The organism is Streptomyces tanashiensis (genome assembly GCF_014648895.1).
In the GTDB taxonomy this organism is placed as follows: domain Bacteria; phylum Actinomycetota; class Actinomycetes; order Streptomycetales; family Streptomycetaceae; genus Streptomyces; species Streptomyces tanashiensis.
This window is the reverse complement of record NZ_BMRZ01000007.1, coordinates 110,062-165,936: the sequence shown is the minus strand read 5'-3', so window position 1 is coordinate 165,936 and position 55,875 is coordinate 110,062. Positions and strand designations below refer to the sequence as shown.

Here is a 55,875-nt window from a genome sequence, read left to right as displayed (position 1 = left end):
CACCGCCCTGGCTGCCGAGGGACTTGGAGAGGGTGAGGGTGGCGACGACGTCCTCGTCGCCCGCGAGCCCTGCCTCGTGCAGGGCGCCCCGACCGCCGTCGCCGAGGACGCCGAAGCCGTGGGCGTCGTCGACGACGAGCCCGGCGCCGTGCGCGCGGCAGGCCTCGGCGAGCTCGCGGAGCGGGGCCTTGTCGCCGTCGACGGAGAAGACGGAGTCGCTGACGACCAGGGCCCTGCGCCCCGGGTGGGCGTCCAGGGTCTTGGCGACGGCCTCGGGGTCGGTGTGCGGGACGACGGCGGCCTCGGCGCGCGCGAGGCGGCAGCCGTCCACGATCGAGGCGTGGTTGGAGGCGTCGGAGACGATCAGGGAGTCCCGGCCGCCGAGCGCGGTGAGCGCGGCGAGGTTGGCGGTGTAGCCGGAGGAGAAGACGAGGGCCGCCTCGAAGCCGCAGAACTCGGCGAGTTCGCGCTCCAGGCGGGTGTGCAGCCGGGTGGTGCCGGTGACGAGCCGCGAGCCGGTGGAGCCGGCGCCCCAGCGCCTGGCCGCCTCGGCCGCCGCCTCGGTGACCTCGGGGCGGCGGGTGAGGCCGAGGTAGTCGTTGCTCGCCAGGTCCAGGAGGTCCGACTCGGCCGCCCGGGGCCGCAGCGTACGGACGAGACCGGCCTCGGCGCGGCGCCGCGCCTCTGCGTCGGTCCAGTCGAAGGCGGTACGGCGCGGGCCCGCGGCCCGTGCGTCGTCGGCGCCCGCGGCGCGTGCGTCCCCGTCGAGTGGCATGCGGCGATCCTTTTGTAGGCAGCGCACAGACCCTAACCGCAGGATGCCGAGGTCGGGATGTGGTCATCCACACACCTCGATCGGGGGCGTTTGTTCGGATCCTCCTTGGCCCGGGGGCGGGCGGTAGGCAAGGATCTGCGGTTATGGACCTGCTGAACACGCTGGTGGAGAAGGGGCTGCGGCGCGAGCTGCCGACCCGTGAAGAAGCGCTCGCCGTCCTGGCGACCTCCGACGACGAACTGCTCGATGTGGTGGCGGCGGCCGGGAAGGTGCGCCGTCAGTGGTTCGGGCGCCGGGTGAAGCTCAACTACCTGGTCAACCTGAAGTCCGGTCTCTGTCCCGAGGACTGCTCGTACTGCTCGCAGCGGCTCGGCTCGAAGGCCGAGATCCTGAAGTACACGTGGCTGAAGCCTGACGAGGCCTCCCAGGCCGCCGCGGCCGGTGTCGCGGGCGGGGCGAAGCGGGTCTGCCTGGTGGCCAGCGGCCGCGGTCCGACGGACCGGGACGTGGAGCGCGTCGGGAAGACGATCGAGGCGATCAAGGAGCAGAACGAGGGCGTCGAGGTGTGCGCCTGTCTCGGTCTGCTCTCGGACGGCCAGGCGGAGCGGCTGCGGGAGGCCGGCGCCGACGCGTACAACCACAACCTGAACACGTCCGAGGCGACGTACGAGGGCATCACCAAGACCCACACGTACGCGGACCGCGTGGACACCGTGCAGAAGGCGCACGCGGCCGGCCTGTCGGCCTGCTCGGGTCTGATCGCGGGCATGGGCGAGACCGACGAGGACCTGGTCGACGTCGTGTACGCGCTGCGCGAGCTCGACTCCGACTCCGTGCCGGTCAACTTCCTGATCCCCTTCGAGGGCACCCCGCTGGCCAAGGAGTGGAACCTCACCCCGCAGCGCTGCCTGCGGATCCTCGCGATGGTCCGGTTCGTCTGCCCCGACGTCGAGGTGCGGATCGCGGGTGGCCGCGAGGTGCACCTGCGCTCGATGCAGCCGCTCGCGCTGAACATCGCGAACTCGATCTTCCTCGGCGACTACCTGACCAGCGAGGGCCAGGCAGGCCAGGCCGACCTGGACATGATCGCGGACGCGGGCTTCGAGGTGGAGGGCGCGGGCACGACCACGCTGCCGAAGCACCGCGCGGACGCGCTCGCGGCGGCGGGTGCCACGGGCGGCTGCGGCTCGAAGGCCTCGGCGGGCTGCGGTTCCGAGGCCTCCGCGGAGGGCGGCGGCTGCGGTGCGCACGCGGAGGAGGGCGGCGGCTGCGGCCCCTGCGGCGGTCACGCGGCGCCGGCGGCGCCCGCGTCCTCCCCGGCGCGCACCGCCGACGAGGCCCGCACCGACCTGGTGGCCGTGCGCCGCCGCGGCGCCGGAACGGACCTCGCCCCGAATGCGTGACGACGAACTCCTCGCCCTGGACCGGGCGCACGTCTGGCATCCGTACGGCCCCATGCCGGGCCGTGCCGAGCCGCTGGTCGTCGCGTCCGCGTCCGGCGTGCGCCTCAAGCTCGCCGAAGCCGCCGAGGGCCGGGACGAGTTGGTCGACGGCATGTCCTCGTGGTGGTCGGCGATCCACGGCTACAACCACCCCGTGCTCAACGAGGCGGTGCGCGGCCAGCTGGAGAAGATGAGCCACGTCATGTTCGGCGGGCTCACCCACGAGCCGGCCGTCCGGCTCGCCGCCCGGCTCGTGGAGATCACCCCGGAGCCGCTGCGGCACGTCTTCCTCAGCGACTCGGGCTCCGTCTCGGTCGAGGTGGCGGCCAAGATGTGCCTGCAGTACTGGCGTTCCCTGGGCCGTCCCGAGAAGCAGCGGCTCCTCACCTGGCGCGGCGGCTACCACGGGGACACCTGGCAGCCGATGTCCGTGTGCGACCCGCAGGGCGGGATGCACGAGCTGTGGACGGGCGTGCTCCAGCGGCAGGTGTTCGTGGACGCCCCGCCGGCCGCGTACGAGGAGTCGTACGCGGAGCAGCTGCGGACCCGGATCGCCGAGCACGCGCACGAGCTCGCCGCGGTGGTCGTGGAGCCGGTCGTGCAGGGCGCGGGGGGCATGCGCTTCCACGACCCGGCGTATCTGCGGGTGCTGCGCGAGGCCTGCGACGCGCACGACGTGCTGCTCGTCTTCGACGAGATCGCGACCGGGTTCGGGCGGACGGGCGCGCTGTTCGCCGCCGACCAGGCCGGGGTCTCCCCGGATGTGATGTGCGTGGGCAAGGCGCTGACCGGCGGCTATCTGTCGATGGCGGCGACGCTCTGCACGCGTCGCGTCGCCGACGGGATCTCGCGGGGCGAGGTCCCGGTCCTGGCGCACGGGCCGACCTTCATGGGGAACCCGCTGGCGTCGGCGGTCGCCCTCGCCTCCATCGACCTGCTGCTCTCCCAGGACTGGCAGGTCGAGGTCAAGCGGATCGAGGCGGGCCTGCGGGACGGGCTCGCCCCGGCGGCCGAGCTCCCGGGCGTCCGCGAGGTGCGGGTGCTCGGCGCGATCGGCGTCGTCCAGCTCGACCACGAGGTCGACATGGCGGCGGCGACGCGCGCGGCGGTCCGGGAGGGCGTGTGGCTGCGCCCGTTCCGGGACCTGATCTACACGATGCCGCCGTACGTGACGGGCGACGAGGACCTGGCCCGCATCTGCGCGGCGGTGCGGGCGGCCGCGGCCGCGGGCTGATCCCGGGCGGGACCGTGCGCCCTGCGGGCTTCGCCGCCCGGTGGCCCCGGTCCCGTCCTCCTCTCCTCGCGCACCGCCCCCCGCACACCTCCTTCCTCGCCTCGTACATCACAGCAAGAGAGGACTCCTCATGACCGTCATCGTCGTCAGCGGTACCGGCACCGAGATCGGCAAGACCGTCGTCACCGCGGCCGTCGCCGCCGTCGCCACGGCCGCCGGGCGGTCCGTCGCCGTCCTGAAGCCCGCGCAGACGGGTGTCGGGCCCGACGAGCGGGGCGACGCGGACGAGGTCGTACGGCTCTCGGGCGCCGCGGCCTCCGCCGAGCTGGGCCGCTTCCCGGAGCCGCTGGCCCCCGGCACGGCCGCCCGGCGGGCCGGGCTCGCCCCGGTCGGGCCCCGGGAGGTCGCCGAGGCCGCCCGGAAGCTGGCCGCCGACCACGACCTGGTCCTCGTGGAGGGGGCGGGCGGGCTGCTCGTCCGCTTCGACGAGGAGGGCGGCACGCTCGCCGACGTGGCCGCGCTGCTCGGCGCGCCGGTCCTGGTGGTGGTCCCGGCCGGTCTGGGGACGCTCAATTCGACGACCCTGACCGCCGAGGCCCTGCGGGCGCGCGGGATCGAGCAGCTCGGCGTGGTCGTCGGCAGCTGGCCGGCCGAGCCGGACCTGGCGGCGCGCTGCAACCTCGCGGACCTGCCGGAGTCGGCGGGCGCTCCGCTGCTCGGGGCCGTGCCGGAGGGTTCGGGGGCGCTCGACCCGGCCGAGTTCCGGGCGGCGGCGGGCGACTGGCTGGCGCCGGCGCTCGGCGGCGCCTGGGACGCGGAGGCGTTCGCGGGGGCGCAGGCGCCACCGGTCTCCGTAGGCTGACCGTATGCGCGCACACGTTCAGGAGATCGTCTTCGACTGCGCCGCCCCGGCGGCGCTCGTCCGCTTCTGGGCCGGGCTCCTCGGCGGCGAGTCCGTCGACCGGAGCCCCGACTGGTCGTACGTGGATCCGCCGGAGTTCGTACGGATCGCCTTCCAGCGGGTGCCGGAGGGCAAGGCCGTGAAGAACCGGGTCCACCTCGATCTGGAGGTGCCGGACCCGGCACGGGCGGCCGAGGAGGCGCTGGCGATGGGGGCGGTCACGGTCGGGGGGCTCGTCACGGACGAGCAGGGCTCCTTCCAGGTCATGCGGGACCCGGAGGGCAACGAGTTCTGCTTCGTGACGGGCTGAGGGGCGGCTCCGATGGCTCCGAACCGCCCGGCGGCCCCGGCTCCTCGCGTGCACCATCCGCTGTTCGCCCGCTTCTACGCCCGGTTCAGCGCCTCCGCCGACGCGCGGGGCGGGCTCGGCGCCCTGCGGACGGAGCTGCTCGCCGGGCTCGCCGGCCGGGTCGTCGAGATCGGCGCGGGGAACGGTCTGAACTTCGCGCACTATCCGTCCGGGGTCACGGAGGTCGTCGCCGTCGAACCGGAGCCCCATCTGCGCCGGCTCGCCGAGGAGGCCGCGCGCCGGGCCGCCGTCCCGGTGACCGTGGTGCCGGGCACGGCCGAGGCGCTGCCGGGGCCGGACGGTTCGTTCGACGCGGCGGTGGCCTCGCTGGTGCTGTGCACCGTACGGGACGTGCCGGCGGTCCTCGCCGAGCTGCGGCGGGTCCTGCGTCCCGGCGGCGAGCTGCGGTTCTTCGAGCACGGGGCGGCGGACACGCCGGGGCTCGCCCGGGTGCAGCGGGGCCTCGACCGCACGGTCTGGCCGCTGCTGTTCGGCGGCTGTCACACCTCCCGGGCCCCGCTCGCGGCGATCGGGGCGGCGGGTTTCGACCTCGTCTCGTACCGCTCCTTCGACGTTCCGGAGCAGGGTCCCCGGCTGCCGTCCTCCCCCTGTGTCCTGGGCACGGCCCGGCGGTAAATCCTGGCAGCGCGGCCGGGCCGCGTGATGGGATCGGGCCATGATCGATGTGAAGATTCGCGCCGCCGTGACCGACGAGGCGGAGGCCGTCCTGGCCTTCTGGCGGGAGTCCGCCGAGGGCACGTCCATCTCGGACGACCTGGGCGGGGTGACCCGCCTCCTGGAGCGCGATCCCGAGGCGCTGCTCCTGGCCACCCTGCCCGACGGGCGGATCGTGGGGTCCGTGATCGCGGGCTGGGACGGCTGGCGGGCCTCGCTCTACCGGCTCGCGGTGCTGCCCTCGCACCGCCGGCAGGGCATCTCGACCGCGCTCCTGCGCGCGGCGGAGGACCGTTTCGCCGCGCTCGGCGGGCGCCGGGCGGACGCCATGGTCCTGGTGGCGAACGAGACGGCGCACGCGGCGTGGGGTGCCGCGGGGTACGAGCGGCAGGAGAAGTGGCGCCGGTGGGTGAAGCCGTTCCCCGCGTGACCGCGGGGGGCGATCACCACCCGCTTTGCCGATCCTTTACCATGGTGTCTCCTCCCGACGACCGAAAGGTGTGAGCGTCCGCCCATGGGCGAGCCTCCCAGTAGCACTGGTTCCGACCATCGACATCGAGCGATCCCTCTCCCGCTGACTGATCATGGGACGGAGGTGAACCGATGACCGAAGTGCTTCTGCTCGTGGTCGCGCTCCTGCTCTCGCTCGCGTGCGGCGCGTTCGTGGCGGCCGAGTTCTCGCTGACCACGGTCGAGCGCGGCGAGCTCGAGGCGGCCGTGGAGCGCGGCGAGCGCGGCGCGGCGAGCGCGCTGAAGGCCGTCCGCTCGCTCACCTTCCAGCTCTCCGGCGCCCAGCTCGGCATCACCGTGACCAACCTGGTCGTCGGCATGCTCTCCGAGCCCTCGATCGCCGCGCTGATCAGCGGCCCCCTGGAGTCGATCGGCCTCTCCTCCTCGGTGGCCTCCTCGGTCGCCCTCGTCCTGGGCACCGCCCTGTCGACCGTCGTCCTGATGGTCGTCGGCGAGCTGGTCCCCAAGAACTGGGCGATCTCCTCGCCGCTCGCCGTCGCGAAGGCGGTGGCCACCCCGCAGCGCGTGTTCACGGCCGCCTTCAAGCCGCTGATCAGCCACCTCAACAACACGGCGAACCGGATCCTGCGCCGCCTCGGCATGGAGCCGACCGAGGAGCTGGCCTCGGCACGCTCCCCGCAGGAGCTGGTCGCGCTCGCCCGGCACTCCGCGAAGGAGGGCGCCCTGGAGGCGGACACGGCCGAGCTGTTCGTCCGTACCCTCAACCTGGCGGAGCTCACCGCGGAGAACGTGATGACGCCCCGCGTACAGGTCACCGCCCTGGAGGTGCAGGCCACCGCCGAGGACGTCGCCAACGCGACCCGCGCGACCGGCCTGTCCCGCTTCCCCGTCTACCGGGGCAGCCTCGACGCGGTCGTCGGCATCGCCCACATCAAGGACGTGCTCGCGATACCGGCCGAGGATCGGCCCCGCCGCCGGATCGGCGAGATGCTGCGCGAGCCGCTGCTCGTCCCCGAGACGCTCACCGTGGACCGGCTGCTCGACCGCCTGTCGGGCAGGCAGACGATGGCCGTGGTCATCGACGAGTACGGCGGCACGGCCGGGGTCGTCACCCTGGAGGACATCGTCGAGGAGGTCGTCGGCGAGGTACGCGACGAGCACGACCCGCACGAGACGGCCGACCTGGCCCGGGCGGGCGAGGACGCGGACGGGCGCGAGCTGTGGTCCGCCGACGGCGCCGCCCGTACGGACCAGCTGGCCGCGATCGGCCTGCGCGTGCCGGACGGCCCGTACGAGACGCTCGCGGGTGTCGTCGCCCATGAGCTCGGCCGCATCCCCGCCGCCGGCGACAGCGTGGAGCTGGCCGGCTGGCGGCTCGACGTCGTCGACGCCCAGGGCCGGCGCGCGGCGCGCGTGCTGCTGCACGCGCCCGCGCACGACACTCAGGACGAGTCCGGGGAGGCCGGCCGATGATCGCGATCCAGCTGTTGATCGGTCTGCTCACGCTGGTCGTCAACGCCTTCTTCGTCGGCGCCGAGTTCGCCCTGATCTCGGTCCGCCGCAGTCAGATCGAGCCCCTGGCCGAGTCCGGGAACCGGCGGGCGCGCAGCGTCGTCTGGGGCCTGGAGCACGTCTCCGCGATGCTCGCGGCGGCGCAGCTCGGCATCACGCTCTGCACCCTGGTCCTCGGCATCGTCGCCGAGCCGGCCATCGCCCACCTGCTCGAACCGGTCTTCGACGCGGTCGGTGTCCCGCACGGCCTGGTGCACCCGATCTCGTTCGTGATCGCGCTGTCGGTCGCGACGTACCTGCACATGCTGCTCGGCGAGATGGTGCCGAAGAACATCGCGCTCGCCGAGCCGACGCGCTCCGCGCTGCTCCTCGGACCGCCGCTGGTGACGCTCGCGCGGGCGCTGCGGCCGGTGATCTTCACGATCAACGCCTTCGCCAACACCCTGCTCAAGCTCCTGCGGGTGGACGTCAAGGACGAGGTCTCGGCGACCTTCTCGGACGACGAGCTGGCCCGGATGGTCACCGACGCCGGCGACGCGGGTCTCCTGGACGACCGGGCCGCCGAGCGGCTGCACGACGCCCTGGAGCTGGGCCGGCGTCCGGTCCGGGACGTCGTGATGCCGGCGGAGAAGGTCGTGTACGCGCGGGTCGGCACCACTCCGGAGGAGCTGGAGGCGCTGTCGGCGCGGACCGGGTACTCCCGCTTCCCGGTGGTCGACACCGAGCGGCGCATCCTGGGCTATCTGCACGTCAAGGACGCCCTCGACGCCACCCCGCGCGATCTGCCGTTCCCGGTGTCGGCGCTGCGGCCGATCGCCCGGGTCCGGGCGGTGACCCCGCTGGACGACGTCCTCACCGCGATGCGCCGCAGCCGGACCCATCTGGCGGCCGTGCTCGACGAGGACGGCAAGCCGGCCGGCCTCGTGGCGATGGAGGACGTGCTGCGCGAGCTGGTGGGGCGCCCGGCGGCGCCGTGACGGCCTGACGCGGAGGGCCCCCGGGAGGAATCCCGGGGGCCCTCCGGCATGTCAGAGCGCGGTGGCGGCGAGCCAGTCGTCGAGCAGGTCCCGGTCGCCGGAGTGCGTGAAGCGCGGGTCGTCGGCCGGGTACCTGCGGTGCAGCAGGAGCAGCAGCTCCCCGGTGTCCGCCGCGACGCCGGCGGTCGGCTCCGCGCCGCGGCGCGCCCCGATCCCCCGGCTGTCTCGGTTGTCTCGGCTCCATGTGAAGCCGCCCCCGCCGAGGGCGACCGTCCAGACGGCGCCGGTGTCGCGTGCGGCGAGGCGGAGGACGGCGCCGTCGCGGTCGAGATGGGCGAGCGGTTCGGCGATCCAGGGGATGTACGGCGCGTTCCCGAGGAAGTGGTCGATGGCGTCGGCCGCCGTGCCGGGGTCGAGGGGGCCCGCCGTCCCGGCGACGGCGAGTTCGGCGTCGGCGAGGTGGACCAGGGTCTCGAAGAGGACGTGGCGGGGGTAGTGGCGGACGTGCGGGTCGGCACCGGGCGACCAGACCGGGGCGTCCGGGTCGGCCTCGCGCGCGGTGGCGGCGAAACGCTCGGCTCCGGCGGTGAGCCAGTCGGGGTACGCGGCGGGGTCGGCCGGCAGGTCGAGCGGGACGTCACGGGCGAGGACCCGGGCCCTCGCGCGGGTGCGTACGAGGTGTTCGGCCCAGCGGTGCACGGTGCCGAGGTGCCGGGTGAGGTCCGCGAGGGTCCAGTCGGGGCAGGTGGGGACGGGGGTCGTGGGGTCGGCCGCGCGGACGGTCTCGGCGAAGCGCCGGACGCTCTCCAGGGCCGCGTCGCAGGTGGCCGGGTGGGGGGCCTCGGTGAGGTCGGCGGTGAGCCCACTGTTCAGCCGCTCGGCGAGTTCGCCGCTGAGCCCGCTGTTCAGCCGCTCGGCGAGCCCGCCGGTCAGCCCCTCGGTGAGCCCGGCCTTCAGCCCGTCGGTCGGCTCCCCGTTCAGCCCCTCGGTCAGCCCGAAGCCCGCGGAGACCTTCAGGAGCTCCTCGCGCCAGGGGCCGGGCGGCTGCCGCAGCGCGGCCTCGCGGAACAGGCCGTCGAGGGCGCGGCGGTCGGCGGCGCCGAGTCCGCCCAGGGTGTGCCCGGTCTTCTCCAGCCACTTCACCGCCGTGTCCGGATCGAGGTCCTCGTCGCCGGAGGTCTCGACCGCCGTCACCAGCTCCGCCAGCGCCTCGGCCAGCGTGCTCAGGAGCGCGTCGCTCATCGGATCTTCCCTCCCGGGGTCTCCACGGCATCCCGCGCATACCGCACGGTATGATCGCTCCGCCATGGAGATCAATGCCACGTACAACAGTCTCGTCGCCGTCGGGGACAGCTTCACCGAGGGTATGTCGGACCAGAAGCCCGACGGTTCCTACCGGGGCTGGGCCGACGTCCTCGCGGGCCGTCTCGCCGCCCGCTCCCCCGGCTTCCGCTACGCCAACCTCGCCGTGCGCGGCAAGCTCATCGGCCAGATCGTCGACGAGCAAGTCGACCTGGCCGCAGGCATGAAGGCCGATGTGGTGACCCTGGTCGGCGGGCTCAACGACACCCTGCGCCCCAAGGTCGACATGGTCCGGGTGCGGGACCTGCTCACCGAGGCAGTGGAACGCCTCACACCCTCCTGCGGGCAGCTGGTCCTCATGCGCAGCCCCGGCCGCAACGGCCCGGTCATGGAGCGCTTCCGTCCGCGGATGGAGGAGCTGTTCACCCACATCGACGGGCTCGCCGCCGCACACGGCGCGCTGGTCGTCGACCTGTACGGGGCGCCGTCGCTCGGCGACCCCCGGCTCTGGGACGTGGACCGGCTCCACCTGACGGCGGACGGGCACCGGCGGGTCGCCGAGGCCGTGTGGCAGTCGCTCGGCCTCGCGCCCGAGGAGGACTGGCGCACACCGCTGCCCCCGGCCGTGCGGCCCGGCTGGGCGAGCCGCCGGATCGCGGACGCCCGCTTCGCCAAGGAGCACCTGGGGCCGTGGATCGGACGGCGCCTGACCGGCCGCTCGTCGGGCGACGGCCGCGCCCCCAAGCGCCCCGAGCTGCTGCCGTACGAGCCCCCGGCCGGTGCGTAGCCGCGGCGTCCACGCGCGCGCGTGACCTGCGTCTCGTAGCAAGCTCCACACGGGACCGTGGCGCTGGCCTGCAGAAACCACCAGTAAACTCTGTCCACGTGACTGCTGTGACTGCGAAGCCCCGCATCCCCAACGTTCTGGCCGGCCGCTACGCCTCCGCGGAGCTCGCCGTCCTCTGGTCCCCCGAGCAGAAGGTGAAGCTGGAGCGTCAGCTGTGGCTCGCCGTGCTGCGTGCGCAGAAGGACCTCGGGATCGAGGTTCCGGACGCCGCCCTCGCCGACTACGAGCGCGTTCTCGACCAGGTCGACCTCGGTTCCATCGCCGAGCGCGAGAAGGTCACCCGGCACGACGTGAAGGCCCGGATCGAGGAGTTCAACGCCCTCGCCGGCCACGAGCACGTCCACAAGGGCATGACCTCGCGCGACCTCACCGAGAACGTCGAGCAGCTGCAGATCCGGCTCTCCCTGGAGCTCATGCGGGACCGTACGGTCGCCGTCCTCGCCCGCCTCGGCAAGCTCTCCGCCGAGTACGCGGAGCTGGTCATGGCCGGCCGCTCGCACAACGTGGCGGCCCAGGCGACCACCCTCGGCAAGCGTTTCGCGACGGCGGCGGACGAGCTGCTCGTGGCGTACGCCCGCCTGGAGGAGCTGCTCGGCCGCTACCCGCTGCGCGGCATCAAGGGCCCGGTCGGCACCGCGCAGGACATGCTGGACCTGCTCGGCGGCGACGCCGGCAAGCTCGCCGAGCTCGAGCAGCGGATCGCCGGTCACCTCGGCTTCGCGCACGCCTTCACCTCGGTCGGCCAGGTCTACCCGCGCTCGCTCGACTACGACGTGGTCACCTCGCTGGTGCAGCTGGCCGCCGCGCCCTCCTCGATCGCCAAGACGATCCGTCTGATGGCGGGCCACGAGCTGGTCACCGAGGGCTTCAAGCCCGGCCAGGTCGGCTCCTCGGCGATGCCGCACAAGATGAACACCCGCTCCTGCGAGCGCGTGAACGGCCTCATGGTCATCCTGCGCGGCTACGCCTCGATGACCGGCGAGCTGGCGGGCGACCAGTGGAACGAGGGCGACGTGTCCTGCTCCGTGGTCCGCCGGGTCGCGCTGCCGGACGCCTTCTTCGCGCTGGACGGCCTCCTGGAGACCTTCCTCACCGTGCTCGACGAGTTCGGCGCCTTCCCGGCCGTCGTCGCCCGCGAGCTCGACCGCTACCTGCCCTTCCTGGCGACCACCAAGGTCCTCATGGGTGCCGTCCGCGCCGGCGTCGGCCGCGAGGTCGCCCACGAGGCCATCAAGGAGAACGCCGTCGCCTCCGCCCTCGCCATGCGCGAGCAGGGCACCGTGCAGAACGAGCTCCTCGACAAGCTGGCCGCGGACGAGCGGATCCCGCTGGACCGGGCGCAGCTCGACGAGCTGATGGCGGACAAGCTGTCCTTCACGGGCGCCGCCGCCGACCAGGTCGCGTCCGTGGTCTCCCGCATCGAGGAGATCCTCAAGCAGCACCCGGAGGCCGCCGCCTACACCCCCGGCGCGATCCTCTGACCGGGACTCCCCGGTTCACCAAGGAGCAGCTGGAGGCCGCCCGCGACCGCGTCGTTCCCGACGTGGCCGCGGGCGGCCTTTCCGTGCTGTTCTGCGGGATCAACCCGGGTCTCATGACGGCGGCGACGGGCCACCACTTCGCCCGGCCGGGCAACCGCTTCTGGCCGGTGCTGCACCTGTCCGGGTTCACCCCGAGGCAGCTGCGCCCGGACGAGCAGGACGAGCTCCTGTCGTACGGGCTCGGGATCACGAACGTGGTGGCACGGGCGACCGCGCGGGCCGACGAGCTGACGGCCGAGGAGTACCGGGAGGGCGGCCGGATCCTCGTCGGGAAGGTGGAGCGGCTGGCGCCACGCTGGCTCGCGGTCGTTGGCGTCACCGCGTACCGCACGGCCTTCGGCGAGCCGAAGGCCGCGATCGGGCCGCAGGAGCGCATGATCGGATCCACCCGGGTCTGGGCGCTGCCCAACCCGAGCGGCCTCAACGCGCACTGGACGGCGGCGACGATGGCCGAGGAGTACGCCCGCCTCCGGGAGGCCGCCGGGGTCCCGGACGCCCACGACGCCTGAGCGGGCGGCGGCTCACACCTCCGTCGGCGGGTCGACGGTGGTGAGTACGGCGAGGAGCTGGAACGGCAGTTCCTTGTCCCACTGGGAGACGCCGAGGCCGATCCAGAGTCCGTCGGCCCGCCACAGGCGCAGGTCGGGGGTGTGGCAGCTGAGGGTGGACCAGGGCTCGGGTATCGGCTCGCCCTCCATGCTCCGCTCCAGGACGGGCCACAGGTCGACCTCCCGGGGCTCACCCCAGCGCGCGGTGAGCAGGGCGCCGAGCCCGTCCCGTTCCGCTTCGTACTGGTCCTCGACGACCGGGCGCCGCGTGCCGTCGTCCTCCCAGAAGTCCTCGCTGGTCGCGAGCTCCGCCAGGTGGTGGTCCTGGCCGCCGTCGAATCCCCGGGCCCTGAGTAAGTCGATCGCCGCCAGATGATCTGCCGTGGTCATGGCTCCAGTAAAGCCCCCACCACTGACAGTTGGCGTGGCGTCAGGAACGGGCCGGACCCCGGGAGCGGTGCGCGGTCCGGGTGCGGGGGCGCCGGATCCGGTGCGTGCCGGGGGCGGCACTCGCCGCGACCGGGCCCATTGAGTACCATCCGCCGGAGAGGCGCACGAGCTGGGAGGACTTACTGTGGGGCGGCTGACCGGCGGGGATCCGTCTCTGCTGCGGCGGATCAACTCCGCAGTGGTACTCCATGCGCTGCGGGGCGCCGACGCGCCCACGCTCACGGATCTGACCCGGATCACGGGCCTGTCGCGGCCCACGGTCGAGGGGGTCGTCGAGGGCCTGATGGAGGGCGGTCTCGTCGTCGAGGCGGCGCCCGAGGAGGGTGAGGCACGGCGGCAGGGACGTCCGGCACGGAGGTTCCGTTTCCGCGCCGAGGCCGGCCATCTGCTGGGCATCGAGATCGGTCCGCACCGTGTGGCGGCCCTGCTGTCCGGTCTGGACGGGCGCATCATCGGCGCCGGGTCCCGCGAGGTGTCGGAGACGGCGCCCGAGGACGAGCGCCTGGACCGGGTGCGTACGGTCGTGGCCGACGTGCTGCGCAGGGCCGGCGTCGCCCGGTCCAATCTGCGGGCCGTCGGCGTCGGCACGCCCGGCATCGTGGAGGCCGACGGCACGGTGCGTCTCGGTACGGCGCTGCCCGGCTGGACGGGCCTGGCGCTCGGCGAGCGCCTGAGGCGCTCCTTCCGCTGCCCGGTGATCGTGGAGAACGACGCCAACGCGGCGGCCGTCGCCGAGCACTGGAAGGGTGCCGCGACCGACTCCGACGACATCGTCTTCGTCCTCGCAGGCCTCAGCCCCGGTGCCGGGTCGCTGATCGGCGGCCGGCTGCACCGCGGCTTCGGCGGGGCGGCCGGGGAGATCGGCGCCCTGCACCTGCTGGGCCGGGGCGTCACCCCCGAGCATCTCCTCTCGACCACGGACGAGCCGCTGCACCCGCTGGACGAGCAGGCGGTCGCCGAGGTCTTCGCGCTGGCCCGCAAGGGCGACGCGCGCGCGGAGGCCGCGGTGGAGCGGTTCATCCAGCGCCTCGTGCACGACGTGGCGGCCCTGGTGCTCGCCATCGACCCCGAGCTGGTGGTGGTCGGCGGCTGGGCGGCCGGCCTCGACGGGGTGCTCCAGCCGCTGCGCGAGGAGCTGGCGCGGTTCTGTCTGCGGCCGCCCCGGGTGGTGCTGTCCCTGCTCGGCGAGGCCGCGGTGGGCACGGGCGCCCTGCGGCTGGCCCTCGACCATGTCGAGGAGCAGCTCTTCGCCGTCGACGGCACGGTGACGGCCCGCCGCTAGGAGTACTCCTGGCGACGGGCCGGCGTCTGTCGGCGGTGGGTGGACCGCGTCCTACGAGGCCATGACCAGGTCGACGGAGTCGCCGAAGGTGAGGCGGCAGGTGTCGGCGCGGTAGGTGGCCACGGAGACGGCGGCGGTGCGCCCGGCGGAGAGGTAGCGGGTCGTCACGACGAGGACGGGCGCGCCCGGCAGCCGGTCGAGCTCCTTGGCGTCGTCGGCGCGGGCGGAGCCGAGCTCCACGGAGCGGTCCTGCCCGTCGAGGACGAGGTGCTGGAGTTCACGGAGGACGGCGCGGGCGCGGGCGGGGCCGGCGGGCGCGTCGATGGCGCTGAGGCCCGGGACGGATCCGGCCGGCACGTAGAGCAGCTCGGCCGCGACCGGCTGGCCCTGGCTGATCCGGAGGCGGCGCACGACGTGCACCTGCTCGTCGGTGCCGGTCTCCAGGACGCGCGCGACGGCGGCCGGGGCCACGTCGGCCGCGGAGTCCTGGGGCTGCCAGGCGTCGTCGCCGACACCGGGCCAGGCGTGCTGGGTGGTGGAGACGTCGACGCCGACGCGCGGCGGGGCGACCGTGGTGCCGACGCCGCGGCGGCGCTGCAGGCGCCCTTCCAGCTCCAGCTGCTCCAGGGCCTGGCGGAGCGTGGCACGGGCGACGCCGAAGCGCGCCGCGAGCTCGCGCTCGTTGGGCAGGATCTCCCCGACGGCGAAGTCCGAGTCGAGCGCTTCGCCGATGACTGTCTTGAGGTGCTGGTACTTCGGCTCCGGTACCGATGCCAGCTGCGTGGTCCCCACCCTGATCCTCCGCAATTCGCCGTGTCCCGCGGCGTTTTTCCGCGCCCTTGTTTATTAAAGGTTCCTGCACTAACTCTGCGACCATAAGGCGAGCCACCCCCTTGGTCAAGACCAATCCTCCGTCGAACGCCCCTGAATGTGACCCTCTGACCTAGATCGTTCACAGGACGTTCGCGCCCTTGTGAGCCCCGCGCAGCAAAAGGCCCCGCCTCCCGGGAGGGGAGACGGGGCGAGATCGAGCCGAATGGCGTGATCGCGGTCAGACCTCGGCGGGATCGGCGAGGCCCTGGAGCTTGTCGGGGTTGCGGATGATGTAGACGCACTGGACGAGTCCGTCGCGCAGCTCGACCTGGAAGACGGAGTCGGGCTTCCCGTCGGCGAGGACGAGCACGGCGGGAGCGCCGTTCAGCTCCAGGAAGCGCACCTCGAAGGCGGCGTCCGCGCCCTGGGTGACGGCGGCGAGGAAGCGGCCGACCTTGTCGGCGCTCTCGATGATCCGCAGCGGCGCCTTGGACTTGCCTCCGCTGTCGCCGACGAGCCGGACGTCGGGGGCGAGGAGCGCGAGGAGCTCGCCGAGATCGCCGCCGGCGGCGGCGGAGAGGAAGCGCTCGGTGAGGTCGCGGCGCTCGGCCGGGTCGACGTCGTAGCGCGGCCTGCCCTCGTCGACGTGGCGCCGGGCGCGCCCGGCGAGCTGGCGCACGGCCGCCTCGGTGCGGTCGAGGGCGGTGGCGATCTCTCCGTACGGGAAGCCGAAGGCCTCGCGCAGCACGAAGACGGCCCGCTCCAGGGGGGAGAGGGATTCGAGCACCACGAGGACCGCGAGGGAGACGGAGTCGGCGAGCAGCGCGCGCTCGGCGCTGTCGGGGGTGGCGGGGCCGAAGTCGGTGACGAGGGGCTCGGGGAGCCAGGGGCCGACGTAGGACTCGCGGCGCGCCTGCGCCTGGCGGAGCCGGTCGATGGCGAGCCTCGTGGTGATCCGTACGAGGAAGGCGCGCGGCTCGCGGACGGCGGCCCGGTCCGCGGCGGTCCAGCGCAGCCAGGCCTCCTGGACGACGTCCTCGGCGTCGGCGGTGCGGCCGAGCATCCGGTAGGCGACGCCGAGGAGCATCGGACGGTGCTCCTCGAAGAGTTCGGTCAGGGTGTCGGTGGTGTCGGTGGGCACCCGCCCATCCCAGCCCACGACACCGGCCCTGTCCAGTTTCCGGCCCCCGTCTTGAACTCCTGGCTACTGAGCGGTAATTGTTACTGACGGGTCGTCTAAAGACGGGGCCCGCGACGGCGCTCCGGAGGGAGTCCACCACCGGCGTGCCGTCCACGAGGAAGCGAGGAGCCCGCATGCCCGCACGGATCGCGTTCACGATCGAGACCCCGGCGGGTCCCCGCACCACGTCCATGACGTACGAACGGCGGGGCGCGGGCGAACCCCTGCTGCTGCTCCACGGCATCGGGCACCACTGGCAGGCCTGGGAGCCCGTCCTCGACATTCTCGCCGCCGAGCGCGAGGTGATCGCCGCCGACCTGCCCGGCTTCGGGGCCTCCGACGGGCTGCCGGAGGGCGTCCCCTACGACCTGTCCACCGTCGTCCCCGTGCTCGGCGCCTTCTGCGAGGCCGTCGGCTTCGAGCGTCCGCACGTCGCCGGGAACTCCCTGGGCGGGCTGCTCGCCCTGGAGCTCGGCCGGGAGAAGCTGGTGCGCTCGGTCACCGCCCTCTCCCCCGCGGGCTTCTGGTCGGAGGCCGAGCGGCGGTACGCCTTCGGGACGCTGCGCGCCATGCGCGGCGCCGCCCTGTCGCTGCCCGTGCCGGCGATCGAGCGCCTCTCGCGTACGGCCGCCGGGCGCACCGTGCTCACCAGCACCATCTACGCGCGGCCCGGCCGCCGGTCACCCGAGGCCGTCGTCGCCGAGACGCTCGCGCTGCGCAAGGCCGCCGGCTTCCACCAGACCCTGGCCGCGGGCCGGACCGCCCTCTTCCGCGACGACGTCCCCGCGGTCCCCGTCACCGTCGCCTGGGGCACCCGCGACCGGCTGCTGCTGCGCCGCCAGGGCGTGCGCGCCAAGCACACCCTGCCCGCCGCGCGCCTGGTCCGGCTGCCCGGCTGCGGCCATGTGCCGATGAACGACGACCCGGCCCTGGTCGCACGCGTGATCCTGGACGGCAGCCGCTGAGACCTGGCGGGCCGACCGCGTGAACAGGCCGGTCCCCAGGGCGGCGCCGGCGCCCACGAGGAGACTGCCGGCCGCCTGCGGGAGGCCGAAGGCGGCGCCTCCGACCAGGGCGGCGCTCAGAGCGGCGGCGATCGGGATCGCCCCGGTGTAGAGAGTGGCCCTCTCCATACCGACGCGCTGGACACCCATGTAGAAGAGGACGAATCCGACGACCGTGGCCAGGGCCGCCTGCCAGACCAGGGCGCCCGCCTCCACGGCCGTCGGCATCCGCACGAGCCCGGCGCCGTCCACGGCCAGGCCGACGAGCGCCGCCTCGGCCGCACCGATCCCGCACACGGCCGCCGTGAGCAGCTTCGGCCCAAGCACCCTGAGGACCGGGACGGCGAGGACGGTGAAGCCCACCTCGCCCGCGAGGGCCGCCACCGACCAGCCGATCCCGGCCAGGTCGGTACGCCCCCAGCCCTGCACGGTGAAGGCGCCGGCGGCGACGAGCAGCGCCCCGTACAGCACGGCGGGAGCGGGCCTGCGGCCCTCGGTCAGCGGGACCAGGACGGCGACGACCACCGGGGCGCAGCCGACCAGGACGCCGGGGACGGCGGGTTCGGCGGTCCGCTCGGCGGCGAGGACGGCGAGGTTGAAGCCGACCATGCCGACGGCCGCCAGGGCGGCCAGCCGCAGCCAGTGACGGGTGGTCAGGAGCCGCAGCGGAGCGAGTCCGCCGCGGCCGAGCAGCGGGAGGAGGAGCAGACAGGCGGCGCCGTAGCGGAGCGCCTGTCCACCCGCGTACGGGTAGGAGCCGAGCAGGCTGTTGGCGGTGAAGGAGGCACCGACGAGGGCGTAGGCGAGGGTCACCAGGAGGACCCCGCGCAGGGCGTTCGCGTTCATGCCTCCGACGCTAGGAAGCGGCGCGGCCCCGTTGAAGGTCCACTTCCGTCGCGCCATCGGGGACCACTTCGGAGCGCCGGGCGCGCGAGCCCGGCCTGATCGACACGACACCCCCTGGACACTTCGGGACAGCCGAGAGGGCGCCCGGCCTGGAACTTCAGGCCGGGCGCCCTTTCGTCGGGGCGTACGCGTCAGGACGCGGAGGCGCTGTTCGCCGCGGGGGCGCCGGCCAGGATCATCTCCTCCACCGCTTCGTACCCCATGCGCTGGTCGGCCGGGTCACGTTCGCGGAGCACCGTGCCGAGCCAGCCCGCGAGGAAGCCCAGCGGGGCCGAGAGGATGCCCGACGTGGTGAACGGGAACCAGTTGAAGTCCTGGTCGGGGAAGATCGCCTGGGGCGATCCGGACACCAGGTTGCTGCCGGTCATGAGGATGAACGCGGAGGCGCTGCCCACGATGAGGGTGCAGAGAAGTCCCGTTCGGGAGTAGCGGCGCCAGAAGAGGCTGTAGACGAGGGCCGGTGCGACCGCGGACGCGCCGATGCAGAACGACAGGGTGAGCAGTGCCTGAAGGTTCAGATGCCGTGCACCGGCGGCGATCGCGATCGCCACGAACCCGACGCCCGCCGCGGCGGTCCGGGCGATGGCCATCTCCACGGAGCCCTTCAGTTGCGCCTTGCGGCGCAACCCGTGCGTGATGAGGTCGTGCGCCAGGGTGTTGGCGCAGGCGAGGGTGATCCCGGCGACCGAGGCCAGCAGGGTGAGGAAGATGGCTGTCGACACGACCGTGAACAGCAGCGTCTCGAAGGTCGTCTGGTCCGTGCCCATGACGGCCTGGCTGACCATGAGGAACGCTGTCTTGCCCTGCGGGTCACCGGCGACGATCTCCTGGCGGCCGACGATCGCCGCCGCGCCGAAGCCGATGACGGCGATCAGCAGACAGGTCACGACGACGGTCGACACCGCCCAGGACATCGAGCGCCGCACGGCTGCCGCGCTGCGCGCGGTGAACATGCGCATGGTGATCTGCGGCAGCACCGCGGCGCCGAGCACGACCGTCAACTGAGTGCTGATCATGTCGAGTTCGTTGCCGCCGAACTGCAGACCGGAGGCGAGATAGGCGTCTCCCGCCCCGCTGCCGCGCTTGGCGGCGTCCAGCAGGGAGGGCAGGCTGAAGTCGAAGCGGTTGAGGATGAGCGCGGCGATCGCGAGGGACGCGCCGAACAGGGCGACGGTCTTGACGATCTGGATGAAGGCGGTGCCCTTCATGCCGCCGATCGCCGCGTACGCGATCATCAGCAGGCCCAGGAAGACGATCGCCCCGGTCTTGAAGCCGTCGGAGTGGAAGCCGAGGACGACGGAGAGGAGATCGCCGGCGCCCGCGAGCTGGAAGACCACCAGCGGCAGCAGTGCGGTCAGGGTGACCGCGGCCGTGGTGATCCGCACGGCGGGGCCGGGGAGACGCCGGGTGAGGACGTCGCCGATCGTGAACCGGCCGGCGTTACGCAGCGGTTCGGCGAGCAGGAACATCATCAGGACCAGCGAGAGCGCGGTGCTCAGGGCGAGCGTGACGCCGTCGTAGCCGACGAGCGCGATGATGCCGATGGTGCCCAGCACGGTGCCGGCGGAGATGTAGTCGCCGGCGATCGCGAGGCCGCTCTGCACGGGGGAGAGCGAGCGGTAGCCGGTGTAGAAATCGCCCAGGTCGTCACGGTCGGGGCCGGTCATCACGCACAGCAGCAGCGTGACGGTGATGACCGCGATGAACGCGATCAGCGACATGGTCTGGGCCTCGGAGCTGAAGCTGGTCATGCGCGCGCACCTCCGGTGGGCTGCTTCCACACGGGACGTCCGGAGCGGCTCTGGCGCTCCGGCGGGGGCGCGGCTGCCGCGGCCGCCTGCTCGGCTCGTTCGCGGATCGTCGCGGCGAGTGGGTCGACGCGGTTGCGCGCGATCCGCTCGTACAGCGCGATCGCAGCCAGCGCCACGGGCAGCTGGAGGAGCCCCAGGACCAGACCGATGGTGAGACCACCGGTGATGTTGCCGGTCATCATCGAGGGGGCGTAGCCGGACAGGAGGAGGAAGACGGCGAAGTAGCCGAGCGCGGTGAAGGTGGCGACGCGGCGGAGCCTGCGGTAAGCCGATCCGAGCCGGTGCAGATCATCACGATCGTCGCCGGCGGCGGGCGGCTGCGGCTGCGGCTGCGGGGCCGCGTCCCCCCAGGGCTGCTGCGCGGAGTCCCAGCCCTGTGGCGAGGAGTCCCACGCTCGCGGGGACGAGTACCGGGCTGCCTGTGGATCGGCGCCCCAGGACGGCGATCCACCCTCCCAGGACTGCGACGCCGCCTCTTGGCGGTGCCGCCCGGCATTCGGGTGCTGGGGTATGGGCGGTGGGCCGGGGAAAGACTGGTGGTACGACATCGATCTTGCTCCTTGCCGCCCCGGGGACGGGCGGGTGGCGCTGGTGGTCCGCGTACGTTACTCATGGGTATAGCCCCCGCGTAAGGGGATTCCGACCACTCGGTATGTCGTTTCGGTGACGATCCTGTGCGCGTGGCGGCGAAACCGGCGGAAACCCCCGTCGTTGATCTTTCCGCAGGTCACGGGTGGGTCTCGGGCCACCCCTGGGGCCGGGCAGGGCCGCACGCCGGCAGCCGGGCCGTGTCGCAGGAATGCAGTCCTGCACCCCTGCCCTCACCCGTCCGGCGCGGGGCGGGTGCGGGAGCGGAAGGTGCGGCGGTAGGTGTCCGGGGGCACGCCGACCGTGCGGTTGAAGTGCCGGCGGAGGGTCGTGGCGGTGCCCATGCCGGTCGCTTCCGCGATGGCGTCGACGCTGTCGTCAGTGGCCTCCAGGAGCTCCTGGGCGCGGCGGATCCGCTGGGTGAGGAGCCATTGCAGCGGGGTGGTGCCGGTCGCCGCGCGGAAGTGGCGGCCCAGGTGGCGGGAGCTCATCCGCGCCCGGCGGGCCAGGTCCTCCACGGTCAGCGGCTCGCCGAGCCGTTCGACGGCCCAGGGCAGCAGCTCGGTGAGCGGGTGGTCCTCCCGGGTGGGCACGGGGGCGGTGACGAACTGGGCCTGGCCGCCGTCCCGGTGCGGGGGCACGACCAGGCGGCGGGCGACCGTGTTGGCGACGGCCGAGCCGTGGTCGAGGCGGACGAGGTGCAGGCAGAGGTCCATCGCGGCGGCCTTGCCGGCGGAGGTGAGCACCCGGCCGTTGTCGACGTAGAGCACGTCGGGGTCGACCTCGACCCGGGGGTACCGCTCGGCCAGGACCTCGGTGTGCGCCCAGTGCGTGGTGGCGCGGCGGCCGTCGAGCAGCCCGGCGGCGGCCAGGACGAACGCGCCCGTGCACAGGGAGGCCACGCGCGCGCCCGCGTCGTGGGCCGCGCGCACCGCGTCGACCAGGTCGGCGGGCGGCTCCTCGTCGACGTCGGCCCAGCCGGGGACGATCACGGTGTCCGCGTACGGGAGCCGGTCGAGCCCCCGGTCGGGTTCCAGGCGGAACCGCTCGACCTGGACGGGTCCCGGTCCGCAGACGGTCACGTCGTACCAGGGGACGGCCACAGCGGACGGCGGGGAGCCGAAGACCTCGTACGCGAGGGAGAGTTCGAAGTGCAGCATGCCGTCGGTGACGGCCAGCGCGAGCGTACCCATGTCCGTAATTGTACGGGGCATGGCGTTCCGGACACTCGCGGCGATCCCCACCGGGCGCCAGGATGTGGGTAGTTGAAGATTCGATAAACGGGAACGCGGGAGAAGTCATGGAATCGGGTCAGACGGTCGTGGTGTTCGGCGCCTACGGTCACACCGGGCGCTTCGTGGTGGCGGAGCTGCTCGAGCGGGGCTACGTCCCGGCGCTCTCCGGCCGCGACGCCGACAGGCTGCGGGAGCTCGCCGCCTCCCACGAGGGGCTCGACGTCCGCCCGGCCTCGGTCGACGACCCGGCCTCGCTCGACCGGGCGCTGGCGGGCGCGGCGGCCGTCGTCAACTGCGCCGGGCCGTTCGCCGTGACCGGTGCCCCGGTGATCGAGGCCGCGCTGCGCGCCGGGATCCCGTACGTGGACGTGGCGGCCGAGATCGAGGCCAACGCCGACACCTTCGCGCGCTTCGCCGACCGGGCCCGCGCCGCGGGGACGGTCGTCGTCCCCGCGATGGCCTTCTACGGAGGCCTCGGCGACCTCCTCGCCACCACGGCCATGGGCGACTGGACGGCGGCCGACGAGGTGCACGTCGCGTACGGGCTGAGCAGCTGGCACCCCACCGCCGGCACCCTCGCGGCCGGCAAGGTCTCCCGGGAGCGGCGGAACGGCCGGCACGTCCGCCACACCGGCGGGCGGCTCGAGTACCACGACGACGCCCTCCCGGTCCAGGAGTGGCCCTTCCCCGCCCCCCTGGGCACCCGGCCCGTCATCGGCGAGTTCACGATGGCCGACGTCGTGACCGTCCCCAGCCACCTGGCGGTGCCCGAGGTCCGCACGTACATGGCGGTCGACGCGGCCCAGGACCTGTCGGCGCCGGACGCGTCGGCACCGACCGCCGTCGACGCGCGCGGCCGGTCCGCGCAGACCTTCCTGGTGGACGTCGTCGTGCGCTCCGGGGACACGGAACGCCGGGCGGTCGCCGCCGGCCAGGACATCTACGCCGTCACGGCGCCGCTCGCGGTGGAGGCGGTCCACCGGATCCTCACCGGCCGGACCCGGACGACCGGAGTCGCCTCGGCCGGCGCGATCTTCGACGCGCCCGACTTCCTCCGCGCACTGTCCGGACACCTCTCCGTGGACGTGCGCCACGAGCCCACCGGCGGCCTCGGCATCATGGACCCCGACCGGGACTGATCGACGGACTCCCGGCCCGGCACGGCGAGAAGGGCCATGGGACATGAGGGGCGAGGGGCAGGCCGCGTGGGAACTGCTGCTGCCGGCCGCCGGCGCTCCGGCGCGGCGGCGGGGGCGGGCCCTGCAGGAGGCGCTGCGCGGCGCGGTGCGTTCGGGGCGGCTCCCGGCCGGGACGCGGCTGCCGTCGACCCGCGAACTCGCGGCCGACCTGGGCGTCTCACGGGGGCTCGTCACCGAGGCGTACGAGCAGCTGACGGCCGAGGGCTACCTCCGCAGCGACCGGGGTGCGGGAACCTGGGTGGGCGGCGCGGCCAGGGCGGCCGTGCGCGGGGCCCGCGACCTGTCCGCCGGGGCGCCCGGCGTCCGGGTGGACTTCCGCCCGGGGACCCCCGACCTGTCGCTGTTCCCGAGGAGCGCCTGGGCGGCGGCACAGCGGTCCGTGCTCGCCGCACTCCCCCACGCGGCGCTCGGCTACCCGGACCCGCGCGGGCTGCCCGCACTGCGCGAGGCGCTGGCCGCGCTGCTGACGCGGCGCCGGGGTGTGGTGGCCGATCCGGAGCGGCTCGTGGTCTGTTCGGGCGTGGCGCAGGCGTCGACGCTGCTCGGATTCGTGCTGCACGCGCGCGGGCTGCGCCGGATCGGGATCGAGGACCCCGGCAGCCCGGAGCACGGGCGGCTGTTCGCCTCGACCGGCATGGAGACGGTGTGGCTGCCGCTGGACGAGGAGGGGCTGCGGCCGGGGCCGCTCGCCGGCTCCGGGGTGCGGGCCGTGGTGGTCACGCCCTCGCACCAGTTCCCGTCCGGCATCAGCTGGTCGGCGGAGCGCCGGGCCTCGCTCCTCGACTGGGCGCGCGCGGTCGACGGGTACGTCCTGGAGGACGACTACGACGGCGACTTCCGCTACGACCGTGCCCCCGTCGGCGCGCTCCAGGGCCTCGACCCGGAGCGGGTCGCGTACGCGGGCTCGGTCAGCAAGTCGCTCGCTCCGGGGCTGCGGCTCGGCTGGATGCTCGTCCCCGAGGCGCTGCTCGACGAGGTCGTCGAGCGCAAGCGGACGATGGACCTCGGCAATCCCGCGCTCGACCAGGCCGTCCTCGCGGAGTTCGTGACGCGGGGCGGGTACGACCGGCAGCTGCGCCGCTGCCAACGCGCCTACCGGGAGCGGCGGGACGCGCTGCTGGCCGCGCTCGCGGATCACCTGCCCGGCACCCGGGTGAGCGGCATCGCGGCCGGACTCCACGTCATCGCGCGCGTACCGGGGCGGTTCGGGCCCCCGGAGCGGTTCCTCGCGCGGGCGGCGGAGGCGGGGGTGGCACTGCGGCCCCTGGAGGAGTACGGCACCGCGCGGCCCTCGGACGGGGACGTACGGCTCGTCATCGGGTACGCGCACCTGGCGCCCTCGGTGATCGCGACGGGGATCCGGCTGGTGTCGGGGGCGTTGGGGAACGGGTGACTGGATCCAAGATCCAGCATCCGAATATCGGATCCAGGATCCTGGGTCCCATATTCGGAATTCGGATACTGGATCTTGGATCCGGGAGGAGGAGTTCGGGCCCGGGCGACCGCAAGCCCGAGATCCAGAGGCCCGAACGGCGATCTGTTCACGCGGGGTTCGCGCGGGCGCCGCACCCGGCCGTTAGGCATGGGCAGGCGCACCCCGGCCGTCAGGCACGGGTCGGCGCGCACCGTCCTCGACCGAACGACCGACCCCGGAGGCGTTTCCATGTCCCTTCCCGTGCCCGGCTCCTCGCCCTCCCCCGCGCGGCGCAGCGTCCTGCGCGGCTCGCTGGCCGCGTCGGCGGCGCTCACCCTCGGCGGAACCGGGCTCGCCGCCCCGGCGTTCGCGCTCTCGGGCCGGCCCCGGGCCGAGTGGGGCGTGCAGGCGGGTGACGTCACGGCCTCCTCCGGTCTGGTGTGGGTGCGTGCGGACCGGCCCGCGCGGATGCTCGTGGAGACCTCGGCGACCGAGTCCTTCCGGCACGCGCGCCGCCATCTGGGGCCGCTGATCGGCGCGGGCACGGACTTCACCGGCACGACCGCCCTGCGCGGGCTGCCGGCGGGCGAGCAGATCCACTACCGCGTCACCCTCGTCGACCCGGACGATCCGCGCCGGACGGGCGAGCCGGTCCTCGGCACGTTCCGTACGGCCCCGGACCGGCGCCGCGACGGGGTGCGCTTCCTGTGGTCGGGCGACATCGCGGGGCAGGGCTGGGGCATCAACCCGGACATCGGGGGCTTCCGCGCCTACGAGGAGATGCGCCGGCTCGACCCGGACTTCTTCCTGTGCAGCGGCGACACGATCTACGCCGACGGGGTCATCCAGCCGAGCGTGACCCTGCCGGACGGGCGGGTCTGGCGGAACGTCACGACGCCGGAGAAGGCGAAGGTCGCCGAGACGCTCGACGAGTACCGGGGCAACTTCCGCTACAACCTCCTCGACCACAACGTCCGGGCGTTCAACGCGCAGGTGCCGTCGGTGGTGCAGTGGGACGACCACGAGGTGCGCAACAACTGGTACCCGGGCCAGATCCTGGACGACGCCCGCTACACCGAGAAGGACGTGGACGTCCTCGCGGCCCGCGCCTCGCGCGCGTTCGGCGAGTACTTCCCGGTCTCCACGCTCCACGCGCGCGGGGACGGGCGCGAGCGGCGGATGCACCGGGTCGTGCGGTACGGGCCGCTGCTCGACGTGTTCGTGCTCGACATGCGCTCGTACCGGAACGCCAACTCGCCCGGCCGGCAGGCCGACGACACCACCGGCATCCTCGGTGCCGAGCAGCTGGCCTGGCTCAAGCGGGAGCTGGCCGCGTCCCGGGCCGTGTGGAAGGTGCTCGCGGCGGACATGCCGATCGGTCTGGTCGTCCCGGACGGCGCCGCGAACTTCGAGGCGATCGCGCAGGGCGACCCGGGTGCGCCGCTGGGCCGGGAGCTCCAGATCGCCGAGCTGCTGCGCTTCGTGAAGCACCGGCGGATCACCGGCACGGTGTGGCTGACGGCGGACGTCCACTACACCTCGGCACAGCACTACGCGCCGGAGCGGGCGGCCTTCCAGGACTTCGCCCCGTTCTGGGAGTTCGTGTCCGGGCCGCTGGCCGCGGGCGGGTTCCCGGCGAACGCGCTGGACGCGACCTTCGGCCCGGAGCGGGTGTTCGTGCGGGCGCCGGAGCGGGCGAACCTGTCGCCGATGGAGAGCCCGCAGTACTTCGGCGAGGTCGACATCGACGGCCACAGCGGGGAGCTGACGGTACGGCTGCGGGCCGAGGGCGGGACGGTGCTGTTCAGCAAGGTGCTCCAGCCGGGGCGGGTGGGGCAGTAGCTCCTGCCCAGGTGATTGTCAGTGGGGGCGCCTAACGTCGTACCCATGACGCGATCCGTACCGGCGCTCGCCGCCGTCCGCCGGTGCCCCGGCGGGCGGGGCGGCGGGAGTGGGGAGCGGGATGGGGGACGAGATGGAGAACGGTGTCGAGAAGCTGCTCGCCGCGGTGCGCGCCGGTGAGTCCGGTGAGGTGCCGGCGCTCCTGGAACCACTGGACGCCGCCGCGCGCGAGGCCGCGCTCGTCCGGCTGAAGGCACTGCGCGCCGAGGTGCGCGCCGGGAAGTGGGCGACACCTCCGCACGTACCGGACCGCATCCGCGGTGCGCTGTACGTGGCGGGGGCCGGCTGTCTGCCGACGGCCGCGGCGGCCGCGAGCTGGCTCGGCGCGCGCGACCTGCAGATCCGGGCGGAGGACAAGCCCCTGGCCCTCGCGGCGCTGGGCGACCGGGACCCGGAGTGGGCGGCGGATCTGGCGGGGCGTCTCGCCGGGCGGCGGGCCGTGGCGGAGCACAGCTACGCCCTGCTCCACGGGCTGATCGTCCGCTCCGGGTACGCCGTTCCCCCGACCGACGGTTACGTCACCGGGTGGACCTGGCACATCACCGACGACCGGCTCGTGGAGCGGCTCCGGGAGGACCCGCAGGCGCCGGCGCTCGTGGCGCACGCGCTCGGCATGGCGGAGGCACCGGAGCCGCTGACCCGGCCGGTCGGCCGGCGGCCGGCGCGGCACTGGCCCTCGGCGCTGCTGGTCCTCGTCGGGGAGGGGGTTCTGGACCGCGCGCGGATCCTGGACGTGTGCGTCTCCCGGCTGCTGCGCGGCGGCCCCGTCCGGAACCTGCGGCTTCCGCTGGAGATGGTGCGGCTGCTCGTGCCGGACGCGGAGGAGCTGCGGGAGCGGATCCCGGACTGGGTCGGGATCGCGGCCGACGCGCCGTCGCCGGTCGCCGGGTACGCCCAGGACGTCCTGGTGGAGCTCGCCTCGGCGGGGACGCTGCCGGTCGGGGCGCTGGCCGAGATGACGTCCGGTGTTCTCTTCCGTACCGAGAAGAAGCTCGTACGGGCCCAGTTGGCGCTGGTCGGCAAGGTGCTGGCGCGGGAGCCCGGCGCGGCCGGGGAGCTGCTGCCCGCCGTGACGGAGGCCTTCGGGAACGAGGACACGGAGGTGCAGGAGCGGGCGCTCACGCTGGTCGGCCGGCACCTGCCGGCGGTGGACGCGCGGGTGCGGCGCGAGCTGGCCGAGGCGGCCGGGCTGCTGGGCCCGACGCACCGGCGGGCCGCCGAGGAGCTGTTCGGTGCGGACCTGGCGCGCGAGGCGGTCCTTCCGTACGAGGAGATCCTGCCGCCGGTGCCGGAGGCACAGCGGGTCGCGCCCCCGGCGACGACCGTCGAGGAACTGGTCGCGGAGCTGGTGGTGAAGGGGCTCTCGGAGGAGCCCGTGGCGTTCGAGCGGGTGCTCGACGGGCTGGTGCGGCACGCGCACCGGGACCGGGCGGCGGTGGCGGAGGCCGTCCGTGCGGCCTTCCCCTCGGCCGGGTGGGAGCAGCAGACCCACTACTTCACCCACGAGGCCCACGGGATCCATGTGGTGCTGGCGGGTGTTCTCGGTCTGCTGAACCCGGCGCTCGTCGACTTCCACCGCACGAAGGGGCCCGGCGCGGACTGCTGTCTCCACCAGGCCCTGTCGGGGGTTCTCGACGCCCGGCTCTGGGAGGCCGCCGGTCTGGTCGGCACGGGCGCGCTGCCGTTCCTCCTCGCGGCGCCGACCCGGCACACCGGGGCGATCGACCCGCTCGTCCTGGTGGAGCGGCTGCGGGAGTACCGGGAGGCGGGTGTCGAGCCGGCTCCGTCCGATCTCGCGCAGGCGCTGCTCCGGGTGGCGAGGGCCGACCCGTCGGCGGGACGGGCGGCCGAGGAGGCGGCGGCGCTCGGCACCCCGGCCGGAGGGAGGCTCGCCGACTGGCTGCGGCCGGAGACGGCAGGAGACGGCGCCGTGCCCGGTGCCGGTCCGGTCGGGGCGGGCGTGCGGTTCCTCCGGCGGGACGAGGACCCGGCGTCGCGGAGGTTCTGGCCGAGCGACCGGATCGTGGTCGACCTGGGCGGGCGTCCGGCGGTGCGGGCGGAGTTCCCGCCCGCCTTCCAGTGGCTCGGCGGCGCCCTGGAGGCGACCCCCCGCCGATGCCACCACTGGGTCGAGAGCCGCGCGCAGTGGGCCGCGGTGCTGCCGGCCGACCGTGAGGTGTTCGCGGCCTGTCTCCTGCCGACCCTCGCGGCCTCTGTCGAGGGGGACTCGCGCGGCGCGACCGAACCGCTGACCGCGCTGGCCGAGGCCGACGGTCCGGTCGGGCGGGCGGTGCTGCTGGCCCTGGCGTTCGGTCTCGGCTGTGTGGACGCGGACGACCGGCTGCGCGCGGTGGACGCCGTCCTCGTACTGGCGGCGAGGGGCGAGCTGGACGCCGGTGGGCTCGGCACGGAGCTGGCCCGGCTGGTCGCGGAGGGGTCGGTGAAGCCGAACCGCGTGGCGGACGCGGCCCGGACGGCGGCCACCACGGGCGCGTACGGGACGGTCTGGGCGGTGCTGGCGGGGATGCTTCCCGAGCTGCTCGCCCCGGCGCAACCGGTGCGGGGGCTCGGCGAGGTCCTCGCGGTCGCCGCCGACTGCGTGGAGCGGTGCGGGGCCGGCGGCGAGGTCGCCGGGCTCGGCGCGCTCGCCGCGGGACGGGGTTCCTCGCAGCTGATGGTGCAGGCCAGACGGCTGCTGGGCGCACTCCGCCAAGGGGCCGGTCAGGACTCCATCAAGGGGTCGATCAGTCTCTGACAGAACCGGTCCGAATCGGCCTTTAAGCCGCCAGATCGGCGCTTAACCCGTCAGTCACAAAGCGTTCGTGATCACGCAACACCGCTGGGTCACAGTGAAGCCATGACCGATGTGACGTCTTCGAAGAGCACCCGCCGCCCGCACCACTGGCGGCACGACCTGATCGAGCTCGCCGCCCTGTTCACCGCCGTGGTGGTGGCCGACACGATCGCCAAGACCATCGCCAAGGGCCCCGACGGCCCCTACCTCCTGGTCTTCTCGGCGATCGCGCTGGTCGCCACCGCCGCGTTCCACACCTGGTGGGCGCGGAGGCACGGACATGCCAGTCATGCCCCGCCCGCCGGTGCCACCGGCGGGCGCCCCACCGCGGACCTCCCGGCCGCGGCCGGGTCCACGCGGAACGACAAGGAGACGGAGGAGGAGTCCGGACCGCCGGTCGAGACGACGCTGTGGCGGATGCGGACCACCGTCGCGGACACCCCGGGCAGCCTCGCCGCGCTGTGCACGGTCCTGGCCCGTCTGGGCGTGGACATCCTCACCCTCCAGACCCACCCGCTCGCCGACGGCACCGTCGACGAGTTCCTGCTGCGTGCCCCCGCAGACCTCTCCGCGAAGGCCCTCGCCCGCGAGACCGCGGCGGCCGGCGGCCGCGACACCTGGACCGAGCGGGCCGACGCCCACGACCTGGTGGACACCCCCACCCGGGTCCTCGGCCTGGCCACCCGTACCGCCCTCGACGCGGCCGAACTGCCGCTCGCGCTGCGCCAGCTCCTCGGCCGCTGCACCCTCCACTCCGTGCCGGCCGTCTCCCTGACCGGCCGCCCCACCGGCGAACAGGCCCCGGTCGAAGGCGTCCTGGAGGAGACCGTGATGCGGCTGCGCGACCCGCACGGCGGCACCCTCGTCATCGAGCGGCCCCATCTGCCCTTCACCCCGACCGAGTTCGCCCGGGCCCGCGCCCTCGTCGAGCTCGACGCACGGCTCGGCCCCCGCGTCCCGCGCAGCCAGGACGTCCTCACCCTGCCCGAGGGGAACGAGATCACCGTCCGCCGCGCCGACCGGCGCGACCTGGCCGCCGCGCGCGCCATGCACGACCGCTGCTCGGCCCGCACCCTGGGCCTGCGCTACCACGGCCCGGTCGGGGACGCCGACCGCTACCTCGACCACCTGCTCAGCCCCCGCTTCGGCCGCACCCTCGCCGTCCAGACGGCCTCGGGCCGTCTCGTCGCCCTCGGCCATCTGCTCTGGGACGGCGACGAGACGGAGGTCGCGCTGATGGTCGAGGACGACTGGCAGCGGCGCGGCATCGGCTCCGAGCTCCTCGGCCGGCTGGTGGCGATGGCCGAGGAGACCGGCTGCGACAGCGTGTACGCCGTGACGCAGTCCTCCAACACGGGGATGGTGGCCGCGATGCGGGCGCTGAACCTCCCCCTCGACTACCAGATCGAGGAGGGCACCCTGGTGATCACCGCGCGGCTGGCCCCGGCACCGCGACCGGCCGCTCGGACCCAGGAGCAGCCGCACGAAGGGGCCCGGCGGGCGGAGCGCTGAGCGCCTGGGTCAGGTCGCGCCACAGGTCCTCGACGTCCTCCAGACCGACGGACATCCGGAGGAGCCGGTCGCTGACGCCCGCCGAGCGCCGGTCTCCCTCGGCCACGATCCGGTGGCTGATGGAGGCCGGGTGCTGGATGAGGGTGTCGACGCTGCCGAGGCTGACCGCCGGGGTGATCAGGCGCACCCCGGCGATGACGTCGTGCGGGTCCCCGTACACCTCGAAGGCGATCATCGCGCCGCCGATCCGCGGGTAGTGCACGCGGGCGATGCGGGGGTCGGTGGCGAGCCGTCGGACCAGCTCCGCCGCCGAGGAGGACGCCGCCCTGACCCGTACCGGGAGGGTGGAGAGACCGCGCAGCAGCAGGTAGCCGGCGAGGGGGTGGAGCACTCCGCCGGTGGCGAAGCGGACCTGCCGGAGGGTACGGGCGAACTCCTCGTCGCAGGCGACGATCCCGCCCATGACGTCGCCGTGGCCGCCCAGGTACTTGGTCGCGCTGTGCAGCACGATGCGGGCGCCCAGCTCGACGGGGCGCTGGAGCACCGGCGTGGCGAAGGTGTTGTCGACGAGGAGCGGGACGGAGCCGCAGGAGTGGGCGATGGCCCGGATGTCGGCCTCGGCGAGGGTCGGGTTGGCGGGCGACTCCACCATGACGAGCCCGGTGTCGGGCCGTATCGCGTCGGCGATGCCCGCCGGGTCGGTCCAGGTCACCTCGGTGCCGAGCAGCCCGGCGTCGAGGAGGTGGTCGCTGCAGCCGTAGAGCGGGCGGACCGCGACGACGTGGCGCAGGCCCTGGCTCGCCCGGGCGAGGAGCACGGCGGTGAGGGCGGCCATGCCGCTGGCGAAGGCGACGCCGGCCTCGGCGCCCTCCAGGCGGGCGAGGGCCTCCTCGAAGCGGGCCACCGTCGGGTTGTCGAGCCGGGCGTAGACGGGCGGGCCGTCGAGCCGGGCGCCGGTGGTGGCGAACTCGTCGATCCGGGCGGCCTCGGCCCGGGCGTCGTACGAGGGGTAGGTGGTGGACAGGTCGAGCGGCGGGGCGTGCACCCCGAGTCCGGCGAGGTCTTCGCGGCCGGCGTGCACGGCTTCGGTGGCAAGGGCCCTCGGGGTGACCGAGAGGCCGTGATCCATGGCGTCCATGGCGGCACTGTGAACGGATACCGGGAAGTAGCGGGAAATCGCCGTGCTACGTTCGCCAGATGGCCGATTCTGTCGTACTGGACGCGGTCGATCTGCACATTCTTCGCCTCCTGCAGAACGACGCCCGGAGCACGTACCGCGAACTCGCCGCCGAGGTCGGCGTCGCACCCTCCACCTGCCTCGACCGGGTGGCGCGGCTGCGCCGCACGGGCGTGATCCTCGGACACCAGCTACGACTAGATCCGGCCAAACTCGGGCGCGGGCTCGAAGCGCTCCTTCTCGTCCAGGTACGCCCCCACCGGCGTGAACTGATCGGTCCGTTCGTCGACCGGATCCGCGCCCTGCCCGAGTCCCGGGCGCTCTTCCACCTCACGGGGCCCGACGACTACCTGGTGCACGTGGCCGTGGCGGACCCCGCCGACCTGCAGCGTCTCGTCCTCGACGAGTTCACCTCGCGCCGCGAGGTGGCCCGCGTGGAGACCCGGCTGATCTTCCAGCAGTGGGAGTGCGGCCCTCTTCTGCCGCCCTCTCCCGGCCCTTCCTTGTCAGCCGACTGAGGCCGGACGTGGGTGACGCGGCTCGCCGGAGACGCCAGGATGACCCCCATGCCAGACACTTCCAGCAGCCCGCTGCCCCGCCAGGTCGCCGACGACCACGTCGACGCACTCATCGCCCTCGACCCGATCACCGGTACGTACCTGGGAGTCAAGGAGAGCGCCGGACGGCTGCCGGACTTCTCGCCCGCCGGGCAGCGGGCGGTGGCCGAGCTCGCCCGCCGCACGCTCGCCCGGCTCGACGATGCGGAGCGGACTCCGGGTGCGGACAGCGATGCCGAGCGGCGCTGTGCCCGGCTGCTGCGGGAGCGGCTGACGGCGGAACTCGCCATGCACGAGGCCGAGGAGAACCTCTGCACGGTCAGCAACATGCGCTCGCCCGCGCACAGCGTCCGCATCGTCTTCACCGTGATGCCGACGGAGACCGAGGAGGACTGGACGGCGGTCGCCGCCCGGTTGCGCGCGGTCCCGGACGCGTTCGAGGGGTACCGCGCCGCGCTCGCGCTGGGCCTGGAGCGCAAGCTCCACGGCGGGCCGCGCCCCACCGCCACCTTCGTCGAGCAGCTCACCGAGTGGGCGGGCGGGGCGGGCGGGGGGCCGGGCTGGTTCGAGGAGTTCGCCGCCGCCGGCCCGGCCACGCTCCCGGAGGAGCTGAGGACCGAGCTCGCGGCGGCAGCGAAGGGGGCCACCGCGGCCGTCGAGGCGCTGCGGGACTGGATGCGGGACGTGTACGCGCCGGCCGTCGCCGGCGCGCCGAACACGGTGGGTCGCGAGCGCTACCAGCGCTGGACCCGCTTCTTCAACGGCACCGACCTGGACCTCGACCAGGCGTACGCGTACGGCTGGACCGAGTACCACCGTCTCCTCGGCGAGATGAGGACCGAGGCCGAGCGGATCCTGCCGGGCGCGGGCCCCTGGGAGGCGCTCGCCCACCTCGACGAGCACGGCACGCACATCGAGGGCGTGGAGGAGGTCCGGGTCTGGCTCCAGGAGCTCATGGACGAGGCCATCGAGGCGCTCGACGGCCTTCACTTCGAACTCGCCGACCGCGTACGGCGGGTGGAGTCCCGGATCGCCCCGCCGGGCGGCGCCGCCGCGCCGTACTACACCGGTCCGTCCGAGGACTTCTCGCGCCCCGGCCGCACCTGGCTGCCCGTCGACGGCACGACCCGCTTCCCGGTGTACGACCTGGTGTCGACCTGGTACCACGAGGGCGTGCCCGGCCATCACCTCCAGCTCGCGCAGTGGGTGCACGTCGCCGACCGGCTCTCGCGCTACCAGGCGACCATCGGCAAGGTCAGCGCGAACTCGGAGGGCTGGGCGCTGTACGCGGAGCGCCTGATGGACGAGCTGGGCTTCCTGCCCGACGCGGAGCGGCGCCTCGGCTACCTCGACGGCCAGATGATGCGCGCGTGCCGGGTGATCGTGGACATCGGCATGCACCTCGGCCTGGAGATCCCCGCGGAGTCGCCCTTCCATCCGGGCGAGCGGTGGACGCCGGAGCTCGCCCAGGAGTTCTTCCAGCTGCACAGCAGCCGCCCGCCGTCGTTCGTGGAGAGCGAGATGACCCGCTATCTGTCGATGCCGGGCCAGGCCATCGGCTACAAGCTGGGCGAACGCGCCTGGCTGCTCGGCCGCGCCAACGCGCGGGCGGCGCACGGCGAGGCGTTCGACGCGAAGGCCTGGCACATGGCGGCGCTCTCCCAGGGCCCGCTGGGTCTGGACGACCTGGTGGACGAGATCTCCCGCCTCTGAACCGTTCGGATGGCGAGAATCCCCGGTCGCTCACTTGATCGACCGGGGATTCCCCTGCAGGCTCTCCCCCATGACCACCGAATACACCCCCGACGCCACCGACTGGCGCATCCTCGAAGCCCTCCAGGCCGAGGGCCGCGCCAGCTTCGCCGAGCTCGCCCGCGCGGTGTCGATGTCACCGTCCGCGGTGACCGAGCGGGTGCGGCGCCTGGAGGACGCCGGGGTGATCACCGGGTACACGGCGATCGTCGACCAGGACCGTCTGGGCCTGCCCATCCTCGCCTTCGTCCGGCTGCGCTACCCGCACGGCAACTACAAGCCGTTCCACGACCTGCTCGACACCACGCCCGAGGTCCTCGAAGCCCACCACGTCACCGGTGACGACTGCTTCGTCCTCAAGGTCGCCGCCCGCTCCATGAAGCACCTGGAGGGGATCACCGGGAAGATCGCCACGCTCGGCGCGGTCACCACCAGCGTCGTCTACTCCTCCCCGCTGCCGCGGCGCTCGCTCAGCCGCTGAGCGCTTCCCCTCCGGTACGCAGCCGCACCGCCGAGCCCTGCCGCGCCTTGACGACCTCCAGCTGGGCCGGGATCCGGCGGCGCAGGTCGCCGACATGGCTGACGATGCCGACGCTGCGGTCCCGCTCGCGCAGCGAGTCGAGGACGTCGAGGACCTCGTCGAGCGTCTGCTCGTCGAGGCTGCCGAAGCCCTCGTCGATGAAGAGGGTGTCCAGCCGGACGCCGCCGGCCTCGTCGGTGACGACGTCGGCGAGGCCGAGGGCGAGCGCGAGCGAGGCGAAGAAGGTCTCGCCGCCGGAGAGCGTCGCCGTGTCGCGTTCGTTCCCGGTCCAGGCGTCGACGACGTGCAGTCCGAGGCCGGACCGCCTGCCGCCGGAGCGCGCGTCGGAGTGGACGAGGGTGTAGCGGCCCGAGGACATGCGCTGGAGCCGGGCGCTCGCGGCCGCCGCGACCTGTTCGAGCCGGGCGGCGAGCACGTACGACTCCAGGCGCATCCGGCGCTCGTTCTCCGCGGAGGTGCCGGCGGTGAGGGCGGCGAGGCGGGCCACCCGGTCGTACTCCTCGCGCAGCGGCCCCAGGCGGCGGACCTCGGTGACGGCCTGCCGGGAGAGTCCGGCGAGTCCGCCGGCCCGCTCGCGGGCGGTGGCCAGGGCCGAGTCGGCCTCGCGGAGCGCGCGTTCCGCCGCCCGGTGCGCGGCCTCGGCACCGACGGGGTCGGCGGGCGGCTGGGCGGCGGCCTCGGCCGTGCCGGGCTCGGCGAGCCGGTCCGCGACGGCGGCGGCCTCGGCCTGCCAGGCGTCCACGCGCTGCTGGAGGGTGCGGCGTTCCACCTCGCCGAGGAGGGCGCCGGCGGCCTCGGCCGGGGTGGCGAAGCCCGCCCGGTAGGCGGCGTCGGCGAGCCGGTCGTCGGCCTCCTTGAGGCGCTGGGCGGCGAGTTCGGCGGTGCGTACGGTTCCGGCGGCGTCGACCAGGAGGGCGATCCGCCGCTCCAGGCGGGAGGCGTGTTCGGCCACACTGGCGAACGCGCCGCGACCCCGGGCGAGTTCCTCGTCGAGCGCGGACTGCTCCCGTTCCAGGGCCTCCCGCCGCGAGGTCCGCGCGGCGACCCGGCGCTCCGCCTCCCGCTGCGCGGCGACGCGTTCCTCGTGCTCCCGCTCGGCCCGCGCGAGCGCCTCCCGCGCGCTGTGCGTCTGCCCGGCGAGCGTGTGCGCCTCGGCGTGCAGACGGGTCAACTCTTCTGCCTCGGAAGCGAGTTCGAGGGCGGTGGGCTCGGTGTCGGGCGCCGCGCCCTCGGGGCCGGCCAGCGCCTCCGTACGGGCCGCGGACCAGGACTCGCGGGTGACGGCCAGTTCGCGTTCGGCGGCCGTGCGGGTCTCCTCGGCGCGGGTGTAGGCCGCGTAGGCGGCGTCCTCCGTGGCGCGGTCGACGTGGCCGGCGGTGGTGCGGGCGGGGGCCGGGTGGGCGGTGGAGCCGCAGACCTGGCAGGGATCGCCGGCGCTGAGCGTGACGGCGAGTTCGGCGGCGATGCCCTCCAGGCGGCGGGACTTGACGTCGAGCCAGCTCTCGTGGGCGCCGTTGCGGAGCTCGCGGGCAGCCGCGAGACGGGCCTCGGCGGCCCGGGTGTCCTCGGCGAGGGAGTCACGGCGGCGGGCCGCGGCGAGGCGGCGGCGGGCCGGCTCCAGACGGCCCGCGAGGTGTTCGGCGCGGGCGGCGGCGTCCCGGGCCGCCTCGACCCGTTCGGTGAGGGCCGTGCGGCGGGGTTCCCAGCCGGCGAGCCAGTCGGCCGCGTCCCGGAGGGCGTCCTCGTCGGCGCGTGCCTCCCGGGCGAGTACGGCGCGCTCCTCGGCGACGGCGGCCGCGCGGCGCTCGGCCCGGCGGGCCGCTTCGAGTCCGCCGAGCTCCTCGCGCAGCCGGTGTTCGAGGGCGGAGAGCTGCTCGGCGCCGGCGTCGGCGAGGTCGGGGGGCAGCAGGGCGCCGGCACGCTCCCGGGCGGTGTGCGCGGCGCCGTGCTCGCGCGCGGCGTCCCGGCGCAGTCCGAGCGCGGGCGCCACCCGGTCGGCCTTGAGGCTGCGGTCGAGGGAGTCCTGGAACCGGTCGCGCTCGGGCGCCTGCTCGGTGAGCCGCTCGCGGCGCCGGAGGGCGTCGGCGTGCCGGGCCTGCCGGGCGGCGAGGTCGTTCTGCGCGTCGAGGGCGGCGCGCGCGGCGGCCTGCCCGCCCTCGGCCGCGGCGAGGCGCACGCCCGCGATGTCGAGGACCTCCAGGGCCTCGGTGCGGGCGAGGGCGGCCCAGGTGAGGACGGACTCGGCGAGCCCGGGATCGCCGGGCCTGCCCTCGACGGGGGTGCGGGCGACGGCGAGGTTGCCGGCGGCCTGGGTCATGCGGTGGGCGAGGGTGAGCAGCCGCGTGTCCCCGTCCTCGACCTCCTGCTGGGCGGCGCGGCGCAGCTCCGCGAGGCGTTCCTCGACGGCGGCGAAGCGGCGGGTGTCGAAGAGGCGGCCGAGGAGCTTGCCCCGGGCCTCGGCGTCGGCGCGGAGGAAGCGGGCGAAGTCGCCCTGCGGGAGGAGGACGACCTGGCAGAACTGCTCGCGGCTCATGCCGACGAGCTGGGTGATCTCCTCCCCGATCTCCTGGTGGGAGCGGCTGAGGCCGGCCCACTCGCCGGTGGCGGGGTCGTACTGGCGGAGCCAGGTCTGCGCCTTCTCGGTGGTGAAGCCGCCGCCGCGCTTCTTGGGGCGCTGCTGGGCCGGGCGGCGGGTGATCTCCAGCCGCCGGTCCCCCACGGTCAGTTCGAGGAGGACCTCGGTGTACGTGCCGACGGGCGCGTGGTCGCTGCGCAGGGAGGTGCCGGGGTTCTGGCGGACGCCGGGGACGCTCCCGTACAGGGCGAAGCAGACGGCGTCGAGGACGGAGGTCTTGCCGGCGCCGGTCGGCCCGTGGAGGAGGAAGAGCCCGGCGGCGGACAGGGCGTCGAAGTCGACCTTCTGCGTGGTCCCGAAGGGGCCGAAGGCGGTGATCTCCAGGCGGTGCAGCCTCACCGGCCCACCTCGCGCTCGGCCGTGTCGACGCGGACGTCGTCGAAGGCGCCGTGGAGGACCGCCCGTTCGTCGCCGTCGAGGGCGGCGCCGCCGCGCACATGGGCCACGAAGTCCTCCGCGATCTGCTGGTCGCTGCGGTCCCGGAGCCGCTGGGCGTAGGAGGCGCCGGGGTCGTCCCCGGTCCGCTCGGGGTCGAAGACCAGGTTGAGGGTGTGGGGGAAGCGTGCGGTGAGCCGGGCCATCGGCTCGGCGGGCCGCACCGGGTCCGTGAGGGTGGCCTCCACCCAGGACTGCTCGTGCGGGGCGAGCGCGGGGTCGGCGAGGAGGTCGTCGAGCCGTCCGCGGACGCGGGCGAGGGGGCGAGGGACGGGGCAGTCGAGGCGTACGTCGCCGGTGATCGACCCGTCCTCGCCGAGGTCGATCAGCCACATCGTCTTCCGGTGGCCGGCCTCGGAGAAGGAGTAGGCGAGGGGGGAGCCGGAGTAGCGGACGCGCGGGGTGAGGACCTGGCTGCCGTGGAGGTGGCCGAGGGCGACGTAGTCGACGCCGTCGAAGATCCCGGTGGGGACGGCGGCGACGCCGCCGACCGTGATGTCCCGCTCGCTGTCGCTGGGTGCGCCGCCCGCGACGAAGGCATGGGCGAGGACGACGGAGCGGGTGCCGGCGGGCCGCCCTGCGAGGTCGGTGCGGACCCGGTCCATCGCGGCGGTGAGGACGGCCTCGTGCCCGGCCTTCTCGGCGCCGAGCCGCTCGCGGACGAGCGCGGGTTCGAGATAGGGCAGGCCGTAGAGGGCGACCTCGCCGTGGGCGTCGGAGAGGACGACGGGGGTGCCGATGCCGTCGGGGTCGGTACGGAGGTGGATGCCGGCCCGCTCGATGAGTCCGGCGCCGACGCCGAGCCGCCGGGCCGAGTCGTGGTTGCCGGAGATCATGACGGTGGGCACCCCGGCCTCGGCGAGGCGGTGCAGCGCGGTGTCGAAGAGCTCGACGGCGGGCAGCGGTGGCACGGCCCGGTCGTAGACGTCACCGGCGACGAGGACGGCGTCCACGTCGTGCGCGTGGACGGTCGCCACGAGGTGGTCGAGGAAGGCGGCCTGGGCGTCGAGGAGACCGACGCGGTGGAAGGACCGGCCGAGATGCCAGTCCGAGGTGTGCAGGAGCCTCACGATGCCGTCCCACCCCGCATGTGCGCCGCTCCTCGCCGCCGGTTCCCGTTGCTGTGCGCCCACCACGCTATCCCGAGCGGGAGGGGCGGCGGGGCCGGTCCACGCGGGCGCGTGCGGGCGGACCCGCCCCGGTTCGGGGCGCTGCGGTGGGCGCGGCGCCGGGAACCCGGCGGGCCGGGGCCCCGGTGCGCGGATGACGTGGGACGCGGCACGTGCGGGACGTCACGTGTGACGCATCACGCGTCCCCGTACGCCTCGCCGCCGAGCGCGAAGGAGGCCGTGCCCGCCGTGGCGTCGGCCAGCCAGCCGCGGAAGGCGGGGACGTCCGCGTCCGGGAGGCCGATCTCGATCGTGACGGCCTCGGAGTAGCGCACGTCGCGCACGGCGCGGCCGGTGGCCCGCAGGTCGTTCTCCAGCTTGCCCGCGCGCTGGTGGTCGACGGTGACGGTGGCGAGCCGGAAGCGCTGCCGGGTGACGGTGCCGAGCGCGTCGAGCGCCTCGCCGACCACCCCGCCGTACGCGCGGATCAGGCCTCCGGCGCCGAGCTTCACCCCGCCGTAGTAGCGGGTCACGACGGCGGCGACGTACCGCATCTCGCGGCGCAGCAGCATCTGGAGCATGGGGACGCCCGCCGTGCCGCCGGGCTCGCCGTCGTCGCTCGCCTTCTGCACGGAGGCGTCGGCGCCGAGGACGTACGCGAAGCAGTTGTGGGTGGCGGTCGGGTGCTCCCTGCGGATCCGCGCGACGAACTCCTGCGCCTCCCGCTCGTCGGCGACGGGCGCGAGCGCGCAGAGGAAGCGCGAGCGGTTGATCTCGGTCTCGTGCACGCCCTCGCGGGCCAGAGTGCGGTACTGCTCCTGCATCCGACCAGCCTACGTTCCGTCCGGGCGGGGCTTTCCGGCGGCCGTTCCGGGCGGGCGGCGCTCCGTCGGGCCCGGGGTGTCCCGGCGGGCCCTTCCCCGGCGGCCGTTCCGGCGCGCTACGTTCCGTCGGCCTCGCGGTCCGGGGCGGTGGGTGCGGGTCCGGCGGCCGGTTCCGGTGCGACCGCTTCCGGCCCGAGTCCGGCGTACGGGAGGGCGCGGAGCGCCAGGGCCCAGCCGAGGCGGGCGTCACCCGACTCGCTGGAGCGGCCGGTGAGTTCGGCGATGCGGCCGATGCGGTTGAGGACGGTGTTGCGGTGGCAGTAGAGCTGCTCGGCGGCCCGGGAGGCCGAGCAGCCGTGGTCGAGCCAGGCCCGGAGGGTGGTGAGGAGCGCGGCCCGCTCACCGCCGGTGGCGAGCACCGGCCCGAGGTGGACGGTGACGATGCGCTCGGCGATGTCGGTGCGCCCGCTGAGCAGCACCTGGGCGAGCCGGTCGTCGAAGACGGCGGCCTCGCCGCTGCCGGCGGGGAGCGTACGGAGGGTCTGCTCGGCGAGCCGCAGGGCGCGCCCTGCCTGGGAGAGGCGCTCGAACTCCGGGGAGACCCCGGCGGTGGCGCCGGTCCGTTCCCGCAGGGCGGCCAGCAGGGTCCGCACGGCCGGGTCGGCGCCGCAGCCGGCCGCGGCCGCCGGCCGCCCGGCGGGCGTGACGCGCCGGGGCAGCCGGACGATGCCGGCATAGCGGCCGGAGCGCGGCCGCCAGAAGGACCACATGCCCTGCGCCTCCAGGGCGGGCGCGGGGTGCGGCGGGGCGGCCGGGTCCTGCGCGGCGACCACGACGACGTACCGGTCGACCGCGGGGACGCCGAGCGCGGTCGCCGCGGCGGAGGCGACGGCGGGGTCGTCGGCGCGCCCGTCGAGCAGGGCCTCGAAGAGGGCGACGCGCCGGGTGTCCTGGCGGCTCTGCAGCTCCAGCTGGGCGATCCGGTACGCGTCGGCCATCGCGACCGAGTACCGGTCGATGGTCTCCCAGACCCCGCTCGCCATGTCGAGTTCGAGGTCCCGGCTGCCGGTCCCCCGCCCGGCCCGGATCCGGAGGTGCTCGGCCATGACCTGCCAGAGCACCCGGCCGCCCCGCCGGTAGGCCTGGAGCACGGTGTCGAGCGGGACGCCCTGCTCGGCGCGGCGGCGGCCGGTCTCGCGGGCCGCCCACTCGAAGTCGCCGCCGGTGGGGGCGAGGCCGCCGAAGTCCTCCAGGGCCCGCAGGAGGTTGTCCCGGCAGATCTCCCAGAGGTCCTCACGGGTGACGGGGGCGCCGGAGGCGTACGTACCGGAGTGGGCGCGGATGTCGTCGACGGCGCGGTCGGTGAGCCGGTCGACGTCGGCGAGCATCGCCGTGGCGAGGGAGCGGCGGAGCGCTCCGGAGCCGCCGGCGCCGCTGAGGGGGGTGTGGATGCCACCGGACCGTGCCCCTCCGGGCTCGCCGGCCGTGGCCGAGCTGTGCGTCATGGCTCGCACGGTAACGCCGGGATTTGGCGATTGCCACGGGGTGGGCGCGACGGCGGGGCCCCTGCCCAGCTCGGGCGCCCGGATGATGGGCAGCTGCACATGGCGTCCCGGGGGCCCTGCGCAGGAGTCTGTGCGGTGTCAGCCGATCGTCGACAGCGCCGTAACCCCGCTGTCGCCTCCGTGTCCCTGGAGCGTGTCATGTCACTGAGCGTCGCCGGCGTGCTGGGCGAGTCCGCCCGTCACTTCCCCGACCGGATCGCGGTCGTCGAGGGCGCGACCCGGCTCACCTACCGGGAGCTCTGGACGGAGGCCCTGCGCTGCGCCGCCGGGCTGCGGGAGGCGGGCGTGAAGCCGGGCGACAGGCTGGCGGTCCTGCTGCCGAACACGACCGAGTTCCTGCGCGTGTACTACGGGGCGCTCGCGGCGGGCGCTACGGTCGTGCCGGTGCACGCGCTGCTCGTCGCCGACGAGGTGCGGTACGTCCTGGAGCACAGCGGCGCGGTCGGCATCGTCAGCGGCGGGCCGCTGTGGGCGGTGGCCGACGAGGCCGCGCGCGCCGCGGGGGTCCGGGCCTTCCAGGGTGCGCCGTCGGCGGCGGCGCCGCTTGCCGCGGCCGAGCCGGCCGAGCCGTCGGACACGGCGGTGATCCTCTACACGAGCGGGACGACGGGCCGCCCCAAGGGCGCGCTGCTGACCCACCTCAACATCGTCATGAACGCCTCGGTGACCTCGCAGGACCTGCTGGGTCTCGGCAGCGGCGACGTGGTCCTCGGCTGTCTGCCGCTCTTCCACAGCTACGGGCAGACCTGCGCGATGAACGGGACGCTGCGCCAGGGCGCGACGCTCGTCCTGATGCCCCGGTTCAGCGGCCCGGCGGCGCTCCGGGTGCTCGTCGACGAGGGCGTGACGGTCTTCATGGGCGTGCCGACGATGTACCACGCCCTGGTGGAGGCGGCGGCCGTGTCCGAGCTGCGTCCGGAGGCGCTGCGTGCCGCCGTGTCGGGCGGTGCGGCGCTGCCGGTCGCGGTCCTGGAGCGGTTCGAGGAGACCTTCGACACCCAGGTCCTGGAGGGGTACGGCCTGACGGAGACCTCGCCGGTCGCCACCTTCAACCAGCCGCACATCGGCCGCAGGCCGGGGACGGTGGGGCACCCGGTGTGGGGGGTCGAGGTGGGCGTCGCGGACGCGGCCGTCGAGGGCGCGATCCGGCTGCTCGCGGACGGTGAGGTCGGCGAGGTGGTGGTGCGCGGGCACAACGTCTTCGCCGGGTACCTCGACGACCCGGCGGCGACCGCGGCGGCGGTCGTGGACGGCTGGTTCCGGACGGGCGACCTGGGCGTCCGGGACGAGGACGGCTTCCTGCGGATCGTGGACCGGAAGAAGGACCTGGTGATCCGGGGCGGCTTCAACATCTACCCGCGCGAGGTCGAGGAGGTCCTCGTGCGCCACCCCTCGGTCTCGGAGGTGGCGGTGATCGGCGTCCCCGACGAGGCCAGGGGCGAGGAGGTGTGCGCCGTGGTGGTACGCCGGGAGGGCGCCGCCCCGCTCTCCGAGGAGGAGCTCGTGGACTGGTCGCGGGAGCGGCTCGGCCGCCACAAGTACCCCCGGATCGTGCGTTTCGTCGAGGAGTTGCCGCTCGGCCCGACGGGCAAGGTCCTCAAGCGCGCCCTGGTGTCGCGGGGTTGACCGGAGGCCCCGCCCTGACCGCATGATCTGGACGGTGCGTCACCGTCGACCCCACGGAGAGGTGAATCGATGTCGGAGTACGTCGCGGAACACGTCCAGGACGGTCCCGGGGTCCGCACGCCGAACGGCGTTCTGCGCGGCGCCCTGAAGGACGGCGTGGCGTCGTTCCTCGGAATCCCCTACGCGCAGGCCCCCGTCGGGGCGCTGCGGTTCCGCGCTCCGGAGCCGGCGGAGCCCTGGGAGGGGATACGGGAGGCCACCGCCTTCGGGGCGACGGCGCCCAAGCGCCCGTACGCCCCGCCGCTCGACGCGCTGCTCCCCGACCCCGAGGTCGCGGGCGACCACTGCCTCAACCTCAACGTCTGGACCCCCTGGCCGGCCGCCGGTCCCGGCGACGGCGGGCGGGCCGTCATGGTCTGGATCCACGGCGGGTCGCTGATCCACGGCTCCTCGGCGGTCCCCGTCTACGACGGCACCGCCTTCGCCCGGGACGGCGTGGTCCTCGTCTCGGTCAACTACCGGCTCGGCATCGAGGGGTTCGGGGTCTTCCCCGACGCGCCCGCCAATCTCGGTCTGCGCGACCAGATCGCCGCGCTGACCTGGGTACGGGAGAACATCGCGGCCTTCGGCGGGGACCCGGACCGGGTGACCGTGTTCGGCGAGTCGGCCGGGGCGATCTCCATCGCCGCCCTGCTGGCCTCGCCGCTCGCCAAGGGCCTGTTCCGGCGGGCCGTGATCCAGAGCGGGGCGCCGAGCGCCCGGTCGATCGACGTCGCCCGGAGGACCACGGAGGCGATCGCCGCGCGGCTCAAGGTGCCGGCGACGGCGGAGGCGTTCGCCGGTGTGGACCCAGAGCGGCTGCTCGCGGCGCAGACCGCGGTGACGGGCAAGGGCAATCCGGTGCTCAGCGGCCACGCCTTCCACATCGTCGTGGACGGCGACGTCCTGCCGGACCATCCGGGGGACCTGCTCGCGGACGGCGCTTCGGCGGACGTGGAGCTGCTGATGGGCACGAACACGGACGAGTACCGGCTGTGGTTCGTGCCGGGCGGGCACACCGAGCGGGTGGGGTCCCTGGCGCAGCGGTTCCTGCTCCGGAAGGGGCGGATATCGCCCCGCGTGGCGAAGGTGTACCGGGAGGGCCGGCCGCAGGAGAAGCCGGGCGAGGTCCTGGGTGTGCTCGCGGCGGACAAGCTGCTGCGGATCCCGCAGAACATGCTGGCGGACTACCGACTGGCCGGAAGGACCGCCGCGACGTATCTGTACGAGTTCGGCTGGCCCTTGCCCGTCCTCGGCCTCCGCGCCTGCCACGCGCTCGAACTCGGCTTCGTCTTCGACACGCTCGACCTGCCGGAGACGCGCGCGCTGACGGGCCCGGACGCTCCGCGGGCGCTGGCCACGGCCATGCACGCGGCCTGGGTGGCGTTCGCGAAGACCGGTGACCCGGGCTGGCGGCCGTGGGACCCGGCCCGTCCGGTGATGACCTTCGGCCCGGGGGTGCCGTCCCTGGTCGAGGCGCCGCGCGAGGCCGAACGGCGGGCGTGGGAGATCTGATCCGTCCCGGGGAGCGCCGATCCCCCCGTTCGGGAATCACGGCCCGGCGCGGCTCGTTCACGTGAGGGACGGGCCGCGCCGACGAGAGGCAGCAGAAGCGATGAGCGCAGACACCACGACCACGGACACGGACCCCACGGCGTACTCCGCGGCGGAGACGGTGCGGCGGATCCTGACGTCCACGGGCGACACATGGGCGGTGGTCGGCCTGTCCTCGAACCGGGCCCGCGCCGCGTACGGGGTGGCGGCCGTCCTCCAGCGCTTCGGCAAGCGGATCGTCCCGGTGCACCCGAAGGCGGAGACGGTCCACGGCGAGCAGGGGTACGCCACGCTGGCCGACATCCCGTTCCCGGTGGACGTCGTCGACGTCTTCGTGAACAGCGAGCTGGCGGGCGCCGTCGCCGACGAGGCCGTCGCGATCGGCGCGAAGGCGGTCTGGTTCCAGCTGGACGTCATCGACGACGACGCGTTCGCCCGGACCCGCGAGGCCGGCCTCGACATGATCATGGACCGCTGCCCCGCGATCGAGATCCCGCGCCTGGGCTGAGCCGCCGACCGCCCGGCGCCCGGCCTCAGGCGACGGGGACGCCGAGGCCCTCCAGGACGACGGCGCCGGGGAGTCGGGCGAAGGCCTTGCCGGGGACGATGAGCTTGCCCCGGCGGCTGCCGCTGCCGACGAGGACCCACTCGGTGTCGAGGACGGCGGCGTCGACGAGGAGGGGCCAGTCGGCCGGGAGGCCGATCGGGGTGATCCCGCCGTACTCCATGCCGGTCTCGCCGGTCGCGGTGTCCATCGGCGCGAACGAGGCCTTGCGGGCGCCGAGATGCTTGCGGACGACGCCGTTGACGTCGACCCGGGTCGCCGACTTCACGAGGCAGGCGGCGAGGGTCGTCGTCTCCCCGCGCCTGCCCGCGACGACCACGCAGTTGGCGGACGCGTCGAGGAGCGCGGCCCCGTGGTGCTCCACGAAGACGGCCGTGTCGGCGATGGCCGGGTCGGTGTCCACGTACAGCAGCTGACCGGCCGGGACGGGGCCCGTCCAGGCGCGGACGGCGGCCGCGACGGGGCCGGTCAGCAGGTCGAGGCTGTCATGGGCGGGCCGGGCGTCTTCGAAGTCTCCGATGGGTGCGCGCATGCGCCTCACGCTAACAACCGCCGCCGGGGGTACGGGGATCCGTCTCAGGGTACGAGCGCAGGCCCACGGCGGTCCGGTCCGCGGCGGTCCGGCCCACGGTGGTCCGGCGCGCGGACGCCCGGTCCACGGCGGCCAGGTCTGCGTACGGCCGTCAGCGGACCGGCGGGATGGAGACGGCCATCGTCATCTCGGCCGGTTCGTCGCCGTCGTTGCGGTAGGAGTGCGCGACGTTGGCCTCGAAGACGGCGGACGTGCCGGCGGGCAGCGGGTGCTCCTCGCCGTCCACGACCAGGGTGAGCGTCCCGGCGGTGACGTGCAGCAGCTCGACCGTGCCCTCGGGGTGCGGGTCGGAGGCGCTGCCGTCGCCCGGCATCAGGGTCCAGGACCAGAGCTCCAGCGGGCCCCGGGCCTCGGTGCCGACGAGGAGGGTGGTGTGGCTGCCGGTGGAGGTGGACCACATGCGGACGGCCTGGCCGGGCGGCACGAGCCGGACCTGGGGGCCCTGCTCGTAGTCGAGGAGGGTCGTGATGGAGACGCCGAGGGCGTCGGCCAGCTTCACGGTGGTGCCGACGCTGGGGTTGGTCCGGGCCTGCTCGATCTGGATGATCATGCCGCGACTGACGCCCGCGCGCGCGGCGAGCGCGTCCAGGGTGAGTCCCCGCTCCTTGCGCCAGCGCTTCAGGTTCCGGGCGAGCGACTGCGTGAGCTGGTCGAGGTCCGACACATTCCGTCCAATATTCTGGATGACAGAGTTCACTACACTGAACTACGGTGGGCTGCACCCGATGGTTCACTGCACTGTACTGCCGCACGCCCCTGCGAGGATTCATGACCGCCCTGTTCGCCCTGGCCACCAGCCTTCTGTGGGGCCTCGCCGACTTCGGGGGCGGGCTCCTCACCCGGCGGATCCCCGCCCTCACCGTCGTCGTGGTCTCACAGGTCCTCGCGGTCCTCGTCCTCGGCACGATCGTCCTCGCGACCGGCGCCTGGACCGAGGCGGGACCCCAGCTCTGGTACGCCGTCGGGGCGGGCGTCGTCGGCCCCGCGGCCATGCTCGCCTTCTACAAGGCGCTCGCGCTCGGCCCGATGGGCGTCGTCTCCCCGCTCGGCTCCCTCGGCGTCGTCGTCCCCGTCTCCGTCGGCCTCCTCGTCGGCGACCGGCCGGGCCTGCTCCAGTTCGCCGGGATCGCGGTGGCGATCCTCGGCGTGGTGCTCGCGGGCGGACCCGAGCTGCGCGGGGCGCCCGTCCAGCGCCAGGCGGTCCTGCTGACCCTGGTCGCGGCCTTCGGCTTCGGCTCGGTGATGGCGCTCATCGCCGAGGCGTCCACGACCGTCACGGGCCTGTTCCTCGCCCTGTTCGTCCAGCGCGTCACGAACGTCGTGGTCGGCGGCGGAGCCCTGTACGCCTCGGTGAGGCGCGGCGGCCTCGCGCTCCCGGAGGGCGGCCGCGGGGTCGTCCGCGCCGCGCTCCCGGCCCTCGCCTTCGTGGGCCTCGCGGACGTCGCCGCCAACGGCACGTACGCGATCGCCGCGCAGCAGGGCCCGGTCACGGTCGCCGCGGTCCTCGCCAGCCTCTACCCGGTCGTCACGGCCCTCGCGGCCCGCGGCGTCCTGAAGGAACGGCTCCGCGGGATCCAGGCGGCGGGCGCGGGCCTCGCCCTGGTGGGCACGGTCCTCCTGGCGACGGGTTAGCCGTACGATCCGCCGTCCGCCGGTCGGGTCAGGACGGCACGGACTCGGAGCCGGCGGCGCGCTGCGCCTCCCACACCGCGAGCGCCGCCAGCTGTTCCGGGGTGACGTGCTCCGGGATCGGGGTCGGGGCGGGGGTGCGGAGCGGGGGCTGCCAGCCGGCCTCCGGGGTCCAGCGGCGGACGACCTTCGCCGGGGCGCCCGCCACGACCGCGTGGTCCGGGACCTCACCGCGCACCACCGCGCCCGCCGCGACGACGACGTTCCGGCCGAGGCGCGCGCCGGGAAGGATCACCGCGCCCGTGCCCAGCCAGCAACCGGGGCCGATGGAGACCGGTTCCGAGCGGGGCCACTGGCGGCCCACGGGCTCGTCCGGGTCGTCGTAACTGTGGTTGGTCGAGGTGATGTAGACGTACGGACCGCAGTACGTGTCCGAGCCGATGGTCACCTTCGCGTCGGCGATGACGTGGCTGCCCCGCCCGAGGACCACCCCGTCCCCGAGGGTGAGGACCGTGTCCGCCCCGAGGTCGAGGTCCGGCAGCATCCCGGCCGTCAGCGTGACCTGTTCGGCGATGATGCAGCACTCGCCGATCTCGATCCACGGCTCGCCGAAGACCGTGCCCTGCGGGAAGGCGAGCCGGGTGCCCGCGCCGAGGCGGCGGAACCGCAGTCTCCCCGGGTGTTCGGCGGTGACGGAGCCGGCCTGCTGCACCCAGCGCCAGCCGCCCTGCACGGCACGGGCGAGGACCCGGCGCCGCCAGGCGGCGAGGGATGAGAACGTGTTTCTGTTCCTGGGCACCCGGCCACCGTAGTCGGCGCCGTCGCACCTGATCGATTCGGTGCGCTGTGATGTCCGTCATGGGCACGGCATAGGCTGCGCCCGGGGGCACCCCCCGGGCGTGACGTGACGGCTGACGATCAGGAGCGAACCATGACAGAGGCGTTGATCAAGGGAGTGGGCGGCAAGGAGCCGCAGATCGACCCGACCGCCTTCACCGCCCCGACCTCCGTGGTGCTCGGCGAGGTCACGCTCGGCGCCCGTGCCAGCATCTGGTACCACGCGGTGCTGCGGGCGGACTGCGGACCGATCGCGATCGGCGAGGACTCCAACATCCAGGACAACTGCACGGTCCACGTCGACCCCGGCTTCCCCGTCTCGATCGGTGACCGGGTGACCGTCGGCCACAACGCGACCGTGCACGGCTGCGTGATCGAGGACGACGTGCTCGTCGGCATGGGCGCGACGGTCCTCAACGGGGCCCGGATCGGCGCCGGCTCGCTCGTCGCCGCCCAGGCGCTCGTCCCGCAGGGGATGGAGATCCCGCCCGGCTCCCTGGTCGCGGGCGTCCCCGCCAAGGTGCGCCGCCCGCTGACCGACGAGGAGAAGGCCGGCATCCAGCTGAACGCCGAGATGTACCTGCTGCTCGCCAAGGGCCACGCCGAGGCCTTCGAGGACTGAGTCCGTCGTCCGGTACGGCGGAGGGCGGCACCCGATCCCGGGTGCCGCCCTCCGCCGTGTCCGTGTCCCTGTCCGCGTCCGTGTCCGGCTCCGAGTACGGTCCGCGCTCAGTCCGCCGCCGGGACCGGCTCCGGAGTCTCGGCCCGCTGCGCCGCCGCCTTCTTGGCGCGGTTCTTGACGACCAGCATCGAGGCGATGCCGATCAGCACGGCGAGGACCAGGCCCAGCCAGGAGAAGCGCTTGAGCCAGGCCTCGGCGACGACGCCGACCGAGTAGATGACGGCCGTGGTGCCGCCGGCCCACAGGATGCCGCCGAGGACGTTGGCGATCAGGAACTTCCAGTACGGCATGTGCAGCACGCCGGCGAGCGGCCCCGCGAAGATGCGGAGCAGGGCGATGAAGCGGCCGAAGAAGACCGCCCACATGCCCCACTTCTGGAAGGAGCTCTCGGCGAGCCCGATGTTGGCCTCGCTGAAGTGCTTGGGGAACTTCCTGCCCAGCCAGGCCAGCAGCGGCCGTCCGCCCTTGCGGCCGATCGCGTAGCCGATCGAGTCGCCGATGATCGCGCCGGCGGTGGCGCAGGCACCGAGGACGTACGGATTGATGTCGCCGTGCTGCGAGGCGAGCAGCGCCGAGCTCACGAGCACGATCTCCCCGGGGAGCGGGATGCCCAGGCTCTCCAGCCCGATCACCACTCCCACAAGGACGTAGACGGCGACCGCGGGGATCGTCTCCAGCCACTCCTGGACGTGCAACGCGGTTCCTCCCGTGTCGGCTGCTCAGCTGTTCGATCGCCCGGCACGCATGTCGGCGGGCACGCCGGGGAAGCCTACCCGGTCGGGACGAACGGGCCTCGACGCCGAGGTGGCACCGCCGGGAACGCGCACCGCCCCCGCACCCCGGGGAGGGGGCGGGGGCGGCGTGGCGGCGTCCCGGTCAGGAGTTGGGGCGCAGGGTCCAGACGACGGTCATCTCGCCGGTCACGGCACCGTCCTCGCGGGTGATGTCGATCCGCACCGGGAACTCCGGACGCTCTCCGGCGTCGAGTTCGGCGACGACCTCGGCGGCGGGGCGGCCGAGGGTGGCGGTGGCCGTGACGACGCCCATGGCCAGCTTCTTGTAGCCGATCTCGGCGCTGACGGCGAGCGGGACCGCGCGGCCGAGCTGGTCGCCGAAGGCGGCGAGCACGATGGCGCCGCTGGCGGACTCGGCCAGGGTGAACATCGCTCCGGCGTGCGGGCCGCCGACGTGGTTGTGGTAGGCGGGCTGGTCCGGGAGGCGCACGACGGCGCGCTCGGCGGTGGTCTCCAGGAACTCCAGGTTGAGGGTTCCGGCCATGGGGACCGTGGCGGCGAGCATCTCGCCGACGGACATCTGGTCTGCGCTCATGGACCGTGATGTTACCCACGAGTAGCAGACTTGGCCATCCCCCGCCCGCGCCCGGCCAGGGGGCGGGCGTGGTCGTGCGGCCCCCGCACCTCTATGGTTACTGGCCATGTGGCCAGGACAGCAGCCGCCCGGGGGCGAGCAGAACCCGCAGGACCAGAGTCAGAACCCGTACCAGCAGTCGGGGTACCAGCAGCCGAACCCGTATCAGCAGCCGCCGACGCAGCCGGGCTACCCGCAGCAGCCGCCGGCGCAGCCCGGTTACCCGCAGCAGCCGCCGACGCAGCCGGGTCACCCTCAGCAGGGGTACGCCCAGCAGCCGGGATACCCGAACCCGTACCAGCAGCCGACGGTGCCGCAGCAGTACGCGGTGCCCGCCCCCGGACAGCCCGGCGGGCCGGACGGCGGCAAGAAGAAGCAGACGACGCTCGTGGCGATCGTCGCCGCCACCGCCGTGGTCGTCGCGGCCGGCGTCACCGGATTCCTGGTGCTCGGCAAGGACGACGACAAGAAGGACACCGCGGACGACCCCAAGCCGTCCGTCACGGCCACCGCCTCCGGGGACCCCTCGTCCGCCCCGGCGCCCGACCCGAGCCAGTCCTCCGGGATCGCCAACCCGCGCGACGGCGCGGCGCAGCAGCCGACGATCCCCGGCTGGAAGGTCGTCTACAACCCGAAGTACGGCACCCTCTTCGACGTACCGCCGGAGTGGGAGGTCATGAAGCCGGGCGCGATCACCTTCTTCGAGGACGAGAAGAAGAACGACGGCAGCCCGCTGGTGACGATGTCCGGGCCCACCCGCCTCAAGAGCAAGTGGTGCACGTACGACGTCGACAAGAACGGCACCGAGGAGACCTGGGGCCTGGCCTCCGCCGGCACCAAGGGCGGCCAGGGCGCCAAGGACACCGCGTCCGCCGCGCGCGGCGAGGCCGGCACCTGGGTGTGGGGCGGCTACGCGCAGCACATGCCGCAGAGCACCATCAAGATCACCAAGCCCGTGCCGTACAAGACGAAGTCCGGCCTCACCGGCAGCCTGGCGACCGCCACGGCGCCGGGCGTCAAGAAGCGCAACAAGTGCGAGACGGACGGCAAGTCCTACGCCTTCACCTTCAAGAACGGTGCCGGCGACTTCTCGACGTGGGTGCTCTACGGGGCCGACGGCGTCAAGGACGAGCTGTCCGACGAGACGATCCGGCAGATCCTCTCCACGGTCCGGCTCGCCCCCGCCGCCTGACCCTCCGGCCACCGGGCCCGGCCGCGCCGGTCCCGGTGGTCCCTCCGGCCGGCCTCGCGCCCACCGGCCCCCCGGAGCCTGACGGACCGTCCGGATATCGGGTTGGCACTCCGGGGAGGAGACAGGGATAGTCCCGGGGTGACCACACCCGCCGCCTCCCCGCACCAGGCTCCTCCCCGCTCCCGCCGTCCCGACTGGGCCGGCCGCAACTACCTCCTGCTCACCGCCGCCACGATCGTGACCAACCTCGGCACGCACGGCGCGCTGATCGCCACGACCTGGGCGGTCTTCGACTCCGGGGGCGACGCGGGCGACGTGGGTCTCGTGGCCATGGCCCGGTTCCTGCCGCTGGTCCTCTTCCTGCTCATCGGCGGCGCGGTGGCCGACCGGGTGCCCCGGCACCGGGTGATGGTCGCGGCCAACGCGCTCAACTGCGTCTCGCAGGCCGCCTTCGCCGTCCTCGTTCTCTCCGGCGAGGCCCGCATCTGGCAGATGATGGTGCTCACCGCGCTCTGCGGCACCGGCCAGGCCTTCTTCAACCCGGCGGCCGAGGGCATGCTCATGGCCACCGTCAGCGGGGAACAGGCGAGCCGCGCCTTCGCCGTCTTCCGCATGGCGATGCACGGCGCCGCCATCGGTGGCGCCGCGCTCGGCGGCGCGCTCGTCGCCTTCGTCGGACCGGGCTGGGTCCTCGCGATCGACGCGGTCGCCTTCGCCGTCGCGGGCGGTCTGCGGGCCTTCCTCGACGTGAGCGGCATCCCGGACCGCGCCCCCGGCGGCGGGCTCTTCGCGGATCTGCGGGAGGGCTGGCAGGAGTTCATCGGCCGGCCCTGGCTGTGGTCGATCGTCGCCCAGTTCTCGGTGGTGGTGGGCCTCATCGGCGCGGTGGAGTCCGTGTTCGGCCCGCTGGTCGCCCGGGACGAGCTGGGCGGCTCGCGCCCCTGGGGCATCGCGCTCGCCGCGTACGGGGCGGGGACGGTCATGGGCGCCGTCCTGATGACCCGGTGGAAACCGCGCCGGATGCTCTTCGTCGGAACCCTGTGCGTCTTCCCCATCGCGCTGCCCTCGGCCGCGCTCGCCGTGCCGCTCGACGCGGCGGGACTGACGGCCGCGATGTTCGTCAGCGGAGTCGCGATCGAGGTCTTCGGCGTCTCCTGGATGACGACCATGCACCAGGAGATCCCGGAGGAGAAGCTGTCCCGGGTCTCCGCCTACGACTGGTTCGGCTCCACGGCGCTGCTGCCGCTGTCCACGGCCCTCGCGGGCCCGGCGGAGAGCGCGTTCGGCCGGAGCGAGGCGCTGTGGGGCGCGGCGGCCCTGATGGTGCTCGTCACCGCGCTCGTCCTCCTCGTGCCGGACGTACGGAAGCTGACGCGGCGCCCGCACGCGAAGGCGGTCGCCGGCGCCCCGGAGGGCGCCCCTGTCCGGGACGCCTCAGCCGATGCCGAAGGCGCCCTCCGGGGGAACGGGTGACGGGACGGCCCCCGCGTCGAGGACCGGTTCCGCCCCGGCGGTGAAGCGGTCGAGCGTCTCCCCGTGCTCCACGCGCGCGGGGAAGGCGTCGGCCGCCGCGCGGCGCGCGAGGTGGGCGATGTCGATCTCCCGGCCGGAGGCGACCAGGACGGCGTTCCCGAAGCGGCGCCCGCGCAGTACTGCGGGCTCCGCGACGAGCGCGAGTTCCGGGAAGACGGCGGCGAAGGTGGCGAGCTGGGAGCGGAGGAAGGGGAAGGGGGCCCCGTCGGCCAGGTTGGCGGCGTAGAGCCCTCCGGGCCGCAGGACGCGCCGGACCTCGCGCGCGTACTCGACGGAGGTGAGGTGCGCGGGCACGCGCGAGCCGCCGAAGACGTCGCCCACGATCAGATCGGCCGAGGCGTCCGGTGCCGCCTCCAGCCAGGCCCGGGCGTCCGCCCCGTGCACGGTGGTCCCCGAGCCCTCGGGCAGGGGCAGGTGCTCCTCCACCAGGGCGAGCAGCCCCCGGTCGGCCTCGACGACGTCCTGGCGCGAGCCGGGCCGGGTGACGGCGACGTACCGGGGCAGCGAGAGCGCCCCGCCGCCCAGGTGCAGGACGTCGAGGGGCGCGCCGGACTCGGCGGCGCCGTCGACGACATGGGCGAGGCGCCGCGCGTACTCGAACTCCAGGTACGCCGGATCGTCCAGGTCGACGTACGACTGGGGCGCTCCGTCGACCGTGAGCAGCCAGGCCCGCTCCCGGTCCACGTCGGGCATGAGGCGCGCGGTGCCCTGGTCGACCTCGCGGATGACGGGGATGTGCTCGTTCACGCTCTCATTGTGCCGGGGGCGGCCGTCCGGGGATGCCGTGGGTGTGCGGACCGTCAGCCCGTCCAGACCGCGGCGACCTCCTCGGCGCGAGAGGTGCCCTGTGCCCGCCCCGCGCGGGCCGCCGCGGCGCGGTGCGCGGGGTCGAGGACGTTGCGGCCCATCGCCTTGCGGGAGCCTGCGTCGGGGGTGATCACCTCGACGCGCGCCCCGGCGGCGGCGAGGTCGGCGCCCTGCCGGGCCGGGGAGAGCACCACCTTGCTGCCCCGGGCGCTGGGGGCGATGACGACGATCCGGTCGTAGCCGGCGGCGAGGTGGGCGTTGGCCGTGGAGTGGATGCCGCCGTCGATCCAGCGGCGCCCGCCGATGCTCGCCGGGGGCCAGACGCCGGGGATGGCGCAGCTCGCGGTGACGGCGTCCGTGAGGGGGACCCCGCTGTTCTCGTCGTAGGCGGTGAGCTCGCCGGTCGCGGCGTCGACCGCGGTGATCAGCAGCGGCCGGGCGGGCCAGTCGGTGACCCGGCCGAGCCGCCGGGCGACGGTCGCGCGGCGGTCGGTCTCGGCGACGGTGGGCGCGGCGAGGGCGAGCCGGCCGAGCCTGCGTCCGTACTCCTCGGGGGTGCGGGACCTGAGGACGGCGACGGCGTACCGGACGATCGTGGGGACCCCGAGCCGTGCGGCGGGCTCGGTGGCCTCCCCGTCGAGCTGCTGCTCGTACAGCGCGTCGAGCCCGCCCCGCCCGCAGGCGAGCCGCGCCCCGACGACCGCGCCCGCCGAGCTGCCGACGATCAGGTCGGCGGTGGTCAGGTCGACCCCCGCGTCGAGGAGTCCGCGCAGGACCCCGATCTCCCACCCCGCGCCGACGAGCCCACCGGCCCCGAGCACCAGCGCCGTCCGCTTCCCCGTACGCGTCATGTGCCCAGTCTGACGCAGCAGTTGGGCCGCCCGGCACCCGGGGGGCCTAGAGATTCTTCAGGGCCTCGCGGACGGAGAGCGGGGAGAGGCGGGAGCCGTGGGCGGCGACGAAGGAGCGGACCTCCGCGGGGGCCGTCTTGCCGTACTCGCGCAGGCTCCAGCCGATGGCCTTGCGGATGAAGAAGTCGGGGTGGGCCGAGCGGCGCAGGCAGTAGGCGAAGAGCCGGTCGGCGTCGGTGGCGTCCTTGAAGCGGAGCTGGTGGAGGAGGGCGGTGCGGGCGACCCACAGGTCCTCGTCGTCGATCCACGCGGCCATCTCGCCGGCGAGGGCGGGGGCGGCCGCCACGAGTCCGCCGACGACGTGGGCGGCGAGGTGGTCCACCGTGTCCCACCAGGAGACGGTGGTGACGAGCCGGCGGGCGACCGGCAGGAAGCCGGAGGAGCAGCGCTTCACGTGCCGGCGGAGGTAGTCGACGGCGAAGTAGTGGTACTCGCGCTCGGGCAGGGCGAAGCAGCGCAGGGCGATCGCGGCGCAGTCGGTCTCGTCGGGGCGCGGGGTGCCGTCGAGGACCGTGCGGGACAGGGCGCGGCGCTCGGGCGTGCGGATGCCGAGGAAGGGGGCCGCGCCCTTCATGTACGCGACCATCTCCTGGGCCCGGAAAGGGTTCCCCGCGGCGGGGTAGACCGTGGTGAGCCGTGCCAGGACGGTGTCGGCGAGGGCGCTCGCGGGCGGCGCGGTGTCGGTCATGGGGCCCTCTCGGTCACGGCGCTCTCCGGGTGCGCCCCGGACGGACATGACGCACATTACGGCGCTCCTACGGACGCGTCCGTTACTCTCCCCGAATGCTCGCTCCCGTCCCCCGGCCGCCGGGCTCCCCTGCCGTCCGCTTCTCCCGGGCCCTGCTCGCCCCCCGCGCGCGGCTCTCGTTGCTGGCTCTTCTGCTGCTCACGGCGGCCACCCTCGTGGTGCTCTACGAGCCTCAGCGGATGCTCGCCTCGGGCTGGCCGCCGCACACGAGCGGCGCCGGGGCGGTGCTGCTCTTCGGTCTTGCGTACGGGGTGTGCGCGGCGGCGTTCGTACCGCGCCCGGTGCTCAACCTGGCGGCGGGCGCGCTCTTCGGGTCCGCGGCCGGTCTGACGGGGGCCGTCGCGGGGACGGTGCTCGGCGCGGGGATCGCCTTCACCCTCGGCCGGTTCCTGGGGCAGGACGCGCTGCGTCCGCTGGTGCGGGGCCGCTGGCTGACGGCGGCGGACGGGCAGCTGAGCCGGCACGGTTTCCGGTCGATGCTGGCGATCCGGCTGTTCCCGGGAGTGCCGTTCGCGGCGGCCAACTACTGCGCG

Annotated in this window: 50 protein-coding genes and 1 pseudogene (2 of these 51 cut by a window edge); 29 read left to right on the top strand and 22 right to left on the bottom strand. The window is 74.3% G+C overall.

Annotated elements, in window-relative coordinates:
* Positions 1–775: the 5' portion of an 8-amino-7-oxononanoate synthase gene (locus tag IE237_RS22335; RefSeq protein WP_189803840.1), read on the bottom strand. 428 nt of this gene lie to the left of the window's left edge; the window shows 775 of its 1,203 coding nt (coding positions 1–775); it begins with the start codon at positions 773–775; the stop codon falls past the left edge of the window.
* A gap of 143 nt (positions 776–918) precedes the next feature.
* On the opposite strand from IE237_RS22335, the gene bioB reads away from it, so the two are divergent.
* From bioB to IE237_RS22295, 8 genes are all read left to right on the top strand, one after another.
* Positions 919–2,178 carry a biotin synthase BioB gene (gene bioB / locus IE237_RS22330; RefSeq protein ID WP_189803839.1) on the top strand — a complete coding sequence of 420 codons (1,260 nt, stop codon included), beginning with the start codon at positions 919–921 and terminating at the stop codon, positions 2,176–2,178.
* Positions 2,171–3,451: an adenosylmethionine--8-amino-7-oxononanoate transaminase gene (locus IE237_RS22325; protein ID WP_189803838.1), complete on the top strand. Its 1,281-nt coding sequence runs from the start codon at positions 2,171–2,173 to the stop codon at positions 3,449–3,451. Before bioB ends, IE237_RS22325 begins: the two co-directional genes overlap by 8 nt.
* A 130-nt stretch (positions 3,452–3,581) precedes the next feature.
* Entirely contained in the window at positions 3,582–4,313 is a 732-nt protein-coding gene (gene bioD, locus IE237_RS22320; RefSeq protein ID WP_189803837.1) for a dethiobiotin synthase, read from the top strand.
* A 4-nt stretch (positions 4,314–4,317) separates the two neighbouring features.
* On the top strand, positions 4,318–4,662 hold the full coding sequence (locus IE237_RS22315; RefSeq protein ID WP_189803836.1) for a VOC family protein: 345 nt from the start codon (positions 4,318–4,320) through the stop codon (positions 4,660–4,662).
* 12 nt (positions 4,663–4,674) lie between these two features.
* Positions 4,675–5,337 (top strand): class I SAM-dependent methyltransferase, encoded by a 663-nt coding sequence (locus tag IE237_RS22310; RefSeq protein ID WP_189803835.1) that lies wholly within the window; start codon positions 4,675–4,677, stop codon positions 5,335–5,337.
* A 40-nt stretch (positions 5,338–5,377) separates the two neighbouring features.
* Complete coding sequence (locus tag IE237_RS22305) at positions 5,378–5,806, top strand: GNAT family N-acetyltransferase (protein WP_189803834.1); 429 nt, start codon at positions 5,378–5,380, stop codon at positions 5,804–5,806.
* Positions 5,807–5,979: 173 nt separating this feature from the next.
* On the top strand, positions 5,980–7,320 hold the full coding sequence (locus IE237_RS22300) for a hemolysin family protein (protein ID WP_189803833.1): 1,341 nt from the start codon (positions 5,980–5,982) through the stop codon (positions 7,318–7,320).
* Positions 7,317–8,336 (top strand): hemolysin family protein, encoded by a 1,020-nt coding sequence (locus IE237_RS22295; protein ID WP_189803832.1) that lies wholly within the window; start codon positions 7,317–7,319, stop codon positions 8,334–8,336. The genes IE237_RS22300 and IE237_RS22295 overlap by 4 nt, the downstream gene beginning before the upstream one ends.
* A 51-nt stretch (positions 8,337–8,387) precedes the next feature.
* On the opposite strand, the gene IE237_RS22290 is transcribed toward IE237_RS22295, so the two are convergent.
* Positions 8,388–9,578, bottom strand: coding sequence for a maleylpyruvate isomerase N-terminal domain-containing protein (locus IE237_RS22290; protein ID WP_189803831.1), 1,191 nt, complete (start codon positions 9,576–9,578; stop codon positions 8,388–8,390).
* Between the two features lie 64 nt (positions 9,579–9,642).
* Here IE237_RS22290 and IE237_RS22285 point away from each other — a divergent pair, with 64 nt between their 5' ends.
* The 3 genes from IE237_RS22285 to mug all read left to right on the top strand — a co-directional run bounded on the left by IE237_RS22285 (position 9,643) and on the right by mug (position 12,535).
* Positions 9,643–10,425, top strand: a complete 783-nt coding sequence (locus tag IE237_RS22285; protein ID WP_189803830.1) for an SGNH/GDSL hydrolase family protein — start codon at positions 9,643–9,645, stop codon at positions 10,423–10,425.
* Between the two features lie 98 nt (positions 10,426–10,523).
* Positions 10,524–11,966: an adenylosuccinate lyase gene (gene purB / locus IE237_RS22280; RefSeq protein WP_179199748.1), complete on the top strand. Its 1,443-nt coding sequence runs from the start codon at positions 10,524–10,526 to the stop codon at positions 11,964–11,966.
* A gap of 62 nt (positions 11,967–12,028) precedes the next feature.
* Positions 12,029–12,535 carry a G/U mismatch-specific DNA glycosylase gene (gene mug / locus IE237_RS22275; protein ID WP_189803829.1) on the top strand — a complete coding sequence of 169 codons (507 nt, stop codon included), beginning with the start codon at positions 12,029–12,031 and terminating at the stop codon, positions 12,533–12,535.
* Positions 12,536–12,547: 12 nt separating this feature from the next.
* Here mug and IE237_RS22270 read toward each other — a convergent pair whose 3' ends face one another.
* On the bottom strand, positions 12,548–12,964 hold the full coding sequence (locus tag IE237_RS22270) for a hypothetical protein (RefSeq protein ID WP_189803828.1): 417 nt from the start codon (positions 12,962–12,964) through the stop codon (positions 12,548–12,550).
* A 184-nt stretch (positions 12,965–13,148) separates the two neighbouring features.
* Between IE237_RS22270 and IE237_RS22265 the strand changes: the two genes are divergently transcribed.
* Positions 13,149–14,306, top strand: coding sequence for an ROK family transcriptional regulator (locus tag IE237_RS22265; RefSeq protein WP_189803827.1), 1,158 nt, complete (start codon positions 13,149–13,151; stop codon positions 14,304–14,306).
* Between the two features lie 51 nt (positions 14,307–14,357).
* Here the strand turns inward: IE237_RS22265 and IE237_RS22260 are convergent, their stop codons facing one another.
* Together IE237_RS22260 and IE237_RS22255 are read right to left on the bottom strand one after the other, a co-directional pair.
* The gene (locus IE237_RS22260) at positions 14,358–15,098 is read right to left on the bottom strand and encodes a GntR family transcriptional regulator (RefSeq protein ID WP_189803826.1); all 741 of its coding nucleotides are present in this window, start codon (positions 15,096–15,098) and stop codon (positions 14,358–14,360) included.
* Between the two features lie 259 nt (positions 15,099–15,357).
* Entirely contained in the window at positions 15,358–16,260 is a 903-nt protein-coding gene (locus IE237_RS22255; protein ID WP_268253708.1) for an RNA polymerase sigma-70 factor, read from the bottom strand.
* 173 nt (positions 16,261–16,433) lie between these two features.
* Between IE237_RS22255 and IE237_RS22250 the strand changes: the two genes are divergently transcribed.
* Positions 16,434–17,264: an alpha/beta fold hydrolase gene (locus IE237_RS22250; protein WP_189803825.1), complete on the top strand. Its 831-nt coding sequence runs from the start codon at positions 16,434–16,436 to the stop codon at positions 17,262–17,264.
* Between the two features lie 480 nt (positions 17,265–17,744).
* Here the strand turns inward: IE237_RS22250 and IE237_RS41795 are convergent.
* From IE237_RS41795 to IE237_RS22230, 4 genes and pseudogenes are all read right to left on the bottom strand, one after another.
* A pseudogene (locus IE237_RS41795) lies at positions 17,745–18,149 on the bottom strand (EamA family transporter); the annotation flags it as partial.
* 191 nt (positions 18,150–18,340) lie between these two features.
* The gene (locus IE237_RS22240; protein WP_189803824.1) at positions 18,341–19,960 is read right to left on the bottom strand and encodes a sodium/solute symporter; all 1,620 of its coding nucleotides are present in this window, start codon (positions 19,958–19,960) and stop codon (positions 18,341–18,343) included.
* Positions 19,957–20,568 carry a DUF485 domain-containing protein gene (locus IE237_RS22235; RefSeq protein WP_189803823.1) on the bottom strand — a complete coding sequence of 204 codons (612 nt, stop codon included), beginning with the start codon at positions 20,566–20,568 and terminating at the stop codon, positions 19,957–19,959. The genes IE237_RS22240 and IE237_RS22235 overlap by 4 nt, the downstream gene beginning before the upstream one ends.
* Positions 20,569–20,841: 273 nt before the next feature.
* Positions 20,842–21,801 carry a helix-turn-helix domain-containing protein gene (locus IE237_RS22230; RefSeq protein WP_189803822.1) on the bottom strand — a complete coding sequence of 320 codons (960 nt, stop codon included), beginning with the start codon at positions 21,799–21,801 and terminating at the stop codon, positions 20,842–20,844.
* Between the two features lie 107 nt (positions 21,802–21,908).
* Here IE237_RS22230 and IE237_RS22225 point away from each other — a divergent pair, with 107 nt between their 5' ends.
* The 5 genes from IE237_RS22225 to IE237_RS22205 all read left to right on the top strand — a co-directional run bounded on the left by IE237_RS22225 (position 21,909) and on the right by IE237_RS22205 (position 30,664).
* Entirely contained in the window at positions 21,909–22,982 is a 1,074-nt protein-coding gene (locus IE237_RS22225; RefSeq protein ID WP_189803821.1) for a saccharopine dehydrogenase family protein, read from the top strand.
* A 43-nt stretch (positions 22,983–23,025) separates the two neighbouring features.
* Positions 23,026–24,435 carry a MocR-like pyridoxine biosynthesis transcription factor PdxR gene (gene pdxR, locus IE237_RS22220; protein WP_189803820.1) on the top strand — a complete coding sequence of 470 codons (1,410 nt, stop codon included), beginning with the start codon at positions 23,026–23,028 and terminating at the stop codon, positions 24,433–24,435.
* A gap of 270 nt (positions 24,436–24,705) precedes the next feature.
* Positions 24,706–26,298: an alkaline phosphatase D family protein gene (locus IE237_RS22215; RefSeq protein ID WP_189803819.1), complete on the top strand. Its 1,593-nt coding sequence runs from the start codon at positions 24,706–24,708 to the stop codon at positions 26,296–26,298.
* 121 nt (positions 26,299–26,419) lie between these two features.
* Positions 26,420–29,113, top strand: a complete 2,694-nt coding sequence (locus tag IE237_RS41380; protein ID WP_189803818.1) for a DUF7824 domain-containing protein — start codon at positions 26,420–26,422, stop codon at positions 29,111–29,113.
* Between the two features lie 102 nt (positions 29,114–29,215).
* Positions 29,216–30,664, top strand: a complete 1,449-nt coding sequence (locus IE237_RS22205; RefSeq protein WP_370468242.1) for a GNAT family N-acetyltransferase — start codon at positions 29,216–29,218, stop codon at positions 30,662–30,664.
* Here the strand turns inward: IE237_RS22205 and IE237_RS22200 are convergent.
* The gene (locus IE237_RS22200; protein ID WP_189803817.1) at positions 30,579–31,802 is read right to left on the bottom strand and encodes a trans-sulfuration enzyme family protein; all 1,224 of its coding nucleotides are present in this window, start codon (positions 31,800–31,802) and stop codon (positions 30,579–30,581) included. The genes IE237_RS22205 and IE237_RS22200 overlap by 86 nt on opposite strands.
* A 59-nt stretch (positions 31,803–31,861) precedes the next feature.
* On the opposite strand from IE237_RS22200, the gene IE237_RS22195 reads away from it, so the two are divergent.
* The 3 genes from IE237_RS22195 to IE237_RS22185 all read left to right on the top strand — a co-directional run bounded on the left by IE237_RS22195 (position 31,862) and on the right by IE237_RS22185 (position 34,631).
* Complete coding sequence (locus tag IE237_RS22195; protein ID WP_030686247.1) at positions 31,862–32,359, top strand: Lrp/AsnC family transcriptional regulator; 498 nt, start codon at positions 31,862–31,864, stop codon at positions 32,357–32,359.
* Between the two features lie 48 nt (positions 32,360–32,407).
* Complete coding sequence (locus IE237_RS22190) at positions 32,408–34,111, top strand: DUF885 domain-containing protein (RefSeq protein ID WP_189803816.1); 1,704 nt, start codon at positions 32,408–32,410, stop codon at positions 34,109–34,111.
* Between the two features lie 70 nt (positions 34,112–34,181).
* Positions 34,182–34,631 (top strand): Lrp/AsnC family transcriptional regulator, encoded by a 450-nt coding sequence (locus IE237_RS22185; protein ID WP_189803815.1) that lies wholly within the window; start codon positions 34,182–34,184, stop codon positions 34,629–34,631.
* Here the strand turns inward: IE237_RS22185 and IE237_RS22180 are convergent.
* The 4 genes from IE237_RS22180 to IE237_RS22165 all read right to left on the bottom strand — a co-directional run bounded on the left by IE237_RS22180 (position 34,621) and on the right by IE237_RS22165 (position 41,199).
* A complete protein-coding gene (locus IE237_RS22180) occupies positions 34,621–37,665 on the bottom strand; it encodes an AAA family ATPase (RefSeq protein ID WP_189803814.1) in 3,045 nt (1,014 codons plus the stop codon). The genes IE237_RS22185 and IE237_RS22180 overlap by 11 nt on opposite strands.
* On the bottom strand, positions 37,662–38,831 hold the full coding sequence (locus tag IE237_RS22175) for an exonuclease SbcCD subunit D (protein ID WP_189803813.1): 1,170 nt from the start codon (positions 38,829–38,831) through the stop codon (positions 37,662–37,664). Before IE237_RS22175 ends, IE237_RS22180 begins: the two co-directional genes overlap by 4 nt.
* A 236-nt stretch (positions 38,832–39,067) precedes the next feature.
* Positions 39,068–39,694: a YigZ family protein gene (locus IE237_RS22170; protein ID WP_189803812.1), complete on the bottom strand. Its 627-nt coding sequence runs from the start codon at positions 39,692–39,694 to the stop codon at positions 39,068–39,070.
* A gap of 116 nt (positions 39,695–39,810) precedes the next feature.
* Positions 39,811–41,199, bottom strand: a complete 1,389-nt coding sequence (locus IE237_RS22165) for a PucR family transcriptional regulator (RefSeq protein ID WP_229842822.1) — start codon at positions 41,197–41,199, stop codon at positions 39,811–39,813.
* Between the two features lie 198 nt (positions 41,200–41,397).
* Here IE237_RS22165 and IE237_RS22160 point away from each other — a divergent pair, with 198 nt between their 5' ends.
* The 3 genes from IE237_RS22160 to IE237_RS22150 all read left to right on the top strand — a co-directional run bounded on the left by IE237_RS22160 (position 41,398) and on the right by IE237_RS22150 (position 44,986).
* Complete coding sequence (locus IE237_RS22160) at positions 41,398–42,885, top strand: long-chain-fatty-acid--CoA ligase (protein ID WP_189803811.1); 1,488 nt, start codon at positions 41,398–41,400, stop codon at positions 42,883–42,885.
* 69 nt (positions 42,886–42,954) lie between these two features.
* Positions 42,955–44,439 carry a carboxylesterase/lipase family protein gene (locus IE237_RS22155; protein WP_189803810.1) on the top strand — a complete coding sequence of 495 codons (1,485 nt, stop codon included), beginning with the start codon at positions 42,955–42,957 and terminating at the stop codon, positions 44,437–44,439.
* A gap of 100 nt (positions 44,440–44,539) precedes the next feature.
* Complete coding sequence (locus tag IE237_RS22150; RefSeq protein WP_189803809.1) at positions 44,540–44,986, top strand: CoA-binding protein; 447 nt, start codon at positions 44,540–44,542, stop codon at positions 44,984–44,986.
* A gap of 25 nt (positions 44,987–45,011) precedes the next feature.
* Here IE237_RS22150 and IE237_RS22145 read toward each other — a convergent pair whose 3' ends face one another.
* Positions 45,012–45,575, bottom strand: coding sequence for a YbaK/EbsC family protein (locus tag IE237_RS22145; protein WP_189803808.1), 564 nt, complete (start codon positions 45,573–45,575; stop codon positions 45,012–45,014).
* 151 nt (positions 45,576–45,726) lie between these two features.
* Positions 45,727–46,299, bottom strand: coding sequence for a helix-turn-helix domain-containing protein (locus IE237_RS22140; RefSeq protein WP_189803807.1), 573 nt, complete (start codon positions 46,297–46,299; stop codon positions 45,727–45,729).
* A 104-nt stretch (positions 46,300–46,403) separates the two neighbouring features.
* Here IE237_RS22140 and IE237_RS22135 point away from each other — a divergent pair, with 104 nt between their 5' ends.
* Positions 46,404–47,267 carry a DMT family transporter gene (locus IE237_RS22135; protein ID WP_189803806.1) on the top strand — a complete coding sequence of 288 codons (864 nt, stop codon included), beginning with the start codon at positions 46,404–46,406 and terminating at the stop codon, positions 47,265–47,267.
* Positions 47,268–47,295: 28 nt separating this feature from the next.
* Here the strand turns inward: IE237_RS22135 and IE237_RS22130 are convergent, their stop codons facing one another.
* Entirely contained in the window at positions 47,296–48,063 is a 768-nt protein-coding gene (locus IE237_RS22130) for an acyltransferase (RefSeq protein WP_189803805.1), read from the bottom strand.
* Positions 48,064–48,195: 132 nt separating this feature from the next.
* On the opposite strand from IE237_RS22130, the gene IE237_RS22125 reads away from it, so the two are divergent.
* Complete coding sequence (locus tag IE237_RS22125; protein ID WP_116162174.1) at positions 48,196–48,723, top strand: gamma carbonic anhydrase family protein; 528 nt, start codon at positions 48,196–48,198, stop codon at positions 48,721–48,723.
* Positions 48,724–48,830: 107 nt separating this feature from the next.
* Here the strand turns inward: IE237_RS22125 and IE237_RS22120 are convergent, their stop codons facing one another.
* Together IE237_RS22120 and IE237_RS22115 are read right to left on the bottom strand one after the other, a co-directional pair.
* Positions 48,831–49,478, bottom strand: a complete 648-nt coding sequence (locus IE237_RS22120; protein ID WP_189803804.1) for a DedA family protein — start codon at positions 49,476–49,478, stop codon at positions 48,831–48,833.
* A gap of 181 nt (positions 49,479–49,659) precedes the next feature.
* A complete protein-coding gene (locus tag IE237_RS22115) occupies positions 49,660–50,112 on the bottom strand; it encodes a DUF4442 domain-containing protein (RefSeq protein ID WP_189803803.1) in 453 nt (150 codons plus the stop codon).
* 106 nt (positions 50,113–50,218) lie between these two features.
* Here IE237_RS22115 and IE237_RS22110 point away from each other — a divergent pair, with 106 nt between their 5' ends.
* Both IE237_RS22110 and IE237_RS22105 read left to right on the top strand, forming a co-directional pair.
* Entirely contained in the window at positions 50,219–51,343 is a 1,125-nt protein-coding gene (locus tag IE237_RS22110; RefSeq protein WP_189803802.1) for a DUF8017 domain-containing protein, read from the top strand.
* 138 nt (positions 51,344–51,481) lie between these two features.
* Positions 51,482–52,816 carry an MFS transporter gene (locus IE237_RS22105; protein ID WP_189803801.1) on the top strand — a complete coding sequence of 445 codons (1,335 nt, stop codon included), beginning with the start codon at positions 51,482–51,484 and terminating at the stop codon, positions 52,814–52,816.
* Here the strand turns inward: IE237_RS22105 and IE237_RS22100 are convergent.
* The 3 genes from IE237_RS22100 to IE237_RS22090 are packed head-to-tail and all read right to left on the bottom strand — an operon-like array spanning position 52,778 to position 55,282.
* The gene (locus IE237_RS22100) at positions 52,778–53,623 is read right to left on the bottom strand and encodes a spermidine synthase (protein ID WP_189803800.1); all 846 of its coding nucleotides are present in this window, start codon (positions 53,621–53,623) and stop codon (positions 52,778–52,780) included. The genes IE237_RS22105 and IE237_RS22100 overlap by 39 nt on opposite strands.
* Before the next feature lie 53 nt (positions 53,624–53,676).
* The gene (locus IE237_RS22095) at positions 53,677–54,534 is read right to left on the bottom strand and encodes a patatin-like phospholipase family protein (RefSeq protein ID WP_189803799.1); all 858 of its coding nucleotides are present in this window, start codon (positions 54,532–54,534) and stop codon (positions 53,677–53,679) included.
* Between the two features lie 46 nt (positions 54,535–54,580).
* On the bottom strand, positions 54,581–55,282 hold the full coding sequence (locus IE237_RS22090) for a DNA alkylation repair protein (RefSeq protein WP_229842821.1): 702 nt from the start codon (positions 55,280–55,282) through the stop codon (positions 54,581–54,583).
* Between the two features lie 95 nt (positions 55,283–55,377).
* On the opposite strand from IE237_RS22090, the gene IE237_RS22085 reads away from it, so the two are divergent.
* On the top strand, positions 55,378–55,875 hold the 5' portion of the coding sequence (locus IE237_RS22085) for a TVP38/TMEM64 family protein (RefSeq protein ID WP_189803797.1). It continues 270 nt past the right edge of the window; only the first 498 of its 768 coding nucleotides appear in the window; its start codon is at positions 55,378–55,380; its stop codon lies beyond the right edge, outside the window.

What these genes read in the sequence shown, in the direction of transcription:
- IE237_RS22135 (WP_189803806.1), top strand. Translation starts at nt 46,404, where the DNA reads ATGACCGCCCTGTTCGCCCTGGCCACCAGCCTTCTGTGGGGCCTCGCC.
- IE237_RS22195 (WP_030686247.1), top strand. Translation starts at nt 31,862, where the DNA reads ATGGCCGATTCTGTCGTACTGGACGCGGTCGATCTGCACATTCTTCGC.
- IE237_RS22290 (WP_189803831.1), bottom strand. Translation starts at nt 9,578, where the DNA reads ATGAGCGACGCGCTCCTGAGCACGCTGGCCGAGGCGCTGGCGGAGCTG.
- IE237_RS22095 (WP_189803799.1), bottom strand. Translation starts at nt 54,534, where the DNA reads ATGACGCGTACGGGGAAGCGGACGGCGCTGGTGCTCGGGGCCGGTGGG.
- IE237_RS22295 (WP_189803832.1), top strand. Translation starts at nt 7,317, where the DNA reads ATGATCGCGATCCAGCTGTTGATCGGTCTGCTCACGCTGGTCGTCAAC.
- pdxR (WP_189803820.1), top strand. Translation starts at nt 23,026, where the DNA reads ATGAGGGGCGAGGGGCAGGCCGCGTGGGAACTGCTGCTGCCGGCCGCC.
- IE237_RS22170 (WP_189803812.1), bottom strand. Translation starts at nt 39,694, where the DNA reads ATGCAGGAGCAGTACCGCACTCTGGCCCGCGAGGGCGTGCACGAGACC.
- IE237_RS22230 (WP_189803822.1), bottom strand. Translation starts at nt 21,801, where the DNA reads ATGGGTACGCTCGCGCTGGCCGTCACCGACGGCATGCTGCACTTCGAA.
- IE237_RS22110 (WP_189803802.1), top strand. Translation starts at nt 50,219, where the DNA reads ATGTGGCCAGGACAGCAGCCGCCCGGGGGCGAGCAGAACCCGCAGGAC.
- IE237_RS22310 (WP_189803835.1), top strand. Translation starts at nt 4,675, where the DNA reads ATGGCTCCGAACCGCCCGGCGGCCCCGGCTCCTCGCGTGCACCATCCG.
- bioD (WP_189803837.1), top strand. Translation starts at nt 3,582, where the DNA reads ATGACCGTCATCGTCGTCAGCGGTACCGGCACCGAGATCGGCAAGACC.
- IE237_RS22165 (WP_229842822.1), bottom strand. Translation starts at nt 41,199, where the DNA reads ATGACGCACAGCTCGGCCACGGCCGGCGAGCCCGGAGGGGCACGGTCC.
- IE237_RS22200 (WP_189803817.1), bottom strand. Translation starts at nt 31,802, where the DNA reads ATGGACGCCATGGATCACGGCCTCTCGGTCACCCCGAGGGCCCTTGCC.
- IE237_RS22285 (WP_189803830.1), top strand. Translation starts at nt 9,643, where the DNA reads ATGGAGATCAATGCCACGTACAACAGTCTCGTCGCCGTCGGGGACAGC.
- IE237_RS22235 (WP_189803823.1), bottom strand. Translation starts at nt 20,568, where the DNA reads ATGTCGTACCACCAGTCTTTCCCCGGCCCACCGCCCATACCCCAGCAC.
- IE237_RS22160 (WP_189803811.1), top strand. Translation starts at nt 41,398, where the DNA reads ATGTCACTGAGCGTCGCCGGCGTGCTGGGCGAGTCCGCCCGTCACTTC.
- IE237_RS22155 (WP_189803810.1), top strand. Translation starts at nt 42,955, where the DNA reads ATGTCGGAGTACGTCGCGGAACACGTCCAGGACGGTCCCGGGGTCCGC.
- IE237_RS22270 (WP_189803828.1), bottom strand. Translation starts at nt 12,964, where the DNA reads ATGACCACGGCAGATCATCTGGCGGCGATCGACTTACTCAGGGCCCGG.
- IE237_RS22315 (WP_189803836.1), top strand. Translation starts at nt 4,318, where the DNA reads ATGCGCGCACACGTTCAGGAGATCGTCTTCGACTGCGCCGCCCCGGCG.
- IE237_RS22205 (WP_370468242.1), top strand. Translation starts at nt 29,216, where the DNA reads ATGACCGATGTGACGTCTTCGAAGAGCACCCGCCGCCCGCACCACTGG.
- IE237_RS22300 (WP_189803833.1), top strand. Translation starts at nt 5,980, where the DNA reads ATGACCGAAGTGCTTCTGCTCGTGGTCGCGCTCCTGCTCTCGCTCGCG.
- IE237_RS22225 (WP_189803821.1), top strand. Translation starts at nt 21,909, where the DNA reads ATGGAATCGGGTCAGACGGTCGTGGTGTTCGGCGCCTACGGTCACACC.
- IE237_RS22305 (WP_189803834.1), top strand. Translation starts at nt 5,378, where the DNA reads ATGATCGATGTGAAGATTCGCGCCGCCGTGACCGACGAGGCGGAGGCC.
- IE237_RS22325 (WP_189803838.1), top strand. Translation starts at nt 2,171, where the DNA reads ATGCGTGACGACGAACTCCTCGCCCTGGACCGGGCGCACGTCTGGCAT.
- IE237_RS22250 (WP_189803825.1), top strand. Translation starts at nt 16,434, where the DNA reads ATGCCCGCACGGATCGCGTTCACGATCGAGACCCCGGCGGGTCCCCGC.
- IE237_RS22185 (WP_189803815.1), top strand. Translation starts at nt 34,182, where the DNA reads ATGACCACCGAATACACCCCCGACGCCACCGACTGGCGCATCCTCGAA.
- IE237_RS22190 (WP_189803816.1), top strand. Translation starts at nt 32,408, where the DNA reads ATGCCAGACACTTCCAGCAGCCCGCTGCCCCGCCAGGTCGCCGACGAC.
- IE237_RS22215 (WP_189803819.1), top strand. Translation starts at nt 24,706, where the DNA reads ATGTCCCTTCCCGTGCCCGGCTCCTCGCCCTCCCCCGCGCGGCGCAGC.
- IE237_RS22145 (WP_189803808.1), bottom strand. Translation starts at nt 45,575, where the DNA reads ATGCGCGCACCCATCGGAGACTTCGAAGACGCCCGGCCCGCCCATGAC.
- IE237_RS22150 (WP_189803809.1), top strand. Translation starts at nt 44,540, where the DNA reads ATGAGCGCAGACACCACGACCACGGACACGGACCCCACGGCGTACTCC.
- IE237_RS22240 (WP_189803824.1), bottom strand. Translation starts at nt 19,960, where the DNA reads ATGACCAGCTTCAGCTCCGAGGCCCAGACCATGTCGCTGATCGCGTTC.
- IE237_RS41380 (WP_189803818.1), top strand. Translation starts at nt 26,420, where the DNA reads ATGGGGGACGAGATGGAGAACGGTGTCGAGAAGCTGCTCGCCGCGGTG.
- bioB (WP_189803839.1), top strand. Translation starts at nt 919, where the DNA reads ATGGACCTGCTGAACACGCTGGTGGAGAAGGGGCTGCGGCGCGAGCTG.
- IE237_RS22115 (WP_189803803.1), bottom strand. Translation starts at nt 50,112, where the DNA reads ATGAGCGCAGACCAGATGTCCGTCGGCGAGATGCTCGCCGCCACGGTC.
- IE237_RS22090 (WP_229842821.1), bottom strand. Translation starts at nt 55,282, where the DNA reads ATGACCGACACCGCGCCGCCCGCGAGCGCCCTCGCCGACACCGTCCTG.
- IE237_RS22125 (WP_116162174.1), top strand. Translation starts at nt 48,196, where the DNA reads ATGACAGAGGCGTTGATCAAGGGAGTGGGCGGCAAGGAGCCGCAGATC.